This is a genomic window from uncultured Gimesia sp. (assembly GCF_963976445.1).
Classification (GTDB): Bacteria; Planctomycetota; Planctomycetia; order Planctomycetales; family Planctomycetaceae; genus Gimesia.
Genome location: NZ_CAXBKP010000004.1, coordinates 115,344 through 173,014, shown reverse-complemented (window position 1 = coordinate 173,014; position 57,671 = coordinate 115,344). Strand labels below are relative to the sequence as shown.

Annotated in this window: 42 protein-coding genes (2 of these 42 cut by a window edge); 26 read left to right on the top strand and 16 right to left on the bottom strand. The window is 49.1% G+C overall.

The genetic code is table 11. The annotated features are described in order from the left end of the window. Together AAC022_RS06605 and AAC022_RS06600 are read left to right on the top strand one after the other, a co-directional pair. Positions 1–62, top strand: the final stretch of a protein-coding gene (locus AAC022_RS06605; RefSeq protein WP_339729257.1) for an N-acetyltransferase. It extends 400 nt beyond the left edge of the window; only the last 62 of its 462 coding nucleotides appear in the window; its start codon lies beyond the left edge, outside the window; it ends in the stop codon at positions 60–62. A gap of 21 nt (positions 63–83) precedes the next feature. Further along, positions 84–1,781, top strand: coding sequence for a glycerol-3-phosphate dehydrogenase/oxidase (locus AAC022_RS06600; RefSeq protein ID WP_339729256.1), 1,698 nt, complete (start codon positions 84–86; stop codon positions 1,779–1,781). 6 nt (positions 1,782–1,787) lie between these two features. Here AAC022_RS06600 and AAC022_RS06595 read toward each other — a convergent pair whose 3' ends face one another. After that, positions 1,788–4,334 carry a bifunctional serine/threonine-protein kinase/formylglycine-generating enzyme family protein gene (locus tag AAC022_RS06595; protein WP_339729252.1) on the bottom strand — a complete coding sequence of 849 codons (2,547 nt, stop codon included), beginning with the start codon at positions 4,332–4,334 and terminating at the stop codon, positions 1,788–1,790. After that, complete coding sequence (locus AAC022_RS06590) at positions 4,331–4,951, bottom strand: sigma-70 family RNA polymerase sigma factor (protein ID WP_339729250.1); 621 nt, start codon at positions 4,949–4,951, stop codon at positions 4,331–4,333. Before AAC022_RS06590 ends, AAC022_RS06595 begins: the two co-directional genes overlap by 4 nt. Positions 4,952–5,178: 227 nt before the next feature. Here AAC022_RS06590 and AAC022_RS06585 point away from each other — a divergent pair, with 227 nt between their 5' ends. The 3 genes from AAC022_RS06585 (at position 5,179) to AAC022_RS06575 (ending at position 10,012) form a co-directional block, all read left to right on the top strand. Further along, on the top strand, positions 5,179–6,105 hold the full coding sequence (locus AAC022_RS06585; RefSeq protein WP_339729248.1) for a hypothetical protein: 927 nt from the start codon (positions 5,179–5,181) through the stop codon (positions 6,103–6,105). A 177-nt stretch (positions 6,106–6,282) separates the two neighbouring features. Then, positions 6,283–8,580, top strand: coding sequence for an FAD-dependent oxidoreductase (locus tag AAC022_RS06580; RefSeq protein WP_339729247.1), 2,298 nt, complete (start codon positions 6,283–6,285; stop codon positions 8,578–8,580). A 112-nt stretch (positions 8,581–8,692) separates the two neighbouring features. Next, the gene (locus tag AAC022_RS06575) at positions 8,693–10,012 is read left to right on the top strand and encodes a 4Fe-4S binding protein (protein ID WP_339729245.1); all 1,320 of its coding nucleotides are present in this window, start codon (positions 8,693–8,695) and stop codon (positions 10,010–10,012) included. 9 nt (positions 10,013–10,021) lie between these two features. On the opposite strand, the gene AAC022_RS06570 is transcribed toward AAC022_RS06575, so the two are convergent. Next, entirely contained in the window at positions 10,022–13,342 is a 3,321-nt protein-coding gene (locus AAC022_RS06570; RefSeq protein WP_339729242.1) for a PAS domain S-box protein, read from the bottom strand. Positions 13,343–13,548: 206 nt separating this feature from the next. Here AAC022_RS06570 and AAC022_RS06565 point away from each other — a divergent pair, with 206 nt between their 5' ends. Together AAC022_RS06565 and AAC022_RS06560 are read left to right on the top strand one after the other, a co-directional pair. Continuing rightward, a complete protein-coding gene (locus AAC022_RS06565; protein ID WP_339729241.1) occupies positions 13,549–16,167 on the top strand; it encodes a PVC-type heme-binding CxxCH protein in 2,619 nt (872 codons plus the stop codon). A 277-nt stretch (positions 16,168–16,444) separates the two neighbouring features. After that, the gene (locus AAC022_RS06560; RefSeq protein ID WP_339729238.1) at positions 16,445–18,109 is read left to right on the top strand and encodes a HEAT repeat domain-containing protein; all 1,665 of its coding nucleotides are present in this window, start codon (positions 16,445–16,447) and stop codon (positions 18,107–18,109) included. A 31-nt stretch (positions 18,110–18,140) separates the two neighbouring features. On the opposite strand, the gene AAC022_RS06555 is transcribed toward AAC022_RS06560, so the two are convergent. The 3 genes from AAC022_RS06555 to AAC022_RS06545 all read right to left on the bottom strand — a co-directional run bounded on the left by AAC022_RS06555 (position 18,141) and on the right by AAC022_RS06545 (position 22,646). Further along, the gene (locus AAC022_RS06555; RefSeq protein WP_339729236.1) at positions 18,141–19,412 is read right to left on the bottom strand and encodes a hypothetical protein; all 1,272 of its coding nucleotides are present in this window, start codon (positions 19,410–19,412) and stop codon (positions 18,141–18,143) included. Between the two features lie 60 nt (positions 19,413–19,472). Next, positions 19,473–21,080 carry a hypothetical protein gene (locus AAC022_RS06550; protein ID WP_339729233.1) on the bottom strand — a complete coding sequence of 536 codons (1,608 nt, stop codon included), beginning with the start codon at positions 21,078–21,080 and terminating at the stop codon, positions 19,473–19,475. A gap of 297 nt (positions 21,081–21,377) precedes the next feature. After that, the gene (locus tag AAC022_RS06545) at positions 21,378–22,646 is read right to left on the bottom strand and encodes a rhomboid family intramembrane serine protease (protein ID WP_339729230.1); all 1,269 of its coding nucleotides are present in this window, start codon (positions 22,644–22,646) and stop codon (positions 21,378–21,380) included. 192 nt (positions 22,647–22,838) lie between these two features. Here AAC022_RS06545 and AAC022_RS06540 point away from each other — a divergent pair, with 192 nt between their 5' ends. From AAC022_RS06540 to AAC022_RS06520, 5 genes are all read left to right on the top strand, one after another. Further along, a complete protein-coding gene (locus tag AAC022_RS06540) occupies positions 22,839–23,957 on the top strand; it encodes an FtsW/RodA/SpoVE family cell cycle protein (protein WP_339729229.1) in 1,119 nt (372 codons plus the stop codon). Between the two features lie 178 nt (positions 23,958–24,135). Continuing rightward, entirely contained in the window at positions 24,136–25,752 is a 1,617-nt protein-coding gene (locus AAC022_RS06535; RefSeq protein WP_339729228.1) for an aminotransferase class I/II-fold pyridoxal phosphate-dependent enzyme, read from the top strand. Positions 25,753–25,898: 146 nt separating this feature from the next. Next, a complete protein-coding gene (locus tag AAC022_RS06530; RefSeq protein ID WP_339729225.1) occupies positions 25,899–26,180 on the top strand; it encodes an RNA polymerase subunit sigma in 282 nt (93 codons plus the stop codon). 80 nt (positions 26,181–26,260) lie between these two features. Further along, positions 26,261–27,853 carry a DUF6798 domain-containing protein gene (locus AAC022_RS06525; RefSeq protein ID WP_339729223.1) on the top strand — a complete coding sequence of 531 codons (1,593 nt, stop codon included), beginning with the start codon at positions 26,261–26,263 and terminating at the stop codon, positions 27,851–27,853. Between the two features lie 26 nt (positions 27,854–27,879). After that, positions 27,880–29,403 carry a PQQ-binding-like beta-propeller repeat protein gene (locus tag AAC022_RS06520; RefSeq protein WP_339729221.1) on the top strand — a complete coding sequence of 508 codons (1,524 nt, stop codon included), beginning with the start codon at positions 27,880–27,882 and terminating at the stop codon, positions 29,401–29,403. Positions 29,404–29,412: 9 nt separating this feature from the next. Here the strand turns inward: AAC022_RS06520 and murA are convergent, their stop codons facing one another. The 4 genes from murA to AAC022_RS06500 all read right to left on the bottom strand — a co-directional run bounded on the left by murA (position 29,413) and on the right by AAC022_RS06500 (position 33,422). Continuing rightward, positions 29,413–30,846 (bottom strand): UDP-N-acetylglucosamine 1-carboxyvinyltransferase, encoded by a 1,434-nt coding sequence (murA, locus tag AAC022_RS06515; RefSeq protein WP_339729220.1) that lies wholly within the window; start codon positions 30,844–30,846, stop codon positions 29,413–29,415. A 60-nt stretch (positions 30,847–30,906) separates the two neighbouring features. Continuing rightward, positions 30,907–31,824: a peptide chain release factor N(5)-glutamine methyltransferase gene (gene prmC / locus AAC022_RS06510; RefSeq protein ID WP_339729218.1), complete on the bottom strand. Its 918-nt coding sequence runs from the start codon at positions 31,822–31,824 to the stop codon at positions 30,907–30,909. A 50-nt stretch (positions 31,825–31,874) separates the two neighbouring features. Continuing rightward, the gene (gene prfA / locus AAC022_RS06505; RefSeq protein WP_339729216.1) at positions 31,875–32,957 is read right to left on the bottom strand and encodes a peptide chain release factor 1; all 1,083 of its coding nucleotides are present in this window, start codon (positions 32,955–32,957) and stop codon (positions 31,875–31,877) included. A gap of 177 nt (positions 32,958–33,134) precedes the next feature. Continuing rightward, positions 33,135–33,422 carry a type B 50S ribosomal protein L31 gene (locus tag AAC022_RS06500; RefSeq protein WP_339729214.1) on the bottom strand — a complete coding sequence of 96 codons (288 nt, stop codon included), beginning with the start codon at positions 33,420–33,422 and terminating at the stop codon, positions 33,135–33,137. A gap of 624 nt (positions 33,423–34,046) precedes the next feature. Here AAC022_RS06500 and AAC022_RS06495 point away from each other — a divergent pair. The 7 genes from AAC022_RS06495 (at position 34,047) to AAC022_RS06465 (ending at position 41,450) form a co-directional block, all read left to right on the top strand. Next, positions 34,047–35,738 (top strand): dihydroxy-acid dehydratase, encoded by a 1,692-nt coding sequence (locus tag AAC022_RS06495; RefSeq protein ID WP_339729212.1) that lies wholly within the window; start codon positions 34,047–34,049, stop codon positions 35,736–35,738. Between the two features lie 55 nt (positions 35,739–35,793). After that, on the top strand, positions 35,794–37,215 hold the full coding sequence (locus tag AAC022_RS06490) for a UDPGP type 1 family protein (RefSeq protein ID WP_339729210.1): 1,422 nt from the start codon (positions 35,794–35,796) through the stop codon (positions 37,213–37,215). Positions 37,216–37,220: 5 nt separating this feature from the next. Continuing rightward, positions 37,221–38,300 (top strand): mannose-1-phosphate guanylyltransferase, encoded by a 1,080-nt coding sequence (locus AAC022_RS06485; protein ID WP_339729208.1) that lies wholly within the window; start codon positions 37,221–37,223, stop codon positions 38,298–38,300. Further along, positions 38,284–38,772, top strand: coding sequence for a Holliday junction resolvase RuvX (ruvX, locus tag AAC022_RS06480; protein WP_339729206.1), 489 nt, complete (start codon positions 38,284–38,286; stop codon positions 38,770–38,772). Before AAC022_RS06485 ends, ruvX begins: the two co-directional genes overlap by 17 nt. Before the next feature lie 87 nt (positions 38,773–38,859). After that, a complete protein-coding gene (locus tag AAC022_RS06475; RefSeq protein ID WP_339729204.1) occupies positions 38,860–39,723 on the top strand; it encodes a hypothetical protein in 864 nt (287 codons plus the stop codon). 310 nt (positions 39,724–40,033) lie between these two features. Next, a complete protein-coding gene (locus AAC022_RS06470; RefSeq protein ID WP_339729202.1) occupies positions 40,034–40,498 on the top strand; it encodes a hypothetical protein in 465 nt (154 codons plus the stop codon). Between the two features lie 172 nt (positions 40,499–40,670). Further along, positions 40,671–41,450: a class I SAM-dependent methyltransferase gene (locus AAC022_RS06465; protein WP_339729200.1), complete on the top strand. Its 780-nt coding sequence runs from the start codon at positions 40,671–40,673 to the stop codon at positions 41,448–41,450. An 82-nt stretch (positions 41,451–41,532) separates the two neighbouring features. On the opposite strand, the gene pyrH is transcribed toward AAC022_RS06465, so the two are convergent. The 3 genes from pyrH to rpsB form a co-directional block, all read right to left on the bottom strand. Continuing rightward, a complete protein-coding gene (pyrH, locus tag AAC022_RS06460) occupies positions 41,533–42,294 on the bottom strand; it encodes a UMP kinase (RefSeq protein WP_339729198.1) in 762 nt (253 codons plus the stop codon). A gap of 113 nt (positions 42,295–42,407) precedes the next feature. Beyond that, entirely contained in the window at positions 42,408–43,244 is an 837-nt protein-coding gene (tsf, locus tag AAC022_RS06455; RefSeq protein WP_339729195.1) for a translation elongation factor Ts, read from the bottom strand. A 155-nt stretch (positions 43,245–43,399) separates the two neighbouring features. Then, positions 43,400–44,155 (bottom strand): 30S ribosomal protein S2, encoded by a 756-nt coding sequence (gene rpsB, locus AAC022_RS06450; RefSeq protein WP_339729193.1) that lies wholly within the window; start codon positions 44,153–44,155, stop codon positions 43,400–43,402. A 363-nt stretch (positions 44,156–44,518) separates the two neighbouring features. Here rpsB and AAC022_RS06445 point away from each other — a divergent pair, with 363 nt between their 5' ends. Together AAC022_RS06445 and AAC022_RS06440 are read left to right on the top strand one after the other, a co-directional pair. Beyond that, a complete protein-coding gene (locus AAC022_RS06445; protein ID WP_339729192.1) occupies positions 44,519–46,423 on the top strand; it encodes a GTPase in 1,905 nt (634 codons plus the stop codon). A 96-nt stretch (positions 46,424–46,519) separates the two neighbouring features. Beyond that, a complete protein-coding gene (locus tag AAC022_RS06440; protein ID WP_339729190.1) occupies positions 46,520–48,343 on the top strand; it encodes a GTPase domain-containing protein in 1,824 nt (607 codons plus the stop codon). A 27-nt stretch (positions 48,344–48,370) separates the two neighbouring features. Here AAC022_RS06440 and AAC022_RS06435 read toward each other — a convergent pair whose 3' ends face one another. Further along, positions 48,371–48,772, bottom strand: coding sequence for a thioredoxin family protein (locus tag AAC022_RS06435; RefSeq protein ID WP_339729188.1), 402 nt, complete (start codon positions 48,770–48,772; stop codon positions 48,371–48,373). 251 nt (positions 48,773–49,023) lie between these two features. Between AAC022_RS06435 and AAC022_RS06430 the strand changes: the two genes are divergently transcribed. After that, positions 49,024–49,794: an undecaprenyl-diphosphate phosphatase gene (locus AAC022_RS06430; protein ID WP_339729185.1), complete on the top strand. Its 771-nt coding sequence runs from the start codon at positions 49,024–49,026 to the stop codon at positions 49,792–49,794. 9 nt (positions 49,795–49,803) lie between these two features. On the opposite strand, the gene glgX is transcribed toward AAC022_RS06430, so the two are convergent. Further along, a complete protein-coding gene (gene glgX, locus AAC022_RS06425; RefSeq protein ID WP_339729182.1) occupies positions 49,804–51,900 on the bottom strand; it encodes a glycogen debranching protein GlgX in 2,097 nt (698 codons plus the stop codon). Positions 51,901–53,523: 1,623 nt separating this feature from the next. Between glgX and AAC022_RS06420 the strand changes: the two genes are divergently transcribed. Then, a complete protein-coding gene (locus AAC022_RS06420; RefSeq protein ID WP_339729180.1) occupies positions 53,524–54,426 on the top strand; it encodes a hypothetical protein in 903 nt (300 codons plus the stop codon). Between the two features lie 14 nt (positions 54,427–54,440). Here AAC022_RS06420 and AAC022_RS06415 read toward each other — a convergent pair whose 3' ends face one another. Continuing rightward, on the bottom strand, positions 54,441–55,412 hold the full coding sequence (locus tag AAC022_RS06415; RefSeq protein ID WP_339729177.1) for an alpha/beta fold hydrolase: 972 nt from the start codon (positions 55,410–55,412) through the stop codon (positions 54,441–54,443). Between the two features lie 281 nt (positions 55,413–55,693). On the opposite strand from AAC022_RS06415, the gene AAC022_RS06410 reads away from it, so the two are divergent. The 3 genes from AAC022_RS06410 to AAC022_RS06400 all read left to right on the top strand — a co-directional run. After that, positions 55,694–56,089 (top strand): helix-hairpin-helix domain-containing protein, encoded by a 396-nt coding sequence (locus AAC022_RS06410; RefSeq protein ID WP_339729174.1) that lies wholly within the window; start codon positions 55,694–55,696, stop codon positions 56,087–56,089. A gap of 213 nt (positions 56,090–56,302) precedes the next feature. Beyond that, on the top strand, positions 56,303–56,608 hold the full coding sequence (locus AAC022_RS06405) for a DUF485 domain-containing protein (protein ID WP_339729171.1): 306 nt from the start codon (positions 56,303–56,305) through the stop codon (positions 56,606–56,608). Continuing rightward, positions 56,605–57,671, top strand: the 5' portion of a protein-coding gene (locus AAC022_RS06400; RefSeq protein WP_339729169.1) for a cation acetate symporter. The gene runs 883 nt beyond the window's last position; only the first 1,067 of its 1,950 coding nucleotides appear in the window; it begins with the start codon at positions 56,605–56,607; its stop codon lies off the right edge, out of view. Before AAC022_RS06405 ends, AAC022_RS06400 begins: the two co-directional genes overlap by 4 nt.

Sequence of the window (57,671 nt, the reverse complement as noted above, 5' to 3'; positions counted from 1 at the left end):
TCGAAGGCTACTACCGCCCTCACGAACATCGGCTGTTAATGGAATTCCTGCCCGCGATATAATTTTTGATATGGAAATGCACGATGAAACAACCACAGCGGGTTTTAATCCTGGGCGCAGGCATCAATGGCGTCGCCATCGCGCGTGAATTACTCCAGAATGGCATTCCCGTCTGCATCATCGATCAGGGTGATCTCTCGCAGGGCGCAACATCAAAATCCTCACGCCTGATTCATGGCGGCTTGCGCTACCTCGAGTACGGTGACTTTTCTCTGGTGAAAGAATCTGTTCAGGAACGAGGTATTCTGCTCGATCTCGCGCCGCACCTTGTGAAACCACTACGACTTGCCATTCCGGTCGCCCATCGCGCCTCCGGTGTTACCTCATCCGGTCTCCGGTTTTTGAGTGGGTTCCGCGTGCCGGGAACACATTGGCTCTCCACCCGCTTCTCCTTCTCTTCCGAACGCGGCCTGTATCTGGTCGACATGGGTTTGTCCATTTACGACTGGTTCGCTTCGAAAGGAAATCTGCCCCGTCATTCGGTGCATGATGTGGGTGATGCCGATTTGCCCCAGATCAATACCGACAAGTTTCGCTGGATGGCCTGCTACTCAGATGCCCAAATGCGGTTCCCCGAACGGTTCGTCGTCGCATTGCTGCACGACTGCCAAAGAATCGCCAACGAAAAGCAACTTTCCTTTGAGCTCTCTACCTATCAGCAACTGAAAGTTAACGGCAGAACGGCCCGAATCTCCTCAATCCATGATCCCGATCAGATTCATGAAGAATTCGAGCCGACTGTGATCGTTAACGCGTCCGGTGCCTGTGGAGACTTAACACTCCAGCAGGTCGAAATCCCATCGGAACGTTTAATGGGTGGCACTAAAGGCAGCCATATTGTCACCTTCAATCAAAAGCTCAGCGACGCACTCGGCAGTAAAGCGATCTACTCCGAAGCCAGCGACGGCAGACTCGTCTTCATTCTCCCTTTCGAAAACAGCACACTCATCGGCACCACCGATGTTCGCGTTCATGGAAATCCACTTGACGTCACGGCGACTCCCGATGAACTGGAATATCTGGTCGGCATGGTCAATATGGTCTTCCCCCAGGTCGGCTTGACGACCGACGATATCAATTTGCACTACAGCGGCGTCCGTCCTTTACCCTATCAACCGAAAGGCAAAGCCGCTTCAATCTCTCGTGATCACTCCATCAAAGAATACGAAGGGCCCTCAGGCTGGATTGTAACGCTTGTCGGCGGCAAACTCACTTCGTGGCGTGCCTTTGCAGAAAAAGTAACAGGTGGCATTCTGAAGAAACTCGGCAAGACTTATTTCTCGGAATCGAAAACACGCCTGATCCCAGGCGCTGAAGGATACCCCCAAACGGAGGATATTCTAAAAGCAGAACAGGATCGGCTCAGCCAGAAATATCAGCTTTCGCTGGAGAGCATCCAAGCGCTGTGGAGTCTGCAGGGCACACTGTTTGAAGAGATCCTGGATTCTCTGCCCGACTTTTCAACCGAACTGATCACAGGAACCACACTGCCCCGCCAATATGTACTCTGGACCATTCAACACGAATGGGTCGAGACGCTGGGCGACCTCGTCGAACGGCGTCTGATGCTGATCTTTGACGAGACGCTCGAGGAAGCCACCCTCAAAGACCTGGCCGATTGCCTCGTGGAAACAGGCAAGCTCACCGCCGAGCAAATTCCTGATCAGATCCAGGCTTATAAAAAACACCTCGATTACTTTTATGGGAAAGCTGTTGTCTGACCGTTTTCAGTCGGCGTTGACTTCGCGCACAATGCGAAACGCGCCGCGCGATGGAGAATTGGGATTTCCATGACCGCGGACATAAGAATTCAACTGGTCCGAACCAAGTTGAAATCCACCGCCGCGACGAACGCGTTCGCTTCCCTGCTCGGGACCAGTTGGATTTTCCAGGGGTGAGTGTGCGTAATAATTATCAGCGTAGTAATCCTGGCACCACTCCCATTCGTTGCCATACAGATCGTAAAGCCCAAAGGGGTTCGGCTGTTTCTGCTTGGCCGGATAAACCTGGCCTTCCGAATTATCCAGGAACCATGCATGGTCCTCCAGCTCGTCCGAATTCGTTCCAAAGAACCACGGTCCCTTGCTTCCCGCACGACACGCATATTCCCATTCGGCTTCGGTAGGCAGGCGGTAAACCTCTCCCGTTTTTTTCGAGAGCCAGTCACAGAACGCGACCGCATCGTTCCAACTGATATTCACAACCGGTGCCTGATCTCGCACAGGCAGGTCTCCGAGGTGATTCCAATAATAGGCATCGGACTTCCCCCAGCTCCCACCTGTCACCCCAAATCCGCCACTACGCTCCGCCACTGTTTGATGCTGCGTCTCCTCTACAAAACGGCGAAACTGCTCGTTCGTAATTTCGGTGGCTCCCATATAAAACGGCTGCGTGAGTTTCACCGGATGCACGGAGACATCAGAGGCAGCCTCTGCACTGGAACCGTCTCCCATCAGAAACTCTCCCGAAGGAATCAACATCAATTCCAGTTCAGGCCCCTTCCCCTGTGCGCCAAGTGGCACATTCGTACTCACAGGCAGATTCACCTTCTGCGCATACTCCGTCTGAACTGCTTTCGCATCACTTGAGCCAGATTGACCAAGTTGTGAATCTTGATTTTGCGCACCCGTTCCCGGATCCTGTTGGAAGGGATTCCAGAACAACACGCCTCCCAGAATGAGGGCAGCGACAGCAACGCCTCCCCACACCAGACGCGGCTGGCTTGATGAATGGGCTTTTTGTTTCTCCTGTTGAGTGGCTGCTGACATCACAGTGAATTCCGATGCCACCGGTTGAATTTCGGTCGGTGCACTCGCCCAGTTCTCTTGAACCGGCTCACTCTCAAGCGTCTCTTTTACCGGCAACGTAAAAGTCTGATCCTGTAAAAATTCGGTGTTGAATTGATCGAGATCGCTGAATAATTCACTCGCCGTCTGATAACGTTCTTCAGGATCTTTCGCCAGCATCTTTGTAAAGATGTGATCGAACTCAACAGGGATCTGGGGCAAGGTTGCCGATAAACGCGGAATCGGCTGTTCTTTATGCGCTAGAATTCGTTCCACCGTCGTCCCGCCACCATAAACGGGCTTTGCCGTCAACAGGAAATAGAGCGTACAACCCAGGCTGTAAATATCAGAGCGATGATCGGCCAGTTTCGTATTCCGGGCCTGCTCGGGAGCCATATAATCGATGGTTCCCATAAAAAACTGACTCGAAGTCAATTCGGTCTGTGATTCCGATCCTAAAATGTCATCAGAGGCTTGCAGTCGGGCCAGCCCCATATCCAGAATCTTGAGATCGCCTTGATCGTCGACCAGAATATTTGCCGGCTTGATGTCGCGATGAATCACGCCTCGACCGTGCGCATATTCTAATCCCTGCGTTACTTGGAGCACACAACTCACAGCGTCTGGAAAATCAAGCGGGCCAGAATCACGAACCAACTGCGTCAGACTCTCGCCATCGATATACTCGCAGATCAGATAATGAACGCCCTGATGTTCTCCCGCATCATAGGCGGTGACAATATTTGGATGTGATAACCGCGCCGCCGCCTGCACTTCCCGTTCAAATCGCTTCAGACGATCGAGAACATGATCCAGATCAGAACGAATTACTTTCAAAGCCACGATCCGTTTCATGCGCTGATGCATGGCTTTGTAAACCGTCCCCATGCCTCCCGAGCCGATGGGTTCCAGAATCAGATAATCGCCGATTAATAGCGGACGGGCTTCTGACGAAGAGAGTGCGTGGCTCTGATACTCCGTCAGCGTTCCCAACTGAAGTAATATTTCAGCAAGTGCAGCTGCGGACTGTGGTCGCTGATCCTGTTCCAGATTCTCAATCAATTCCGTCAGTTCGCGCTCAGACAGAATGCCGGCATCCACAACCCGAGAGCAGAATTGATCCAGCGAATATTCGTCGAACTCATGGGGACCATCCTCGGGCGAACTGCTAACCGAAGCAGCCGGGTATGCGGCACGAGCCGATCCGATGACTGACGACAGCCACTCCTGATCCAGTATGGGAAACTGGTGGAGATAGTCACTCGACTCCGGAGTTTCTCCCTGTTGACAGCGATGCTCCACATCCAACGGGATCAACTCTTTGAGGATGACCTCTCGATAATCAACGGCGACATCATCCAGATAAGCATTGATCGAAGGCAGATCTCCCTGTCTCAACTCAGATTCATACCGATCACATAATTGATTAATTTTCAGCATCAAGTCTGAAGGGAGCTGATCGAAATCTGTTTCGTTTGGCGATTTCACAAATTGCAATCCTCTTGCCACAGACGGGTAATCAACTGAAGTTTTCGTTCAACGGTTCGGCGAGCGCAGCCCAGACTTTGCGCAATTTCAGTAGTAGTTTCACCTTCCATTTTGGCCAATGCAACCTGTCTTAACGCCGAATCCCCGGTTTTATCCAATAAATTAAGTAACCGCTCCAGTTCTTCAGCTAACTGCACAGCAAATTCCGGAGAGGGTTCCTGCTGAATGATTTGTTCAAAATCGATCGGCATGGACGTTTGCCTATGGCGTTCCGCGTCGCTGTCACTCTTTCCAGTGCCTCCCCGTTTTTGTCGATTTTCGCTTCGAATCAAATCCACTGATTTATTTGAGGTGATCGCCACCAGCAAAGGCCATAAATTTTCTCGATCGGTAATTTGGGAAAACCGACCATTTTGTGCCCCCAGACAGAAACTTTTAAACGCGCTTAAGGCCACATCTTCTTCGTCTGCCATCGCACGAGGTGCGCCGTGCAATTTACGCCGCGCCACCTCCACCATTTCTTGAAAATACGATTCCCATAATCGCTGCGCAGCGCGGGCATCACCAGTTTTCACCTGATCAATCCACTGCGTTACTGTCTCTTCAATTGAAGACATTCAACGTCGCTTTCCAGAAAGTCATGCCCGCCCGTCAGTATTTCTATTATATCGTAGAGTCTTTTCATTCAACAGGTTAGAGCGATTTTCGAGCAAAGTATATTTTTTTCAGTATATTTGTCGCAAATTAACATTCCCTGACGAATTACGTGAGGCAGGGGCTGTTCATTTTCCGTACCAGAGCCCTGCCCCTGAACAAACCATCTGACCACAGAAAGCGTAAGACCATGCAGCATCTTCGATTCTCATTAAAATGCTCTCTCCTGCTGTGCCTGTTCGTTTTAACTGGCGGATCAGGGGGGGTCACAAATTCGGTCAACGCCCAGGACCGTATTCGCAGACAGGATGACTTAAATTCACTCAGCGACGAGTTTGAGGATGCTGCGACCCTGAAACAATGGTCACGTATTTATCAGACAGAAAAAACCAACGCCGATCAACTGGAAAAATTCGATATCGCCCAAACCCGTCCCGGCTGGATGGTGATGATGCCTTACAGCAGCACCTGGTACATGGATTATCGTGGCGTTCTCGTCTACAAAATGGTCAAAGGCGATTTTGTTGTCACTTCAAATATTCGTGTCGCCCGTCGCAACGGCGATGGCGCCCCGCGCAGCAATTATTCACTCGCAGGACTGATGATCCGCACGCCACGCGACGTCACACCGCAAACCTGGCAACCGGGGGGTGAAAATTACATCTTTCTCTCTCTCGGCTCTGCTAAACAGCCTGGAACATTTCAATTTGAAGTGAAAACCACGCTCAACAGCCGCTCTCAACTAGCGGTTACGGATGCCGGGACTCCCACAGCGCAGATTCAAATCGCCCGCATCGGGAACGATTTCATCCTCTTGAAAAAAACGCCCAGCGGCAACTGGAACATCCATCAACGTTATCGCCGCGTTGATATGCCGCAAGAATTACAGGTTGGCTTAACCGTTTATACCGATTACAGCACCGCCTCCCGCATGCAGCCAGCACAACAAAATACGCAGGTCATCAAAAATGGACGCCCCGATCTGGTAGCTGGCTTCGACTTTGTCCGCTTCAACCGCCCCCAGGTTCCTGCGCGCCTCACCGGGAAAACATTTTCTAATCCCAACGATGTTTCTGACAGGGATCTACTGCAGTTTCTTGGCGACAAAGCCCATTAATTAAGAATCTTGCGTAAGAGACTGCAAGCACGAATCCCAGACCTCCCTGTTTGCATTTGATTCCACACCGGGTTTATAATCCATTCAGGCGACAATCGGATTCATTCTGATCTGTTTTGCCGTCTTGATTTGATAGATTATGTACCCTAAGAGAATCGATGACAGGAGTCAGAGAGTATGCGTTTTACTTCCAGATTGTTTTATATCCTCGCCGGACTGGCGATCACCGTGCTCTCCTCTGACTGCATTGCCGCAACAAAACCCACAGTCGGTGTACTGATCGAAGCAGAGAGTTTCGATAAACAAGGCGGTTGGAAGTTGGACACCCAGTTTATCAACAGCATGGGCTCGCCTTACTTACTGGCTCATGGTCTGGGACAACCTGTTGCTGATGCAGAAACAACGGTGAAATTTCCTTCGACGGGCAAATACCGTGTTTTCGTTCGCACCAAGGATTGGGTCGCCCCCTGGAAAGCCTCTGGAACTCCTGGTCGCTTTCAATTAGCCATTGATGGCAAACCGTTAAGCGAAACCTTTGGGACAAAAAGTGCCCATTGGTTCTGGCACGATGGTGGTACTGTTGAAATCACGAAGCCCGAAATCAAACTCTCACTCCACGATCTAACCGGCTTCGAAGGCCGATGCGATGCGATCCTGTTTACTAAAGATCTATCCTACTCTCCACCAAATGAGATGGCACCGATGGACCAATGGCGCAAAGCCATGCTGGGTCTTCCCGCTCAACCGGAAAAAACAAAACCGTATGACCTCGTTGTCGTAGGTGGTGGATACGCCGGCTTGGGCGCTGCGATCTCGGCTGCTCGGATGGGCTGTAAAGTCGCGTTGGTCCAGAACCGTCCCGTTCTCGGCGGGAATGGTAGTTCCGAAGTGCGCGTCTGGGCGAAAGGTTTGGTACGTCGGGGAAAGTATCCACACATTGGTGAAATCATTGCTGAATTTGCTGACTCAGCATCAGCCTCTCCCGGCACCTATGAGGAATTCGGTGACAATGTCAAAGAAGCAACTGTCCGGGCAGAGAAGAATATCGATTTATTCTTGAACACCCATGCCTACGCCGTCAAAAAAGAGGGGGACGCGATTCAAAGCGTGACCGCCTTCAATACCAAAACAGGCAAGCAAACGGAATTTCAGGGAGCCCTGTTTGCCGACTGTACCGGCCATGGTGAAATCGGATTTCTTGCTGGGGCCGACTACTACACCCAAGAAAAAGGCCACATGGGCATGAGCAACATGTGGACCTGGAAAGAAGCCGAAAAAGCACAATCATTCCCCAACGTTCCCTGGGCACTCGACCTGACGATGGACGATTTCCCTTATCCCAAACGCTTTCACGGCGAATGGTTCTGGGAAAGTGGCTTCGATAAAGATCCGATCAAAGATCTGGAATCGATGCGTGACTGGAACTTCAGAGCCGTCTATGGTGCCTGGAATACCATGAAAAACAAAGATGGCAAAGACAAACACGGCAATGCGGCCTTGACCTGGATGGCTTATATCGGCGGACCACGCGAATCCCGTATGTTGCGCGGCGATGTGATTCTCCGCAGAAAAGACATCGTCAATAAAGTTGAGTTTCCCGATGGCTGTGTCCCCAGTACCTGGTCGATCGACTTACATTACCCCAAAAAACAATACATGAAAAAGTATCCGGAAGATCCGTTTATCTCGCAGGCGGTTTTTGATCGTAGCGTCGATCGCAAACGCGGCTATCCCGTGCCCTATCGTTGCTTCTACTCTCGAAACGTTCCAAATCTGTTTATGGCGGGCCGATGTGTCAGCGTGACACACGAAGCACTGGGGACCGTCCGAGTCATGAAAACTGGTGGCATGATGGGCGAAGTTGTTGGTAAAGCGGCCGCGGTCTGCACAGATAAAAAATGCAGTCCTCGTGCTGTCTACACCGATTATTACAAAGATCTCGATCGCTTAATGTCACTCAAAGGTGCCTTACGACGTGACACAATCGCCGACGATTTTTATACCCCGAAAGACGCCAAACAATTACCTCCCATTGTTGACGCATATATCGACCCTGCCACACTACCGGGACTGGTCATCGACAACGAAAACAATAACGTCCAGTTCATTGGCAAATGGACTAAAGGAGAAGGCCTTAAAGGTTATATCGGCAATCATTATGTGTACCACGGGAAAGGGAAAAAGGCAGAAATCCACTTCAATTTCCAAGTTGATAAAACCGGAAAATATGAAGTACGACTGGCCTATGGTCATCATGAAAATCGTGCTACCAATACTCCTGTCACAATTCGCTCTGCAAAGGAAACGAAAACCGTTAAAATCAATCAGCGCATCAAGCCACCACTGCCTCACGGCTTTATCTCGCTGGGAACATTTCAGTTTGAAAAAGACCAGCCCATCGAAGTGGTCATGTCAAATACGGACGTGGATGGCAATGTGCATGCCGATGCGATTCAAGTCCTGCCGGCTAAATAAAGATAATAACGACCTCCCTCTGATTTCCACTAAGCAACCGATCCAGAGCAATTTGTTCAAAATAGAGCTGCCTCAAACAAAGTTCCGCTTTGTTTGAGGCGTTGAGAGAAGGATGACAGAGTTACCGCTAGTTCCCCTGCCTCCGAAATCACCGAGACCGGCAAATTTTCTAAGATCCGTCTCGTTAAAAATCTATCGCATAGCCGTTCTGGTACTGATCGTCTTCCTGATCCGGGATTATTATGTCCGCGTACGCGTGCAGGGAAACGCTCCGGTTCAGTTACCCGAAGTACAGGCGATTCTCCCCGAGGCACATTCGCTGCGCGTCGATCACTCGACGCGCAGCGGGCTGTTTATTCTGAATCAGGAACAGCAACCAATCGGTTATGCCGTCCGCACCTCGCCGATCTCAGATGACATCATCGGCTACTGTGGTCCGTCCGATACTCTGATTGTTTTCGATCAAGCCACGGGAAAAATCACTGGTTTAACAATTCGAAGTAGTGGCGACACCACATCACACGTGAACGATGTTCGCGATGATCGTTACTACATGAATTTGTGGACCCAGTACTCATGGGATGATCTGGCAAAGCTGGATCTCCAGCAAGGTGATATCGAAGGTGTCTCTGGAGCAACTATGACCAGCATGGGAATCGCCCATGCGATTGCCCATCGGATCCAGCATTCCCAACAGCAGTCGCAAGCGATTCAACCCTTTCAGTTCCGAACCAGCGATGCCATCCTGTTTCTGTTTGGCATCGGAGCCGCGCTGATTACCTTTACCCGTCTCAAACGCGTGCATCGACTGCGTACACTGTTTAAAATTTCCGCGTTCCTCTATCTGGGTTTTGTGAGTGGTGACCTGCTGGCTGAATCCCTGTTTGCAGGCTGGGCGAAGTATGCGGTTCCCTGGAGACAATTGTCTGGTCTAGTCGCATTAGCAGTGCTCGCGATATTGGTTCCCTGGACAACACGCAGAAATCTCTATTGTCAAAGTATCTGCCCGCATGGAACCGCACAGGAATTCCTGGGAAAACTCATTCCCGCTAAACGCAAATGGAAAATCAGACCTGATGTCAAACGGGCATTACGTTGGATTCCCGTATTATTACTGATACTGATCCTCTGCATCATTTTTTTAGACTTGCCGATTGACCTGGCGGAACTGGAAGCGTTTGATGCATACCTGCTGACTTCCGCAGGCATCGTCTCAATTTGTATTGCCGTCACCGGGCTGGTCGCGTCGTTCTTCATCCCACAGGCATACTGCCATTATGGTTGTCCGACGGGAACCATCTTTGAATTTGTCCGCTCACATGGCAGAGCGGATCGTTTCGGAAAAAGTGATTTCGTTGCAGGTTTGCTACTGCTACTGACGTTTGTGTTGAATCAGTATGCTGAGGTTTTCAAACAGTACCTCATTCAATGATAAAACCCATTACTTAAAACGGTTCGTTGAATCATTGTGAATTTGATGCCGCAATAATGCCTTACTCACCATATTCACCAGCTTTTGTGGCTTGTATGGTTTTTTCAGGAAGTGCAGAATTTTAGAGCCTTCCATTTGATCAGAAATATCCATTTCACTCAGCCCGCTCGTAAGGATCACGGGAATATCAATCCCTTTGTCTTTGAGCAACTCATATGTTTCCACACCACTTAATCCCGGCATGGTCATATCCAATAGTATCACACTGATACCATCACGGTTCTTCTCATATATTTCGATTCCCTCACTCCCGGAATTCGCAACCATCACAGAAAAACCGAATCGATTTAACACGTGATTGACCACATTACAGACGGCTTTGTCATCGTCAATCACTAACACAAACCCTGCGTCTGCAGGCACAATGGTATCGACACTGCTGTCACTCTCGATCTTTTCTTCAGCCTCAGTCGCCACTGGCAAAATCACACGAAAACAGGAACCATGTTCCACCGCCGATTCAACAAACAACCCGCCATTATGTCCCCGGATGATTCCGGAAACCCCTGCCAGACCAAGCCCTCGACCTGTAAATTTTGTGGTAAAAAACGGATCGAACATTTTTGACTGGCAATCTTCATCCATCCCGCTCCCGGTATCCTCGATCTCGAAGTACACAAATTGACCGGGGCTGATATTCTCACAGAAAAAGTAGTTGGTACTATTCTCCGAAGTCAACGTCATGATCCCCGTACGAATATGGATGACACCCGTTTCTTTTTGACTCTGTATCGCTTCAGACGCATTCGTCAACAGATTTAGAACCACCTGTTCAACCTGGCCCATATCACCGTGCACCAGCAATTTATCATTTGACAATTCCAATACAATATCTGCATTGGGAGAAACAATGGTCTTTAAGATCTCAACGGTTTCCTGAATAATCTGATTCAGATTGAAGGTTGTTGTTACAAACGTCCGCCGACCGGAATACGCCAGGAGACGTTCGCAGATTTTTGTCGCATGTCGTGCGGCTATTTCAATATTCTTTACATTTTCAATGACTGGAGAATTGTCTCCCAGTTCCATCTGCGCCAAATTCGTATTGCCCAGAATTGCCAGCAATAAATTGTTGAAATCGTGTGCAATCCCACCGGCAAGGACCCCCAGGCTTTCCAACTTCTGAGCATGTAGCATCTGAGCGTGTAGTTGGTCTTTTTCCTCTTCAATCTGGATCCGGTCGGTAATATCTCGAATCACCTGAATATAACCGGTGATTTGATTATCAGAACGCCGCAACGGAGTCACAATTGTCTCACCCTGGAACTGGGTGCCGTCCGCACGTAGATATTCCACTATGAATGGTTTTAACACCCGGGAATTGGGGTAAGAGACACGCAGATATTCATCATCAAACTGATCCCCTGAGGTAATAATTTCCCGAATCGGCCTCCCCAGCAGATCGGCCTCTTGACAACGGAAATGGATCTGAATCGACTCATTACACATCACAATATTATGACTGCGGTCGGTCACAATCATCGCATCTGTGACCGAATGGAAAATCGTCTGCAATAAAATCCGCTGGCGATTTAATTGTTCGATTGTCTTCTTGCGGACAGTCACATCGATCGCCAGACCAATACAACCGATGATGACATCATTTGAATTCCGCAGTGGCTCAATATGAATATCCAGAATCGTATTTTGTAACTGCTGCTCAAATCGGACAGATTCGCCTTTTAAAGTCCGCTCATGCATCGCCACCATATTCTTTGAGGCATCCGGTGTGTCTTGAAAATCAAAAATGGCCTGTCCGACCGGTTCATTGGGTTGAATCCCTAACAGATTGAGCCCTGCCCCGACAATCGATGTGTACTGATTATCATAATCGGTCGTCCAGAGAATAGCAGGAATTTGATCCATTATGATTCGCAAACGCGCTTCGTTTTCCAAGCGAATTTGTTGAGAACGTTTCAGGTCATCAATATCAATATGAGTACCAATGATTTGTATGGGATTAAACTGTGGATCGTAAGTCGATATTTTCCCCCGCGTAAATAGCCACTTCCAGCCTCCATTTTTTTCTCTAATACGTATTTCGATATCATAAGAATTACTTCGGCCAGATATATAATCATCCAGCATTTTTACTGCTGGCAGTAAATCATCCGAATGTATCAGTTCTGTCCACGCTGGATCTAAATCAGGCAGTAGTGCTTCAGGATTTGCCAGTCCCTCTCGGGTTGCAAAGATTTCCGGCAATTCTCCCTGTTCATAACCCAACATTAAATGCCAGTGGTCATCAAACTGGATCTGTCCCGTGCTAAGGTCATAATCCCAAAATCCGATATCAGAGCCGCGCGCCGCCATTTTGACACGAAGTTCACTCTCTTGTAAGCGTCTTTCAGCCTGCTCTCGACTGACCTCTGTCGCAGCCCGAAATGTATAGTTTTGAATCGCAGGAATTTCACACAAATTCTCATAAATCGGACGATCACTTAGTAACACCAGGTGCCCTTGAATCTCCCCTTTGCGATTAATCATGGGAACACCAAAATAAGCTTCCAATTTATTGTCAGCCAGAAATTGATCATCAGGGAATCGCTTCGCAACATCACTATGAACCACATAGGAGTTCTGCCCCGTGATATGCACACAAGGCGATCCCTCTGCTTCATATTCAAAATCAGGGATCAGTTGCCCATCGAAACAAGCGCCGATTGTCTGGCACTTTTTGATTTTCTGATCAACGTATCGATGCCGAACCAGAAAGACACATTTCAGTTTTAATGCGTCAGCCAGTTCTTTGACCAGACGCTTAAAAAACTCTTCGCCGGTGACACCACTGGTTGCATTGGACAGTAAATGCAGCAACCGTTCATTTTGTCTTTGCGCTGTAATATCATTGATCAGCCAAAGTTCCTGTTCTGAATTATTCGGCAGAGTCACTTCACATAAATGCTGTCTGCCATCACCGCGCGCGAACCAGATCTCTGCATGCTGGGACTGCTCTTGTAAACTCTCAGTCGGGGAATTCTCAGCCGGTTGTAAACTGGTTTTTAATTGAAATAACTGTGATAGATTTTCCTGAAAGACCAAGGGATGCTCTTCTGAACCCCCTAATAGCTCATCGGCCCGATGATTTACGAACAGCACTCCCTCCGTATAGAGAACCACACCGGCAGGAATACTTTCGATAATTAATTTAATAGCTGCAGAGTCTGTCTCCTTCGGGTAAAATTCTTTTAGCGAATCCTTTACGTTTTGCGTAGAATCTATACGAAATTGTTTTATTTTCGTTCTGGACGAACTTAAATTAGATTCCATTCAAACTGACTCCCTGGTGGATTACTGATCTGCAAAAGACTAGACTATGCCTTCGCCTCACGTCCTTGATTTGACATAAGTAGCTATATGCTACAAAATCATAGTACCGATCGGTATCCCAAATGCTGAATCCTGATGATTTGACTCACAAATAAGCCCTCTGGGTCTCCTGCCTTTTTTGCCTATTATTAAGAAAGCCCACTGCAGTGAAGAAACCTCTCCAACTTGCCTTGTGCATGATCTCAGCGACCCTCTTTGCAGCCTCCAATAGCCAGGCCAAAGCAGAACAGCAGCACCTGGAATTGAAACCACATGACCATATCGTGTTTATTGGAAATACATTCCCTGAACGAATGCAGGACGCAGGATACTTTGAAACACTGCTTCACAGCCGCTTTCCCGATAAAGAACTGGTTGTTCGCAATTTAGGCTGGTCGGCCGACGAGTTGACACTGCGTCCTCGATCCAAAGATTTCCAGGATCATGGGCACAACCTGGAAGACCACAAAGCCGATGTCATCATCGCCTGTTTCGGGTTCAACGAATCATTCGCCGGCAAAAAAGGACTCGCCAAATTCGAGACCGACTTAAAGAACTTCATCGACACCACACTCAAGGCCAAATATAACGGAAAATCTCATCCCCGCCTGGTACTCTTCTCACCAATCGCCAATGAAAACCTGAAGCGGCCCGGATTAACGATCGGCAAAGAAAATAATCAACGCATTCAGCTCTACACTGAGGCTATGCGAAAAATTGCCAAAGAGAAGAACGTTGTTTTTGTCGACCTGTTTACTCCCAGCAAAAAACTGATGGAATCAGGAAAACGCCCTTTAACATTCAACGGAATTCATCTAACCGATTATGGCTATCAGAAACTGGCCCCTTTCATTGACGAAGCATTGTTCGGCGCGGCAACGAAAAAAGGTTCAACAGTTGATCTAAAATTACTGCGTGCAGAAGTTCTGGAAAAGAACAAACAATTCTGGTATGACTATCGCTCCGTCAACGGATATTACATCTACGGCGGCCGTAAAGCACCATTCGGCATCGTCAACTTTCCCGCCGAATTTGCAAAACTTCGTAAAATGATTGCAAACCGCGACAAACGCATTTGGGCTGTCGCACAAGGCAAGAGCGTACCCACGAAAATTGATGACAGCCAGACCGGTGAATTTGCAGGCATCAAAACGAACGTCAAAGATCTGTCTTCGATTAAAATCACATCACCGCAGGAATCGCAAAAGAAATTCGAATTGCCAGAAGGTTTCGAAATCAATCTGTTCGCTTCCGAACAGGAATTTCCCGAACTGCAAAACCCGGTTCAATTCGCCTTCGATAGCAAAGGACGACTCTGGGTCTGCACCATGGAGTCTTACCCCCAATATCTGCCAGGCAAAGATGTTGATGATAAAATTTTGATTTTGGAAGACACTAACGGAGATGGCCGTGCTGATAAACAGACCGTATTTGCCGACGGCCTGCACCTGCCAACAGGCATCGAACTGGGTGACGGTGGTGCCTATGTCGCCCAGCAACCCAACCTGGTCTTCTTGAAAGACACAGATGGAGACGGTCACGCAGATCATAGAGAAATCGTGCTGCACGGCTTCGATTCTGCAGACTCGCACCACTCGATCAGTGCCTTTACCTGGGGACCCGGCGGAGACCTCTACTTCCAGGAAGGAACCTTCCATCACTCTCAAGTTGAAACTCCATACGGACCGCGCCGGCTTAAAAACGCCGGTATCTTCCGCTATGAACCCCGCACGGAAAAATTCGATGTCTTTGTGTCTTACAGTTATGCCAATCCCTGGGGTCATACTTTTGACCGTTGGGGACAGAACTTCGTCGCCGATGCTTCCGGTGGTGCCAACTACTACGGCACCGCCTTCTCAGGAGACCTCGACTATCCGCGCAAACACGCCGGCATGAAACAGTTCCTGAAAAAACAATGGCGTCCGACCGCGGGTTGCGAATTCGTTTCCAGTCGACAATTTCCGGAAGAGATGCAGGGGAACTACCTGCTCAATAACTGCATCGGATTTCACGGCGTTCTGCAGTACAAAATGAAAGAAGACGGTTCCGGATTCGCCGCGGATCCGGCTGAACCTCTCGTGAAATCGACAGACACCAACTTCCGCCCTGTTGACCTGCAATTCGGACCTGATGGTGCTCTGTACCTGATTGACTGGTTCAATCCACTTGTCGGTCACATGCAACACTCGATTCGCGACCCCAATCGAGACGCACAGCACGGTCGGATCTGGCGAGTGACTTACAATAAGAAGCCTTTGCTGAAAGATCCGAATATTGCCGATGCTTCGATTCCGGAACTGCTCGACCTACTGAAAACCTATGAAGATCAGGTTCGCTACCGTGTTCGACGTGAATTACGAGTTCGTGATACAGACGAAGTCATTGCAGCCGTCAATAAATGGGTTGCCGGGCTGGATTCCAAAGATAAAGATTATCAGCACAACCTGCTGGAAGCACTTTGGGTTCATCAGAACCTGGACGTGGTCGACGTGGACTTCCTGAAAAAGATGCTGAGTTCTCCCGAACCGAAAGCACGGGCCGCCGCCACACGCGTTTTATGTTACTGGCGTGACCGCGTTGACAATTCGCTCGACCTGCTCCAGGTCCAAGTGAATGACGAGCATCCCCGGGTCAGACTGGAAGCAGTACGGGCGCTGAGTTTTTATCATGATCCCAAAGCACTCGAAATTGCGGTGGAATCACTGATTCACCCTCAGGATTATTATCTTGAGTACACCTTAAAAGAGACCATGGATACACTCGAAAAACGCATGGAAGCCAATTAAGTTTTCGAGTGCTTCAATTATATTTTCGAAATCCGATCCAGGGGGACATCATTCTTCCCCCTGGATCGTTTCAATCTCACCCTCAAGCCATTTCACAGACAGCCACCAGACGGCTTGAGTAACTAATACCAAAAGATCTTTGTGCAGAGTTAGTTTCATAATGAGAAATCCATCACGTTTTTTGTCTGTCCTGCTCCTCTCAACGACCGCCTTGTTATTCTGCAACGACTCTGCAGAACAGGCTCATGCCCAATCTAAAAGCAGAGTCGCTTCCTTAATGAAGCTTTTAAAAAGTGGCCGCATCCCTGCACAACGACAGGGAACGATCATTGAACTGATCTGCCGCAAAGGGAATCAAGACGATCTTGGCTATATCTGGGAGCAAATCGTCACAGGCGCAATAAAAGGTGAACTGAAAGAAAAATCGCTGCTTTCACTCAAGGAAGCATTTCAGAACCGCAAGATCATTCCCGCCGGTTCACTTGCTGGAATCTCGGTTCTGATCGATGAACAGCCGCCGATTAATCGGGCCGCCGTCGAGCTAGCCGGCTTGTGGAAGGTGTCCGCGGCTGCAGAGAAACTTCAGCAACTGGCTTTATCAAAACAAACAGATAAAAAACTCCGCACCGCCGCCATCGATGCACTGGTTTCGATTGGTGGCGACGCCAGCATCAAAGCGATGCAGCAACTGACCGGAGACCACTCTCCACAGGATATCCGCTACCAGGGCGCCGCCGCTCTGGTAGCACTCGAATTGAAACTGGCGATTGCCGACGGCATCAAGATCATGTCTTCCGGCAAAGACGGCGATCCCACTCCTTTTATCGCCGCAATTCTGGACAATCAGGGGGCCGCAGATCAACTGGCAACAGCCATCTCTTCACAGAAGATTCCCGAAGACGTCGCCAAAAAGCTCCTGCGGTATATGTATTCCGTCGGACGCAGCGATAAAACATTAAGCGATGCTCTCAGTAAAGCCGCCGGTATGTCGGGCGAAGAAAAGAAACTCACCGAAGCCGAATTCAAACAGCTCGTCGCAGACGTCATCGCCAACGGCAATGCAGAACGCGGCGAACAAATCTTCCGTCGCCCCGAACTCAGTTGTATGAAATGTCATTCCGTCAGCAAGGCCGGCGGTGAAGTGGGACCAGACTTAAGCCCCATCGGTGCCAGTTCCCCCGTTGATTACCTGGTCCGCTCAATTCTGTATCCCAATCAGGCGGTGAAAGAAGCCTACCAGACAGTTGTCATCCTTACGATTGAAGGCAAAATCCTTCGTGGCATCGTTGTTGATCGGAATGAAGAACGTATCATCCTGAAAGACGCCAATGGCAAAGAAATCGTGATTCCCGCAGATGACATTGATGATGAAACGGAAGGCGGCTCACTGATGCCTCAGGGCTTGACGAAGTTTCTGACGCGGGATGAACTGGTAGACGTAGTCAAATATCTCTCAGCGTTGGGCAGACCTGGTCCCTATGCGGTCCGCTCCAAACCAACGGTCCAACGCTGGTTGGTAATGCAAGAAATCCCCAACCTGTTGCTCACAAATGAAAACCCCGATGAGGAACTGTTTGAAGAACATGTCCTGCGTGCACCAGCAACTGCCTGGACTCCCCAATATGCGATGGTGGCAGGGTTACTTCCTTTTGCAGAACTGAAAAGTCTCGCCACCGATTCACTGATTCTCTTACAGGCGGAAATCAAAGTGACCGAACCCGGAGCCGTCGGCTTCCGTATCAATTCTGCAGACAACACGAAGCTCTGGATTGACGCCCAACAACTAAAACCGGAGTCAGAAAATCAGTTTGATCTAACAAAAGGCGTCCATAAACTGACGCTGCTGATCAATCTGGAACACCGAACCGACCAAGGCATCCAGGCGGAATTCTTTAAACCCGCCGGCTCCAAAGCATCATTCACCGTCGTCGGCGGAAAATAGGCATAGGCTTGCGTTCCCCGACTTCGTGCCCCTACAGCGTTGGCTTAGGGGCTTCGATCGCGCCGTTATCTGCCTTGACTTCAGGAACATACGGATGCGTCTTCTGCCACTCTTTCCAGAACTTGGCTGAATGTGTGTTGCGCCATAGCGCCAACGCATTTCCCACATGGCTGTAAAACGTATACTTTTGCAGAATTTCGTCTTCCGTGTGGCTGGTGGTATTTTTAATAACCCATTTCGCCGCTTTCACAATCTGCTCATGCGGCGGATGGAGTTCCTTGGGAGCAATCGCCAGCCATTCCAGATGATGCCCTGTCGCGATCACATTTTTATACTCGGGAATCTCCTGAGGATTCGTCAATGCCGTCTTCCCATCCATCCAGTTCGCTGGCCAGTGTCCATCCTCAAACTGACACACACTAATCAGATCGCGCACACGTTCCAGATATGCATACGCATTGGCTCGCGCCCGATCAGACAGAATATCAAACTCATCATCCAGACGAATCAGTAACATCAGGGAATACACGCGGTGTGTTCCCACACAGACACCAAATTTCTTATCCCCTCGAATGAGTCGTTGTACAAGCTGGTCGAATGAGACAGTACGACCGTCGGTCGTCTGCCACTGTTTGACAGGAGGAATCCACAAACCAAAGGCCATCGCCGACCATTCCACTTCTCGCTCATCCAACCGGAAATCGCGTAGTGACTGCTGAATCACATCGTTTACATCCATATCACGTCTGGAGGGAGCAAACACCGGTTCATCTAGATGAATCCCGGCTTCGGTCAACGACGCCAACCAGTGATCATGGTGCACCGAGCCCCCCACTTGACTACCCCAGCGAATCGAAATCCCGACCGGCTCATCAACCAATAATGGAGAGGCTTCATCACCCCAGGAAGCCAGAAATCGGGCATGGTCGATCAAAAAATCACGCATTTCAATACCCGAGACAATACTCGGATCTTCAAATGTCGACCGGATACTCCAGGTGCGCAGTGCATGCTCCACATGATTCGGCTTCATATGTTTCCGGGGAAACTTAGGACGTACCTGCTTGAGCACAGCCGCCAGTTCTTCATCAGTCACGACCGAAGGATCGTCATACAATGGCTCCACATATAGTGGCACCTTGCGATCAATTTTCACTTCAGGATACGTTGTCTGATTGAGAAACACACCATTGAAAGCCTGGCGTGAATCGCGAGAGCCCATGGTATAGGCACCACAAAAAGCAACCACAACCAGAATTTGTACGGTAATCAACGTTTTCGATGACAATTTACGTGACTTCATGACTCATCTCTTACACTAAATATGAACTAGATCAACGACTGTTTCAATGACAGACATAAATTATTGAATCGGCTTATTTCTTAGCAGGACCACCGAACGGCCATCTTTGTAGCCCACACGCCATTCGCCATCACGTTCTAATCGACGCATCAGATTGTTTCGGCGGGGCAAATCCAGTACGACGGTATTGACTCCGTAACGCTTCAACAATTCTTCCGCCTCACTGCTAAGATTGATCACCCGCAGATAATGATCCCAGACCTCGTGCGGCAGTAAATGCACATGGGAATTCGCAAACACGGAGAGATCTCCTGGCCCATCCCACAGCAGATAATCGCCGAGTTCCATGGAATTGAAGACCTGCCCTTTGATCTGCTTTTCCTTCAGATAATTCACGGCACCAATGGGCGTGGCGCTTGAAACACTCTTCGCAAAATCAACCTGTTTGCCGTGCAATATTTGTGACCCGATCGGCGTAATCGCAAAACAGATCCAAATCACGCCTACGGTAACGATCGTCCATTTCCCGGCATAGTGCATGGCATGTGATTCGTCATCATCAGTTAGTCGCTGTAATTTCTGTCCCCAGATCGCGGCACCGTGCAATGCCAGATAATAGGTGGCGACCGGTGCCCACCAGATAATCATGCGAGAGCTCCACATCGCCGCTGTTCCCAGCCCTACCAGAAGCAGGACTTCCGTCGTCGAAATTCTTCGAGGCGTGAACCGGCAAGCGATCACCAATAACAGCGCTAAGACGGCTGCTGCTTTTCCTTGATACATGCGTAAGGTCAACGGATTCCACTCTATCAAATCAGCCAGATTGGGGTTCGATGAGAAAGAAAACACCTCTGTATATAATTGTAAACCATAAGGGTTGATCAGCACGGCGACAGCCGCGAGTTCCAGTAAAACAAAGAACCGGCGCGTCACACTATCTCGGAACATGGCTTTCCATGCCCCTGATTTGCGGCCCACATCAACGGCTCGTCCCACCAGAAAACATCCGATCAAGCCCAGCCCGATAGGAAACGAACCATGCAGATTCGCCCATAACACAAACAGCCCCGGAATCAGATACCAATACGATTTCCGCCACTGTCGCGCATTCAGAAGCGTAAACAGCATCACAAAACAGAGTAAGCCTGCCAACTGCGGCCGCACAATTCCAAGTTGCTTCCAGTCGCACAATAAAAATCCGGAAACACAAACCAGACTCCAGATAAAACTGTCTGTCCGTTTTTGAACTCGAAACAATAACAGTCCCATGCAAGCGGTAATCGCAGCCGCATACAGAAATTTAATTCCCGCCACACCAAACTGCTGAAATGTCTGAAACCCAAGCAATTGGCTCAACCAGGCAGTGTCGATAAAGGGAACCCCCGAAGCAAGCGGAACCAATGGCTCGAACGCCGGAATGCTTCCGGTTTCCCAGATCAATTTCCCATACGCCAGATGCCCCCAGATATCGGTATGCCATAACGGGAGTGAGCTGAATAATAAAAAAGAGAGCGAAAGTATACAAACCGAGAAGAAGGTAAACCGCGAAAGTCGAAGCGCTTCCGGAAAGCGATCGACGAGCACCGCATCCTCAGAGAACTCTTCGCTGGACTCTTCAACAGGGTTCTCATTTGTAGATTCGTTTTGGTTTTCCAAAGCAGTGGCCATAATAAACAGATCGAGATGAGAGGTAAGTGTAAAACATCATATGCTGTTTCGCAGAGTCAGACGAGAGGGATCAAACGATTCCCCTCTGTTTTGGCTTGAATCAGAGTCTGTCTCACGTTTCAAACCATTGACCGCGCAGCATCACGACAAATTTGTTTACCTACAGCCTAGTTCAAGCTCTGTCGCGGTGTAAAATTCACTTACAGGATTCGCCTCTGATGCTAAAAAACAACAATTGCTCGTAAGGTTTCGAGCAGATGTTGCCGTTTTAACGATTCTCCCGGTCTTGCCAGCTGGTCAAAGCGTAACGCCTTCTGCAGCACTCTGAGGCGATCGAGGGTCAACGGGTGGCGCAGATAAATCGCGGGGACGGATCGGCTTCGTCTCTGGAACCGTCTCTCCCCCAAAAAGTAATTCGCTTCCCGAAGCGTTATCTGATTCCGGCATCGGCACCTCTGCCTGCGCAATTGACGCCTGATCTAACTGCAAGCGTTCAAACCAGGCCTCCGATTCATCACCAAAGACATCGGTAACAATTTCTAACGCTTTCGATTTTTGCGGTTCCGAACCAAACTGTTTCCAGATCAGCCGTGCGATTTCCACTCCCTTGTCATATGACCGGTTCCGTTTCAGTGACTGCAGAATGATCTCCCAGGAACGGAATGGGTCTCCTTCCGTGCGATACAGGCTCAACGCCAGCTCTGCCCCAATTTTCGGTTCACCGGGAGCGAGCGCCATCCCCTTCCGGAGATACTCGATCCGTTGGTCCAGGTCATCCTCGTGCCGCGCCAGATACCAATAGTATTTTCCATTCCAAACTGGATGGCAAATCAAATACGTACAGGGAATCAGTAACAGCTGCGCAAGCACAAACGAAACGCGCATTAAGCTGGCAAACCGAGAGCGATTGATCAAAACCACACCGGCTAGTAAGCCGTATAGAAATCCTGACACATGCGCGGCATTCGCAATGTTTAGAAATCCCAAATAGGTAAACACAAAACACAAAATCAGCCACCCCAGGCCCCAGGTGATTTCTCGCTCCGTGAATTCATCCACCAGACCAGGATCGGTTTTCCTGAGCATCATCAATAATCCAAACATCGCAAACGCGCCGCCCGATAATCCCACGGGATAATGCTCGAAATAGTATTCTGGAAGCAGCGAAATAAACGTCGCCAAAATCAGAAAGGCGGCATACATCCAGGAACGCATCCGAGGCTCGATCAGTCGGCCCAGATAACCGATGGCGATACAATTCATCAGCAGATGCAGCAGATCCCCGTGATGAAAACCACTGACCAGAATCCGCCACCATTCTCCCGCCCATAGATCAAATGGACCACCGGTGGGAAAACTGTCTTCTTTAATTAAGGGGTGGTCATACACAAACACCAGCGGCTGCACGGCCCCCAGTTTCCATAATGCTGTATCAAAGACACTATCAGCGGGGGTCCCCTGTTTGATTCGAACTACCTGAACTGCCAGAAACAGACCGACGGCCACCGCGATATAGGCAGCGGTGATCGGATATCTAGAACAGATTTTTCTCAAATTCTGAAACATAAATGGGAATTCAAACTACGGTCGAAAAGGGTTTCTGCCGCCAAAGAATAGCTGATTTGCACGCGTTTGACACCATATAAAGGAACACAACACACAGGAAGTTCATGAAAAAAGATCTCTCTTTCCCAATCTGCCATTTTTCGTTACAAAACGTATCTGGATTTCTTCATAAATCATTTGATAGACAACGGTATGATTCATTCAGGCTTTCGTCGTATTCCCTGGTCCATTCTCTGCTGCATTCTCATTCTCATGGGATGCGGCCTGGCTGGTATCGCGCGCGGAGACGAACTTGCAGGTCAGGGACATTATTTTCAGAAACAATGTGTCTGGATTTTGATTTCCCTCCTGGCGCTGGGTGGCACGATTCTGTTCCCGTATCGAAACTTGCGGGGCGTCAGTTATCCCCTGTTTCTCGGAACGCTCCTATTACTGATTGCGGTCTTTTTCATCCCCGCCGTCAATGGTTCACGGCGCTGGATCCCACTCGGTTTTTTCAAATTTCAGCCATCGGAACTGGCCAAAATCACTTACATCCTCGCTTTGGCACACTATCTGATGCACCGCCAGAATTACAGACGAATTCCGGGCCTGATCGTCCCCTTCATTTTAACATGTGTGCCGGTCTTCTTGATATTACGCGAACCGGACTTGGGAACATCGCTCTTATTCTTTCCGATTCTGTTCGCCATGCTGTTCTCCGCCGGTGCCCGACCGCGGCATCTCATCACCATTGTCATGTTGGGAATCTGCACATTGCCCGTCCTCTGGCTGGAAATGAACCCAGAACAAAAATCCAGAATCGTGGCCTTATTCACACAACAGGATGGAGGAGAACTTCCCAAGGGAGACGGATATCATCTTTACCAGTCGAAACAAATGCTCGCACTAGGCGGTGTCTGGGGCAGCGAAATTGCCGGCATGCCCGTGGATGACCCCGCCGCTTACCATCTTCCCGCCGGGAGAACCGACTTTATCTTCTGCCTGGTTGGTGAACGCTTCGGAATCATGGGCTGCCTGTTTATCTTGTCAGTCTTTATCTTCCTCTTTTTCCGTGGCTTACAAATCGCCACCGCCACACGCGAACCGTTCGGCAGACTCGTGGCCGTTGGTATCGTCACGCTACTGGCCTCGCAGACGATGATCAATACCGGGATGACGGTCGGCTTAATGCCGATTACAGGTATGACTCTGCCTCTCATGAGCTACGGCGGCACCAGTATGTTGAGTACCTGCCTGGCACTTGGCCTGCTGATGAATATCTGCATGCACCCCGGCTACGAAATGAACGCCGAACCATTTCGATTTTAGACACTCTATCACTGCATCAGACAATCTTTAATCAGACGACTCTTTTTCTAATTGCCAATATTAAAATAGTCACGCGTACATGTTTCCTGGTTATTGAAAGCAGATACAATAAACGTTGATTCGCAGCACTTTCAGCTATAATGCTGTATCCCACTTTCGCATGTAGCAAGAACCTCCGATGACCATCACAGATTCAGAATTAGCGGCAGCACGATCTAGAATTGAAGCCGCCTATGCTCCTGATTTACTGGCTGCCGCAAGCCTGAAGTTCTCCGAATTAATCACAACCCACGCACGGTCAATTCAGAGCGAAAACGGCAACGTCTTAAACTGGAATCATCCGGTCGACAATATCGAATTAGCGCGACAGCATCTACACACGCACGACAGCTTAGATACAGATCCCACACCAGCGGACCTCTCCCAGCAAGACACGGGTCCCCAGCAAGACACGGGGCCCCAGCAAGACACAGTTCAGGAATTCCAGCAACTGATGCAGTTGATGCTGGATCGAGGACACAACTTACAGAACCCCCGCTACATCGGCCATCAGGTTCCCGCTTCGTTACCGCTGGCCGGATTATTCGATGCTATCACATCTGTCACAAACCAGGTCATGGCCGTCTATGAAATCGGCCCCTGGGCCACTGCCGTCGAGTTGGCTTTAATCGAAATGATCGGCAAAGAAATCGGCTTCACCCCCGGTACGTTTTCCGGTCTGGTCACGCACGGCGGTTCCCTGGCCAATCTGACCGGACTGCTGGCTGCACGGAATCTGGCTTGTCCCGAGTTCTGGACACAGGGCACACAGTCACAATTCGAATCAACGCCCGTACTACTGGTCTCCAGCGACGCACATTACAGCGTAACACGTTCTGCCGGCATCCTGGGGATCGGCGCAGACAACATCATCAAAGTCCCCCTTGATGAACAACGCAGAATGCAGCCGGTCGCTTTGAAAGAGTTGATCTTAAAATCCCAGAGTGAAAATCAAAACATCATCGCCGTCATCGCCTGCGCCTGTGCCACCCCGATTGGTGCCTTTGATCCTCTGAATGATATTGCCGATTTGTGTGAACAATATCAACTCTGGTTGCACGTCGACGCCGCCCACGGGGGACCGACCTGTTTTTCCAAACAGCATCAGCACCTCACAGCAGGTCTCTGCCGCGCAGATAGTGTCGTCTTCGATGCACACAAAATGATGTTCATGCCTGCCTTGAGCGCCTTTCTGTTTTTCAAAAATAAAGCGCACCAGTTCTCCGCTTTCCAACAGCAGGCCCCTTACCTGTTTGATCCCTCTGCTCCCGAAATCGCAGAATACGACCTTGGCTTAAGAACCATTGAGTGCACCAAACGCGCGAACAGCTACGCACTTTGGGGCATCTGGTCACTGTTTGGCAAAGGTCTGTTTGCCGATCTCGTGGATATCACGTTCGAAACGGCCCAGATTTTTTATTCGCTGCTCCTGCAAACGACTGACTTTAAACCATTGCATAAACCCGAATGTAATATCGTCGTATTCCGCTATCAGCCAGCATGGGTACAGGCGCTGCCGCTCGAACAGCAGAATCTGTTTCATTTTCAATTACGCAGACAACTGATCGAATCGGGCGAGTTTTACATTGTGCATTCCGTTCTGGATGGACAGGCGGCCTTTCGCATCACAGTCATGAATCCGCTCACAACCAAAGCCCATCTAGAGAGGCTTCTGGAAACGATTCGTCACAAAGCCAGCACGCTGCAGCATGCTTTTCCCGTCACTCAACAGACAGATCATTGCGAACAGACTTGACAATTAAGTCTGAGATCGAAAGAATCATCGCTCAGAAAAGACAATTGCCTTATTAATTGGTTATACTACAACAACATCGTTACGAAATACGTTTCATTTGAAGTTACCGTCAGGTGAATTCAAATACTGAACGGAGAAGAGAGATTATGAGCGGCCCAATAGTGCGTACTGGTACAACACCACAGTTCTGGGAAAATTACGATAACATTTTTGGTAAACCTGCAAAAAAAGGCGCTAAAAAGAAAGCGGCTTCTAAAAAAGGAAGCACCAAAAAGAAAGCGGCTGCCAAAACAACAACCGCCAAAAAGTCTCCAGCGAAAAAATCTCCAGCCAAAAAGTCTTCTGCGAAAAAGTCCCCTGCGAAGAAATCGCCCGCCAAAAAAGTGACGGCAAAGAAAACAGCGAAAAAGAAAACGAAGAAAAAGTAGACTCCTGATCGGACGCGTTCTCTCCCAACCACCGTCTCTTCCGGTTTAACTTTTAAGGCTTAACAAGGTGCTCAAGTTCAGTGAATCCTGAATCCACAGCTTCTAAATTAACACCTCAAGCCATTCTCCTGATTCTGTTGATCGGCGGCTCCTTTGCCGCCGATTCGTTTCTGCGGTTCCCCATTCCCGGAACCAATGAACCACACTACCTCTGCAAAGCCAAACACTACTGGAATCCTCAATGGTGTGCAGGGGACTTTTTCCTCGAATCTTCCAACGCGCATTCCGTCTTTTATCAGGTCGTCGGCCTGCTGACCCAATGGCTCTCGCTACCTGCCACAGCGATCCTCGGTCGACTGGCAGGTTTCCTGTTACTTGCGATCGGCTGGTATCGACTCTTCCGGGTTTTAACGCCGGGGGTCTGGTCTCCTTTAATCTCTGTATGGATTTATCTGGGAATTGCCGCGGTCGGCAATTTTTCGGGTGAATGGATCATTGGTGGCATTGAGTCCAAGGTGTTTGCCTATGGGTTTCTTTTTTTATCACTGGCCAACGCCAGCGAACAGCGCTGGAACCGCGCTGCCATTTATGCCGGCCTGACCATCAGCTGGCATCCCGTTGTCGGAGTCTGGTCGCTGCTGTGTGGCGTTTTTGCACTTGCCTGTTTTTGGTTCCTGCAACAGAAGTCACCAACTCATACCACACCCCGGGAAGTGATCTCAAAAGCAATCCCCGCAACGGGGCTACTTATCCTTTGCGCACTTCCTGGTTTGATTCCTGCGATCAGCCTGCTGCTTTATAGTGATTCACGCGCCAACTTTGCAGCCAATTATATTCAAGTCTTCTACCGCATTAAGCATCACCTCGATCCCATGGATTTTCATACCTTCAGCTATTTGCTGTATGCGGGGCTCCTGGGACTCTGGCTGATTCTGAGACGAAAACAAAATATTACGTTTGCAAATCGCTTTTTTCAATGTTTCATCCTCGGAACTCTGGGACTGGCCTGCATCGGCTTTTTACTGGGAGTCGGACCGCGACCTGCTACGGAAATGCCCTATTATGCATTTCGTATGTCACTCTTGAAATTTTATCCGTTCCGTTTGTTTGATGCGCTGCTACCACTGGCTGTCACAATTGCGATTATCAATTCGGTTTACCAACGACTCTTTGAATCCAAACAGCCAGGCGAAGAACCGTCGTCCGCTTCACGCTCCTCGCTCAAAACCGCGATCGCGGTTTTGAGCCTGAGCATCTTTACAGCCGTACTCTATTCCGCCTGGACATTCCCCCCGATCCACAAAATGGCTTCCACACAACGCCAGGACTGGATCGACGCCTGCCTCTGGATCAAACAAAACACGCCCGAAACGACTCTGTTTCTGACACCGGCCCGCGAATCGGACTTTAAATGGTACGCTCAGCGGCCCGAGTATGTTACCGTGAAAGACTGTCCCCAGGACGCCCCCGGCGTGATAGAATGGAATCGACGCCTGAGATACCTTCGAAAATGGGGCCAAGAGTATTATAATAAAGGCTTCGATGACCGCGCACTGCAAGCCCTTAAAGATAACTCCAACATCACACACCTGCTGGTCAAACGACTCGGCCCCTTTAAAACAATCAAACCCGTTTATCAAAACCAAACCTATAAAATCTACGAGCTTCCCTGATCACCCGCCTATGAATGGTTAATCTCATGCATAATTTAGACAAGTTCCTTGATCACCGAATTCAAAAATGGTTCATGTCCCTGAGCCTGGTAGCAACACTGCTGTTAACTCTGACATTACCAATCCCACAGACTGGTCATTTCGATTCAGAACTTCATGCACAATCGCCGTCCGTAAAACCGGGTGACTGGCCTTACTTTCTGGGTCCGCGACAGACGGGAATTTCTCCTGAGACAAATCTGCTCGACAAGTTCCCCGAGCAAGGACCTCCCTTGCTGTGGGAGAAAAAAATCGGAACCGGATATAGTGCCCCTTCGATCCTGGGTAGCAAACTGGTGATTCATCATCGACCTGATGGTAACCGTGAAGGCAAAGAAGTCATTGAATGCGTGGATGCAAGTACCGGCAAGGAACTGTGGAAGTACGAATACGCGTCCGATTTCCGCGACCCCTACGGATACAACAATGGCCCCCGCTGCTCTCCTCTGCTGACATCGAAACACTGTTACACATTCGGCGCACAGGGAAAACTATATTGCCTGAATCTCGAAGACGGCAAACTCGTCTGGCACATCGATTGTATGAAAGAGTTTAACGTTCCCCCCGGATTTTTCGGCGTGGGTTCCACGCCCATTCTGGAAGGAAACAAGCTGATCGTCATGGTCGGCGGCAAACCCAATTCCGGCATGGTTGCCTTCGATGCACTCACCGGGAAAAAACTCTGGGAAAATGTCGGTAAGGATGTCTGGAACGGAACATCCACTGGCTGGGAGCGACTCCCCGTTTATAAATGGCGCGGCAATGAAAAGATTTCCAGCTACTCGTCCCCTCTCGCCGTCACAATCCACGGCAAACGTCATCTGCTCTGCCTGATGCGTCAGGGACTCGTTTCCCTTGATCCTCAGGACGGTTCCGTCAATTTCAAATACTGGTTCCGTTCCATGATTAACGATTCTGTCAACGCTGCCCGCCCCGTTGTGGTGGACGACAAGATTTTCCTTTCCGCTGCATATCAGGTCGGTTCTGCCTTGCTGCAAGTGACACCAGATGGCAAAAGCTACAAAGAACTCTGGCGTAATCCGACCAATATGTTGACGCACTGGTCAACCACCATTGATCACGACGGATACCTTTACGGTTTCAGTGGACGCCATGAACGCGGCGCGACGATGCGCAGCGTCCGGCTCTCCGACGGAAAAGTCATGTGGGAAACAGACGGCACCGAGCCCGTCATCGGCAAGGTAAAACGCAATCAATTAACAGGGCAATACCAGTGGGTTGATTCCGGCAAAACAGCCCCCTGGCCCTTCTATGGACGCGGCTCTGCAATTCTGGCGGATAACAAATTCATCGTGCTGGGCGAACGTGGTACACTGGCGATTGTGAAAGTCGACCCCGAACATTTCACCGAAATCTGCCGGACGTCCTTCCCGCAAATTAAATATCCAGCATGGGCTGCGCCGGTACTCGCCCACAAAAAGCTGTATCTCCGCAGTGAATCGCATTTAATCTGTCTGGACTTTGAGAAAAAGCCAGCTGAAAAAGAATAAATGAACTGCTTAAGAATCTGACGGCTTCGGTTGCTGCGCAAGTTTGTCACTGGAACTCTGGTTCCAGTGCGGCCCGGTCATCGCATCCAGCAGTTCCGAATAGCTGGGTCGGCTTTCGCCATCGGTCAGTTTCAGACTCTCGGGCATATTTTTGGGCTCGTCTTTCACTCGACGGACATTGGCGCCTAATGTGATCAGCTTCTCTTCCAGCTTTTCGTATCCGCGATCCAGATGGTAAATCCGACGAATCACGGTTTCACCTTCCGCCGCCAGTCCCGCTAATACCAAAGCAGCACTGGCTCTTAAATCGGATGCCATTACACAGGCGCCACTTAACGGGGAGTCGCCGTTCAGAATCGCGCTGGCGGATTCACGACGGATATTCGCTCCCATCCGCGCTAATTCCGACGCATGCATAAATCGATCCGGAAACACTTTGTCCGTCACAATGCTGATTCCGGGAACACTCGCCAACAGCGACATCAACTGCGCCTGCACATCAGTGGGAATTCCGGGATACGGTAACGCAATGCAATCGACCGACTTAAGAGGCTGCGTGACGCGAATAAAAATAGACTGTTTTTTGGCAGGCTGCTCGGGAAACTCCAGATTAATCGTCACGCCGATTTCCCGGAGCTTCTCAATCACCGCAGTAATATGATCGGGGCGCACCCGGTTTAACTGGACATCACCGCGCGTAATCGCAGCAGCAATCATCAAGGTTGCCGCTTCAATCCGATCGGGAATTACTTCATGTTCGATTCCGTTGAGTTGTTCCACACCTTCGATAGTCAAAAACGGAGTTCCCAATCCCTCAATCTGAGCACCAGCCGCGTTCAAGAAATTGCCAACGTCCACCACTTCCGGTTCACATGCGGCCGATTCAATGGTCGTCGTTCCTTTGGCCAGGGCCGCCGCAATCATCACATTACAGGTCCCGGTCACGGTACTTCCAAATGCACCGCCCAGAAAGATATTGGCACCACGCAAGCGATCGGCACGCGCGATGACATAACCGCGGTCAACACGAATTTGTGCGCCTAAAGCAGACAGTCCTTTCAGATGCAGGTCGATTGGTCGATCACCAATGTTGCAACCGCCGGGCAATGAAACACACGCCATCCGGCGTTTCGCCAGCAAGGGCCCCAACACGCACACACTGGCCCGCATTCGCCTCACCAGATCATAGTCGGCAATGCACGATGTTTCATCAACGGTCTTCAAACGCAGCGCGCCCGATGTATCACGATCCACCTGCATGCCCAGCGAACCGAGGACTTGAGACTGGGTGGTCACATCCACCAGATTGGGGATGGAATGCAGAACCGTTTCACCTTCACAGGCCAAAGCAGCCGCCATCAGTGGCAATGCCGAATTCTTGGCACCACTGACTGAAACGCAACCTGAAAGCCGCTCGCCTCCGCGAACGAGAAACATATCCATCCCTGGATCTCCTGAAGTTGTGTAACCAGAATTGCTAAGCAGGAAGTATAGAAAATCTGTTTATTTTAAGATAGGCAACTTTTGGCTGATCATCACCCGCGCACGGCCTGCCAGATCTGCTTTCACACGCACATCACCGTATTCACCTGACTCTTCGAACAGTGCTTTTAACGACGTTTCCTGCTCGGGAGAGAATTCCAGCATTAAAACCCCCGCTTCTTTTAAATACCGTGGGGCCTCAGCAATGATTTTGCGATAAAAGTCCAATCCATCCGTGCCCCCGGCCAATGCAAGCCGTGGTTCATGTTGCCTCACATCAGCGTCCAATGATTCGATTTCGGCATCGGGAATATAAGGCGGATTGCTGACGATAATATCAAACACGGTCCCTGCCGGTAATTTTTCAAAACAATCACTCAACAGGAACTGAATCTTGTCTGAGAGTGTATTGCTCTCGGCATTTTTTTGTGCGATCTCTAAAGCACGTTCGCTGATATCGGTCGCCAGAAATGAGGCTTTTGCACAATTCCTAGCCGCCGCAATGGCAATGCAACCACTGCCTGTGCACAAATCGAGAATGGAAGGGGAAGGGAGTTTTTGTGCCTCATCCACCAGTTCCATCACCAGCGTTTCCGTATCCGGTCGTGGTACCAGAACATTGGAATCGACATAAAAATCCAGCCCGAAGAATTCGCGATTCCCCACGAGATACGCCACCGGTTCCGACTTCGCACGCCGTTGAACCAGCGCCCGCATTAAGCTGCGTTCCTGCTCAGATACTTCATCTTGATAGTTTGTATAGAGACGAATCCGCTCGCAATTTCGCGCGTATGACAACAGCACTTCTGCATCCAGACGAGGAGAATCACTTCCATGTTTCGTCAGATGGGCCGTCGTCCAGTCCAGAATACGACGTACGGTCCACGACTCTGCTGCAGCATCTGAAGCGGGCTCCGATGAGGGTGAATTATCTTTCACAGCACGATCCGTCGAAATAACAGTCAAAAGTGAAATAGCAGGCGTGGCGTTTAACTCTTAGCGCCATCACCGAGCAGTCGCTCTTCACGATCAAACTGCAACAAGGCTTCAACCAGCTCATCCAAGCTTCCCTGCATGATCTGATCAATTTTATAAAGTGAAAGGTTGATGCGGTGGTCAGTCACACGACCTTGTGGAAAATTATAGGTTCGAATTCGCTGGCTGCGATCGCCGGAACCAATCAGAGTTCGACGCTGATCGGCCCGCTCGTCAGCTGCCTTCTGCTGCATCTTCTCCAGTACACGACTGCGGAGCACACGCATCGCTTTGGCTTTATTTTTATGCTGGCTCTTTTCATCCTGACATTGCACGACCGTCCCTGTCGCCAAGTGAGTGATCCGCACAGCGCTTTCCGTCTTATTCACTTTCTGCCCGCCTGGACCACTGGCATGAAACGTGTCGAGTCGAATGTCGTCCGGTTTGATATCGACTTCAATTTCGCTCGCTTCCGGCAAAACGGCGACGGTCGCAGCACTTGTATGCACGCGGCCCTGCGTTTCGGTTTCGGGAACACGCTGTACCCGATGACCGCCACTTTCAAACTGCAATCGGTGAAACGCCCCTTCACCGGCAATCGAAAATGTGACTTCTTTGATTCCCCCAAGCTCTGTCGCGCTCAGGTTCAGCACTTCCGTTTTCCAGCCTTTTTGTGCTTCAACGTAATGCTGGTACATGTCGAATAATTCACGAGCAAACAAAGCGGCTTCATCCCCGCCGGCGCCCGCGCGAATTTCCATGATCAAGCCACCACGCGTGATCGAATCGCCGGCGACAACCAGGTCTTCGAGGTCTTTCGTGTGTTTCTCGTGCTCTTCGCACAGCTCGTCAAGTTCCTTCTGTGCGTAGGCCTTTGCATCAGGGTCGGTCTCTTCAGCCAGCATCTCACGCGCCACTTCAATATCCTCGGCGCGGGCATTGAACAACCGGAGTTCTTGAGACACTTTGGAAAGACCGCCATACTCCCGTTGAACCTCAACGAGCTTGGTATTATTTGTCAGAACCTCTGGATCCTGAAGCTGTTTTTCCAACTCTTCAAATCGTACCAGTTTTGCCTGCAGGGTGGGAAACTTCATTTGCCCAAATCCACGAAGAAGCCTGTCTAATCGCCTTCTTATTTCGCCGGGAAGTGAATTCGACCCGAAAAACCAAAAGGGACCAGACGTAAAAAAAAAGACATGACCATGCACTAAACGAGGCTCATACGGAATTATTCTCCGTAGAGCCTCATTGATAGACTATTCGTAAATTTGCTAAGCGTCTTCTTTCTTGGCATCCTCTGCTTCGGTGTTGCGCTTGTCCCAGTTGTATTTCTTCTGGAACTTTTCGACCCGACCAGCACTGTCGACAAACTTCATCTTACCGGTGTAGTAAGGATGAGATCTGGAACTGATTTCCACAGAAACCAGTGGGTAGGTGTTGCCATCTTCCCATTCGACTGTCGCTTTGGAAGTCGCCGTTGACTGGATCATAAACGAATCACCTGTCGAAGTATCCTTAAATACGACAGGATGATAATCTGGATGAATGTCTTTTTTCATTTTACTAAGCTTCTTTGTTACCTAATAACCTTGTCGATCTTACGGATTGTCTGCTGCCAATCCTCTCTGTGGGGGATTCTGAAAGTCCATCTTACCAGATGAAACCCCGTTTCGTTTTATCGCTACTGCCAGTAGCAAGGCGTCGTTTTGCACAAGAAACCACTCAAACAGATGAGACTGTCTGCGGGATCATTTCCTAAAATCAGGAGGCAAAACAGCTTATCGTCATACCTGTTTCACGGAACGTCACAGTTTACGTTCCGACGTACCAATGAGCAAGCGCAAAGGCCATCACCACTAAATAAACGCAAACCACTTCGAGATATAGACATACAACTAATTTGCACACCAGATTTGAGAACAAATCAAGCAATTTTTCGCATTTTCTCTGCCTGTCACTGATTTTCAGTAAGCCACACTCGAAAATGGGCAGGTGAATGATGCCTGCGAAACAGGCCAGCGAACAAAGACAGGCACTTTGTTTCTAATTTTTTCGGGACTCTGTATCTGTTTTGAAAATCAAATGTTAAGTAACTTGGACTCCTGCTGTCGACCGTTTAGAGTTAATGCGAAACAGAGTCAGCAAATCAAAACTTATCTTTTCACCTACCAGGAATCCCATTGATGGAACAGGCACTGAATTGGAATAGTCAAAACTTGACGCACGGTTGGCAGCGGGGAGTGACCGCCTTTTATTACGGGCTCGGCTTTTCTGATGAAGATTTTGACAAGGCTCAGATCGGAATCGGCGTCCCATTACTCGATGGCAACCTGTGTAATGTTCATGCTTACGAACTGGCAAAAGAGATCGCCGAGGGATGTAAATCGACCGAGATGATCGGCCTTCCCTTTGGTGTTCCTGCCGTCAGCGACAATATCACCCAGGGTCAGGAAGGCGGAAATGCCAGTCTTCCTTCACGCAATATGATCGCCAATGCGGCAGAATGTGTCGTTAGTGCTCACTCTTACGATGCACTGATTGGGCTGCATAACTGCGATAAAAACGGTCCCGGCTTTGCCATGGCTCTGGCGCGGCTGAACTATCCGGGCTTAGTCGTGAGTGGCGGGAGCATCATGCCCGGCTGCCATAAAGGTCAGGATATTTCCATTCTGGATGTCTACGATTCGCAAGCCGCAGCCGCCGTTGGCGCCATGGAAGAAGCAGAAGCTGAGCAGATCCTCAAAACCGCTTGCCCCGGTCCGGGCGGATGTGGAATTGCTGCTTCATTCAACACTTGGGGCATCGCCTTGGAAGCCATCGGTTTGATGCTGCCTTTCAGCAGTTCTACCCCCGCCATTGATAGTGCCAAAAAAACAGAATGCCTGAATGTAGCATCCGCGGTAAAAAATCTGCTGAAACAAAACATTCGCCCACGCGATATTCTTACAAAGAAAGCGTTCGAAAACGCAGCAGCTACAATTGCGGCTGCCGGCGGGTCCACAAACGGTGTCCTGCATCTGCTCGCTCTCGCGAGAGAAGCCGATGTCGATTTCCATCTGCAAGACATTCAAGAAATCCTCAGAAAAACCCCTGTCCTCTGCAGCTTTGCACCACGGGGTAAAAAGACGATGGTCGATCTTCACCATCTGGGAGGAACTCCCATGCTGCTGAAACATCTGCTCAAAGCAGGCATCATTGACGGCAGTTGTCTGACCGTTACCGGTAAAACAATTGCGGAAAACCTGGCGGAGATCGGCGACGTTCCCACCGATCAGGATCTGATCGCACCGCTGGACCAACCGTTTAAAGAATATGCAGATATGCAGGTCTGCTTCGGCAACCTTGCTCCCGGAGGGATCGTCTTCAAAGTTTCCAGCATGCCGGAATCGCATTTTACTGGCACGGCCTGTTGTTTTGATGATGCCAAAGAAGTCGCCGATGCGGTCGAAGCCGGAAAGATCAAACCGGGCAACATCATTGTCTTAAGATATCTGGGCCCTGTTGCGTCTGGAATGCCCGAAGTCCTTGTGGCAACGGCCGCGCTCGCCGTGCCGGAACTGGATGGAAAAGTCGCCTTCATTTCGGACACACGTGTTTCAGGAGTGTCACACGGTGCGATCGGCGTGCATTGCTCTCCCGAAGCCGTCGTCGGCGGACCGATTGGTCTGGTTCAGGACGGAGATCAAATTTCGTTTGACCTGCTCAAAGGAACGATCCAACTCGAAATCAGCGATCAGGAATTAGAGCAACGTCGGGCTAACTGGACTCCGAATCCGGTGAAACATACGCGAGGATATCTAGCCGACTTTTCAGCCACAACCTCTCAAGCACATCATGGCTGCGTGAGTAAAGCACTGCTCCCTGAATGCGACTGAATGAATGCAACTGAACGGGAGCCTTAAACCGATACTACCAGGGAACCAGATAAGCATGAATTTATCCAAGTCCTTTCCCGAGGATCTTTATCACAAGTTGGAACAACACCAGCAAACGCAACTGTTGCACTGGTGGGATGACCTGAATGATCAACAGCGGACAGAATTAACGGGTCAAATCCAACAAATCAATTTTGAGCAGATCCAACGCCTCTATTCTTCCAAGGGTTCATCGACAACAGAAGAATCACCGGCACAGAAAGCAGAACGTGCGACCCGTCCCGGGACCGTCGTTCGACTGCAGGATCGAACCTCTTCTGCTGCGGAATCGAAGAGCCCCATTCAAGCGGGTAACCAGTTGCTCTCAGAAGGAAAAGTCGGTGCGATCCTTGTCGCTGGCGGCCAGGGTTCGCGGCTGGGTTTCAGCCATCCTAAAGGCATGTATCCCGTTGGCCCGGTCAAACAGACGTCTTTATTCCAGATGCTTGTCGAGCAGTTGATTGCCCGTGCAGACAAAGCGGGCAAACCGATCTGCTATTTCATCATGACCAGCGACGCCACGCACGATGAAACGGTGGAGTACTTCCAACAGCACCAGAACTTTGGATTGGCGGAAGAGAATCTGCATTTCTTTAAACAGGGAACCATGCCGGCCGTCGATGCGAAGTCGGGCGAGATTCTGCTCGAAGAAAAGCACCGCATCGCCGTGAGTCCAGACGGACATGGTGGGACGCTGGCCGCCCTCAAAAACTCAGGAATGTTTGAGGTGATGCAAGCGCAAGGGATCGACACGCTCTATTACCACCAGGTTGATAACCCCACCGCCATTGTCTGCGATCCGGAGTTCCTCGGTTATCATTTGCAGCGCAATGCCGAGGTGTCCGTCAAAGTCGTTTCCAAACGTTCGCCTGAAGAAAAAATGGGCATCGTATGTGACGTCGATCAGAAAACACAGATCATCGAATACAGTGATCTCCCGGTACCCATCGCAGAGCAAACCGACGAGGAAGGAAACTTATTGCACTGGGCCGGCAGCACTGCCATTCATGTTTTCAATCGTACATTCCTGGAGCAAATCGCCAATAATGACGACCTGCTGCCGTTTCATCAGGCTAATAAAAAAGTCCCATACATTGATTCCTCAGGTGCGCAGGTTTCCCCCACGGAGCCCAACGCGATTAAATTTGAACGGTTTATCTTTGACGTCCTGCCGGTCGCCGATACCGTTTTGGTTTATGAAATCGATCGTCAGCGTGAATTTAACCCACTCAAAAACGCAGACGGAGCCGATTCGCCCGAGACAGTGCACGCCGCACTCTGCCGAATTTATTCCGAGTGGCTTGCTGACTGTGGCGTCGAGATTCCGGAGGGAACAGACGTCGAAATCAGCCCACTGTTTGCGTTAGATGAAACGGAATTAAAAACTAAAATTGCTTCCGATGCGCAATTTACATTCCCCCTCTATCTCGGAGAATGAATCGTATGCTTCACACGGTTGTCATGGCGGGGGGAAGTGGTACTCGATTCTGGCCTCAAAGCCGAAAATCAATGCCCAAACAACTGCTGAAACTCGTGGGTGACCACACCATGATTCAGGATACTGTCACCCGCTGCACGCAGCTCACGAATCACCAACAGATCTGGATTGCCACCAATCACAGGCTGGCACAGGAAACCCACCGCCAGTTACCCGATGTTCCACAAGACCAGATTCTGATCGAGCCTGCACCTAGAAATACGGCCCCCTGCATCGGACTGGCGGCGATCCACCTCTTAAAATCCGATCCTGAAGCGGTCATGCTCGTCGTCTCTTCAGATCACATCATTCAGCCCGATGCGGGTTTCATCAATACAGTCAATCAGGCAAACACGCTCATCGATGCAAAGCCAGATTCCCTGGTCTTGATTGGTGTTCCCCCGACGTATCCGGCCACCGGCTATGGATACATTCAGTGTGGTCCCACATTAGATTCCGATATCGTCCACGGATTTCAAGTAGCAGAGTTCAGAGAAAAGCCCGATTCCGAAACAGCACAACACTATTGTGACAGCGGGAACTACCTTTGGAATTGTGGCATCTTTGTCTGGAAAGCGCGCACGATTCTCGATGCCCTCGCCCGGTTTGAACCGGAAATGCACACACAGTTGCTGCAAATTTCCGACGCGATTGGAACTTCGCAATACGAAACCGTGCTCAATCAGGTTTTCCCGGCGATGAAATCAGAGTCGATTGATTATGCCGTTCTGGAACATGCGAAATCGAACCTTGCTGTGATTCCCGCCGAGTTTGAATGGGATGATGTAGGGAACTGGAATACGCTGCAGAAGTATTTCCCCGCCGATGCAAACGGCAATACCGTCATCGGACTGCACTGCGGACTGGAAACGTCAGATAATATCATCATTTCCTCAGGCGATCATCTGGTCGCAACATTCGGAATCGAGAACTGTTTGATCGTGCATACTCCCGACGCTACGCTGATGGCCCGTAAAGATGATGAAACCGCCATCAAACAATTAGTGAACCAGCTTGAGGAGTGTGGCTATGAACGATTCCTCTGAACCAAACCAGCCGTTCGATGCGGAATATCCTGCCGAAGGCCGCCTGCTGGGGCTCGACTATGGCACCAAACGGATCGGTATTGCGATCTCCACATTTGAACAAAACATCGCCAGCCCACTGGAAAATTACACCAGACAAAGCGAACCGCTGGATCAGAACGTTCTGTTGAAGATCATCAAAGAATATCAGTGCAAAGGCCTCGTCGTAGGTCTTCCCGTGCATATGAGCGGTGATGAAGGCCAGAAAGCGAAAGAAGCACGCCAGTTCGGAAATTGGATCAGTCAATTTGCGCAAATCCCGGTCCGGTACTGGGACGAACGTTACTCGTCCGCAACCGCCGAGGAATTTCTGGCCAACTTGAATATGAGCCGTCAAAAGCGAAAGGCTTATCTAGATAAACTTGCGGCTCAAATTATCCTACAGTCCTTCCTGGACAGTCCGGATCGAAACCAAATTCCCGGATCTTTTTGAACCGTTTGCGTGAGGTATCCGGTATAATATCTCAAAGAGTGCACCTCTCGCTGAATTACAATAACCCATCAATTCGAACGAGCATCGATGAAGCAACTGCCCCTGGATCGTGAAGAATATATCGAACAGGCCTATTTTTTCCGCAACTATCGTGAGCGCCTGGAAGATTCCGTTCCTTCGCAGGTGATCCTGGCTACGATAAACGAAGAAATTCTTGCCACGACGAAATTGCCGATGGCCATCGACTTTCTAAAAGGCGAATTGCTGCTCACAGGGCGTATTTCAGACGGAATGGAAAAACTCTCCCATTATTTCACGCCGTTTCAGACATTTATCCTTCATAACGCGGAAGACGATAAATCCAAATTCGATCAGAAAACCGGCTTAATAATCCTGGAACGTGAAGCGGAGTACCGTTCAGAAACCCCTAGTAGCGCCGGGCTATTTATCTATCAGTTTGAGTGCATCGCCCGCAATAGACTGGGCTACCACACAGGTCTGACTGCGATCTCAAAAGACACCCTCTACAATGACGACTGGTCCAGCTGGATTCGTAAACTCAAGATCCAACTTGGAGCTGTCGACTTCGCTGATCTGCTCTATTTTCAGTCTGAGCATTTTGTGGATGAGCGACGCAGGGTTCCCGGAAATGAGCAATTTACCCCTCAATATCCCATCTTATTCAGTAAACAGGATGGCCGCATCGCAAAGGCGAATCACGACCGCGATCCTCTCTATATGTTTGCAGCGTTGCAACGACAACTAGGCTATCCTAAAGTCCCCCGTATTCTACCCCAAAGCGATAAGTCTCTATTTCACCCTGCTTTAGAATCGCGTTTACATAAGATCGAAGCACGACTTCAACTGATCGATGCAGAATTAAAAGGGAGTATTGACCTGAATAAGCTAGACGTAAAAAATCTGAAATTTGACGATGAGGGACTGACATAAGAACCAAAAACTGTTCGCCCGTTCCCATTGTATGCATTTTCTTAAATATGACTTGCCAAATCACCATTGATTCCCATAACATAGAATCTTGTCCCACCTGCTGAATAAGCAAGAAACCCACCAAGTAAGAGCTGACTGAAAAAGTTGGCCGATTCTCGAAATATTAACTTGTTAACTTTGTTGACTTCACACACAGGAGGTAACATCCCACCAGCTTTTGATTATCCCACCTGAATGAACAATCAAACGCCTTAATTTCCCACCCCTTTCCTACACCCACCTTTAGTAGGACACCAAGAAAGGCTCATCAATGTCTAGCATTACAATCGACGCTCCCGAAGCGCGTTCCGCCTATCCTTCTAAGACCGTTTCTGCAAAAAAGAACTATCAGGCTGTTATCAAAATATCTGTCTGGATATTAGGTACGATCATCTTTTGCCTGGCAATGGTTGATTTTTACGCACAGACCTATGCCAATGAAACCGGATTTGCCCTGCAAAGCATGAAGGATGAATTACTCGAGGTCAACAAGGACCTGCGAATTTCGGATATTGACCAATATGTCGTGGGCTCCCCCACTGTTCAAACCCGTCCGGCGGATAAGTACACACATATTTGCAAACAAATGAAACAGTATACCTGGAAAGGGTTTTTCAAGACCTATTCGATCTCGATCTATCTTGGACTGGGCAACAATCCCTCGATTGACTTTGTACATTGCCAAGGTGATACCAAAGAAAAGCCAACCAGCCTGACCTCGATTTTTCCCAAATAAACAGGCAGGTCAAAATTGCCAAACATGCTTCGAGTTGAACATCAGCCTTGTGCAGGATATAACATCTGCACAAGGCTTTTTTAATGAGCGTTTTCGCAGTCAGAGAATGCGTATGACAACAACCCAGTTCGATCAATAATATCGATACGACACCAGACAGTTAGAAAGAAAAATGGAAACGATCAAAGGACACCTCTACGATTATCCGAAATATTATGATCTGATTTTTGGTGATGACTGGAAGGCTGAATTTGACTTCTTACAAAACTGTTTTGAAAAACACGCTACCAGAAAAGTAAAACGCATCTTTGAACCCGCCTGTGGTACCGGGCGGCTGTTGATCAAACTGGCACAGGCTGGCTATAAAGTGGCCGGCAACGATCTGAATGAAAACGCCATCAATTACTGCAATGATCGCCTGGAACGGGCGGGCTTTTCCAGGTCGGCTGTCATCGGCGATATGTCCGACTTCAAACTCAAAAAACCCGTTGATGCGGCATTCAACACCATTAACAGCTTTCGACACCTCGCTTCAGAGAAAGCTGCAGAGAACCACTTGAAGTGTGTGGCCGACGCGCTCGCACCTGGTGGACTTTACGTTCTGGGACTGCACCTGACGCCAACGAAAGGCGAACCGATGCAGAGTGAAAGCTGGTCCGCACGCAGAGGCAATCTTGCGATCAACTCGCATATGCAATCGATCTCGACTGATCTTAAAAAACGCAACGAACATCTCGAGATGACGTTTGATGTCTATACACCAACCCGTCAGTTCCAGCTGTTTGACACGATGGACTACAGAACTTACACCGCGTCCCAGTTCGATGCACTGCTGGCGAAAGTTCCTGAACTGGAATTAGTGGAACTCTACGATTTCATGTACGAAATGGACTTCACGATTGAAATCGATGCTCAGACAGAAGACGTCGTGTTTATCTTACGCAAGAAATAAAGGGGCGCAGACTGCCGTCTGTGACATCCCCTGTTAAGCAAGCCCTGTTAAGCAAGAGAGCCCGCTCTGCGTATGGCCCGGACTAAGCCTGAGACTCAACCTTCGGCAGCACACGCGTTCCGATATTTTCGCCGGCAACCGCTTTTTCGATATTGCCCACTTTGCGGAAATTAAATACCAGAATGGGAATGCCATGCTCCATACAATGGTGCAACGCCTGCGCATCCATGACCTGCAAATTCTTATGCAGGACATCCTGGTAGCTGATCTCAGAAAACCGCACGGCATGTGGGTTTTTCTCTGGATCATCAGAATAGATGCCGTCCACCTTTGTCGCTTTCAACAGAATATCGGCGTCAATCTCACGGGAGCGTAATGCAGCCGCGGTATCGGTGGTCACGAAAGGACTCCCGGTTCCCGCAGCCAGAATCACAACACGTCCTTTTTCCAGATGCCGGATACAACGCCTGCGAATAAAGGGTTCGGCAACGCCTTCCATGCGAATGGCCGTCTGTAAACGCGTTGGGACCCCCGCCATTTCCAGAGCATCCTGCAGCGCCAGACCGTTAATTACCGTCGCCAGCATTCCCATATAATGGGCTGTCGCCGGATTGATCGCGCCGCTTGAAGAAGAGAACTGCTTACCTCGCAGAATGTTTCCACCACCGCAGACAATCGCCAGTTGAACTCCCGAATCGACAACGCGCTTGATCTGAGCGGAAATCGATTCCAGTTCAGACATACTGATGCCGCCTTCCCCGTCACGACAAAAGACTTCTCCACTCAACTTGAGCAGAACACGCTGAAAAGCAGGCTTAAGCAAAGGGGCGGGAGAATTAGTCATCCGTGGAAGCCTCAATATCAGGAAGGTTTTAATAAAGTATGAGAATGAAATGTTCTGAATATAAAAAAACGCACGCGCGCCAATAGCACGCATGCGTCTCTAGCTTAAAATGATTATTCGCCAATCGTCCAACGAGTGAACGAAACCGCTTCCAGCCCTTTTTCGGCCAAAGCCTGGCTGACAGTCTTAGAATCATCAACAGCGAACGGCTGATAAACCAATACGCCCTGTTCAACAAAGAACGTTTTCATCCGGCCATCAACAATCTTCTCAATGATGTTATCCGGCTTGCCAGTCGCTTTCGCTTCGGCAACCAGACGATCCCGCTCTTCTTGAATTACTGCAGGATCGAGCTGAGATTCATTGACGGCGGCTGGTTTCAAAGCGGCGATATGCATCGCTACACCTCTCAGCAATTCTGTATTGGCTGTACTTCCTGCAGCCTGAAACAAGACGCCTGTTTTACCATCGTGATGAACATAGCCGCCGGTAGGGCCTTCTGAACGAGCAATGCGTGAAACGACGATCTTTTCACGGATCTTGTTAAGCATGTCCATGAAATCATCGTTGATTGTTCTTCCGGGAGACTTTTCGGAAGGAAGTGCCAGTAACTCTTCCACCGTATTGACTCCAGGATTGGCAAGAAGTAGTGCAGCACAGGTATCCGAAAAGCTGACCAGATCTTCCCCACTGGCAACGGGTGCTGATTCACAGACCATTTCCAGCATGACTGTCTGTGCCCCATCATCGTTCGAAAGTACTACAATCCGGCCCTCTGTGGTGGCGTTATCGCTACGCTTCAACTGGATTTTGCCAGCTTCTTCACGCAGAATATCAATTGCTTTCTCCTGATCCCCATCTGCCTGTTGTAATGCTTTTTTACAAGCCATCATGGGTAAGTCAGTAAGCTCACGTAACGCTTTCACGGCTGCCGCTGTAATTTCAGCCATCTCACTAATCTCCTTTTAAAGCAATTTCGAGATGAATTGCTTTGAAATGATAATCCAATTTGATTGTTATGTTTCAACGCGAGTCTGCTGACCTGAGAATCATCCCCTGTCAGCAGACATCACGGTTATCACTAATATATGTTTTGACGAATGGCTTACAGTGAAGGAACTGGCTTGTGTTCTTCTTCTCCGCTATCACTACCTTCATCTTTTTTACCAGTATCAGGCAGCTGACCTTTTCCTGCAAGAATGGCAGATGCCAGCTGATTCATAACCAGACGAATTGAACGGATACTGTCGTCATTTCCTGGAATCGGCAGATCCACTTCGTCGGGATCAGAGTCTGTATCGATCAGACCGACAACCTTGATGCCCAGGATATGTGCTTCATGGACGGCGTTCTTTTCTTTAGTCGGATCAACAACCACCAAAGCTTCTGGCAAACGGTTCATCGTACGAATCCCGTTCAGGTTGCGGAAGACTTTTCGCTTTTCACGCTGCAGAGTGGATTGCATCTTTTTGGAATAAGAATTGATTTCGCCAGTCTCTTCCAAGGCTTCCAGTTCTTCCAGTCGCTTCAGACGATTACGCACAGTACGGAAGTTGGTCAAAACACCACCCAACCAGCGTTCGGTCACATAAGGCATGCCACTAGCAGTGGCCGCTTCTTTGATTGGTCCCTGTGCCTGCTTCTTGGTGCCGACAAACAGAATCAGACTTCCCTGAGATGAAACACGTTCGAGGTAACGTTTACCGCGGATAATTCCACGTACGGTTTCTTTTAAGTCAATAATATGAATCTGGTTACGACGTCCGTAGATGTAAGGACGCATTTTGGGGTTCCAACGACTCGTTTTATGGCCGTAATGTACACCCGCCTCTAGAATATCTTTTACTACCAGATCTGACATTTGCAAACTCCTCTTTGTGAAAGGGCACATGACCTTCTAAGGGCCACGTTCTTAAATAATTACAATCAATAGACTTAACTACTGAAGGCGTCGAACGCGATCAACAAAATCGCTGGGCGCATTTCAAGCGAAAAACACTCAAAAGTGCGGCTGGATGGATCCTATCGGAGTTAATTACGCCCGTCAAACCTTGCGACCGTTAATTCATTGAATTGAATCGAATTTGAAGTCCCAGAACAGATCAATTGGGCTCATCCTGAATGGAATGAATCGATATACTCGAATTTCGTCGATTCGCTCAAGAAACGACACGCCGATACGAATCTGACATTGTAACTTCATTACTCCCAATTTCAGTGAAATATGTCATCTACACTTCACGAATTCTCAAAAATCATTCACCAGCTCAGAGACAATCTGCGTGCGCTCGAACAGCATACAAACCAGCTTGATCTGGCCGGACTCAGAGGTCGTGAATGGTTTGATATCTTAGAACGAAAATTGATCCCTCAACTCGACGACAATCTGTATCTGGTCGTCGCCGTCGTGGGTGGCACTAATATCGGAAAAAGTGTCGTTTTCAACCATCTGGTGAATCAGCAAACCAGTGCCATCAGCCCCCTGGCATCTCAGACAAGACACCCCGTCTGTCTGGTTCCCCATAATTTTGAACAAACACACGATTTGGTTCAAATTTTTCAAGGCTTCCAGCTGATCCAATGGTCTTCCCCAGAAGATCCGCTGAAACAGGACGAGCAACACTTGCTCTTCTGGAAGCACAGCGAAACCCTGGCTTCGAACCTGCTCGTACTGGATACTCCCGACATCGACAGTGATGCGGAAGTCAATTGGGAACGCGCGGAACGCATCCGGCAATCGGCGGATGTTCTGGTCACGGTACTAACGCAACAAAAATACAATGACGCCGCAGTAAAACAATTTTTCCGTGAAGCAGCGCGGGAAGACAAAGTCATCATCACCATCTTCAACCAGTGCCAGCTCCCGGACGATGAACAATATTGGCCTCTCTGGCTAAACACCTTCTGTCAGGAAACCGGAGTTCACCCCGAACTGGTCTTCATCGCCCCGAATGACCGCCAGGCCGCGAACAGCTTACAGCTCCCGATTTACCCCCGCTCATTTGAACCAGTGTCCCCCGAAACCACGTCTGAAATCAATTCGGAGGCCCCTCCTGCAAACACACCTGCCAATTTAATGCAGGTTCTATCACAAATGCAGTTCGGTGAGATCAAAGTACGAACATTAAAAGGCGCCCTGCATTATCTGATTGAACCCGACACGGGAGTTCCCAGCTACCTCCAGGAAATCAAGCGACGCAGCAACGAATTCCGCTCAGCATCGGAATTACTCTCCGAACAGGAACTGGCGGAAATTGAAAACTGGCCGCTGGTACCAAACACTGTCATTGTGTCTGCTGTTCGCCAGTGGTGGCAAGAACAACGCGAAGGCTGGTCGGCTCAGGTCCATGGTTTTTATAACACGATCGGCAAGGGAGTTCTCTGGCCTGTGCGCTACATCAAATCTCTCACAACAGATGAGAAGCGCCCCCCGATGGAGATCTACCGGGAGCAGGAATGGTCTGTCGTTTTACAAACCGTCGAAGGAATTTATGACCGCCTGACTCTGGTGAGTGAACTCGGAAACGAGCTCTTAACCAATCGACTGAAATCAATCTTAAATGGTACCTCGCGCGAGGTACTGTTAAGGATTCTGCATGAGGAACACGCCAGCTTCGATTTCACAGCACAACTCGAAGAACTGATCGACAGTGAAATGACGTTTTTCAAAAGCGATAGCCCCCAATATTACACGTTCCTGAAGCAGCTCGACCAAATTGCAGCGGTGGCACGTCCCGCATTAAGCGTGGGCCTGTTTTTTGTTGGTTTTGGTGCTGTCGGCGATGTCGGGACGCAAATTGTCACAGACACGATGATACAGTCGGTCGTCAATGTCAGCGGCGATGTCGCAGGAGGCGCCGTGACAACCACCGTGGGAGAGACAGCCGTCAGTAGTACGGCCGCAAGCGGTGCTGGATACCTCGAAGCGAAATTTCGAAGATTCCACGCCGTCTTTGCCCAGAAACGAACTGAATGGCTGGCCACAGCGATTCGAGAACATTTATTGAAAACACTTCCGGAAGAACTAAAATCAGCGGTAAACCTGCCGGACTCCGAGGATTTTCAGTCCGTTCAAAACTCAGTCTCAATGTTAGAAGAGCAGCTCAGCCAACTACGGATCTCACTATAAAACAGATCGTACTTTTCAGTCATTGTTGAGAATATCAGAATCAGTAAACCATTCTCAGCCCAGACAGAAGTACTTATGACAGGAAATCAGTCCCGAATGCCTACATCGGAATTAGCCCAAATTGAAATGCTGGCAACGGTAGATCGTTTAATCCAGCAACTCAAACGGTGGAGTGAGCAGTCAACCAATTGGAAAACCGCCCAACAGTGCCAGGCGGTGATTCAGCAGCTACTTCCCCGGCTGGACATGCTGCGCGTGCGTTTGGAATCACCACTGGTGATTGCTACCTTCGGCGGGACCGGAACCGGAAAAAGCAGTCTGGTGAATGCGCTGATTGGTTCGTATTGCACTACATCGGGCAGACAACGTCCCACCACAATGGAACCAGTGCTCATTGCCCATCCCGAAACCGACCTTGATCGGCTGGGCTTGGATCTGAGTCAGTTTCATGTCGAACAGAAAAATCTCGACCAACTTCGTAATATTATTCTGATCGACTGCCCCGACCCCGACACGTCTGAAGCCACCGAAATCGAAAGCAACCTGACCCGCTTGCAACATATTGTCCCCTTGTGTGATATTCTGCTCTATACATCTACACAACAAAAATATCGATCGGCGCGCGTTTCCGAAGAGCTGAAAGAAGCGGCTGTCGGGCGACGTTTAATTTTCGTGCAAACACACGCCGGCCTGGATGAAGACATTCGCGAAGACTGGAGAGATTTACTTTCACAGCAATTTGAGGTGCCGGAAATATTTTTCGTCGATTCGGTCAAGGCTCTGGAAGACCAACTGGCAGATCGACCGCTGGAAAAAGAGTTCGCCAGTTTAAAGGAGATCCTAAGCACGCAACTGGGGAAATCAGAACGCCTGCAGGTCCGCCGCGCCAATCTGCTGGAATTAATTCAGAATGCCATCGACCACTGTTCTCATAAAATTGATTCCGCCCTGCCTGCAGTGCGCGAATTGGAAACATTCCTGAAACAACAGCATCTCGCGCTGACTGCGCAGATGTCGCAGGAACTCCGGACAGAACTGTTAGTCAGCCGCAACCTCTGGGAACGACGATTAATCTCCTGCGTTTCCGATTCCTGGGGCTTCAGCCCCTTTTCGGCAATGCTCCGCCTCTACAATGGTTTAGGAAATCTGATCGCCTCCGCCAGCCTGTTCCGGGCAAGAAATTCTGCCCAGGTTGCATTGATTGGTGCCCTTCAGGGCGTGCGCTGGATTGGCGAGCGAAATCAAGCACAGTCCGCCGAAGATCGCCTGAAACGAATTGGCTCGTTCGGCCTGGATGACAACAAACTCAGAGAATCTCAATTACTCATCGATGGCTACGTTCAGTCAGCAGGTCTAGTGACACACCAGGATCACCTCTCCGGCTCCCTCGAGAAAATCCAGACAGAAGCTGCACACGTCGAAGAACAGTTTCTGAATGATGCGGGCTCCAAAATTGATGGCATCATCAACCGACTGGCACATAAAAATTCGGGCTGGTTCACTCGGGCCCTCTATGAAACACTCTTTCTTTCTCTGGTGGTTTATGCCCTGCTACGGATTGGGAAAAACTTCTTCTATGATTCATTTCAGAACGAATCCCACATCCTGCCGATTGATTTTTATGTGACCGCCGGCGTCATTTTCCTGATCTGGTCAGGCTTTCTGGTGATGATGTTTACCCGGAAACTGAAACGGGGACTCTCACAGGAAATCTATCAACTGTCAGATGATCTTGCACAAGCGAAATTAGCTCATGGACTGTTTCCACATCTGGAACAGGAATGCCAGCAGGTTTATTCAATGCAGCATTCTCTGGAGCGAATGGGAGGCGAAGTGCATCAGTTGCGCAACGAAATTGCCTCATCCAAAATCCTGGGAGCCTGGAAAGTCACAGAGCCGACAACAGGTGCCGGCTCGTAAAGCTTCACATCTATAATCGCAATCAGCTTATTTACGATTATAGAACATCTCAGCAATGCTATAAGCATTGAGGGCACCCGAGCGGTTCACTTCTTTACCATCGATTATCAAAACCAACGTCGGTAAGGATTGCACATTATATTTATCTGATAGCCCCTGATGCTGATCGACATCGACCACACGAATATGACTCGATTTCTTCGCACCAATTTCCCAGTTCTTTGCTTTCAATGCAGGGAACTCATTATCCTTCAACTGCACACAAGCCGGACACCAACTGGCGGTAAACAGTAGAATTTGATGTCGGGAAACATCCTGTTCGATTCTGAACAAGTTAACTACGTTCTCAGGTAGTTTGGGGACTTCCACAGTCTTCATCGGTGCCAGCGAAAGCGACAGCACCAAAGTTACTGGTATTAGTGTATTCATTCTGTTCCATTACAATTGTGAAAAAGACATTTCCAAATGTTATTTACAATTCTTCACTACGATAGCGTCTCACACCAACCCGTTCAACCGTCAAAGTTGACTCAAATTGACAAGATTCTAATTCCTCGTTATAGAGTCCTTTGAATATCCTGCTAAGGGTTCTTACCGAGACTCTTGCCAACAAATTAACCATAAGCCTTTAAAAGAGAGACACTTACATCACTCTCCTTTTACCAGAAAAAGACTGACTCATGACCTGGCTAAAAATGATCCTTTTGTCCATCATTCAGGGAATCAGTGAGTTTCTTCCCATCAGCTCGTCGGGACATTTGGTGATCGCCGAAAGCCTGCTGGATATTCAAGCCGACCAGACAGACGTCAACATCGTGCTGCATGCGGGCACCTTGCTCTCCATCCTGATTTTTTATCGTAGAACAATCTTACGGTTGTTAAGCCAGGACCGCAGAGTGATTCCACTGTTGATTGTCGGAACGCTACCTGTCGTGGTGATTGGACTCACGGCAAAAAAATATGCCGAGCATATGCTGGAAAGTCCTCTACTAGCGGGTTGCATGCTGCCCGTGACGGGCTTATTCCTGCTGATGATTCCCCGGATTCCCCAGAAGGATCAAAGCTACACGCAGATTACCTTTAAGCAGGCTTTGCTGATTGGTTTTGCGCAAGCCATCGCAATTCTTCCGGGTATTTCCCGTAGCGGCAGCACGATCGTCGCGGGCCTGCTTACCGGAATGTCAAGACAGTCCGCGGCCACCTTTTCCTTCTTGCTGGCCATCCCCGCTATCTCTGGTGCAACGATTCTCGAACTGGGAGATATTCTTTCTAACCAGCATCTGAGCACGCCCCTGAGCCTATTGGCTGCAGGGGCGATGATTTCAGCGCTAGTAGGACTACTTGCCTTGTGGCTGCTGGTCCGCTGGCTTGAGAAAGGCAAATTGCATTATTTCGCGTACTGGTGCATTCCACTGGGAATCATCATTGTCATCATGCAACTATTGGGATGAACTCGGATCTTACCGACGGGTAGATCGTCGCACATAACAACGCAATGACCGTGCCGGCAGAACTGCGACACGAGGATACAAGTTCGTTCCATCTCGCTTCGGAAAGATATCCAACGGTGAACGGGCAGACGTATCGATGGTCAAATGCCACTCCTTCGGCTTAATACCGAACGGCAACTCAAACGCCTGGGCATCAGGGGATGAATTGACCAGAATCATCAAGTCGGACCCATCACGTACTCGACGCGAAGTATGCTTTGCGCCGAGAATACATAACATACAGTTATGATCGTGAGCCCAATCGACGGGGTGCCCCATCACATTGAACCAACTGATGTCGGCAAGTTTCTCCACGCCATCTGATTGCCCTGTCAGGAAAGTCCGTTGTCGCAATGTCGGCTCACACAGGCGGAAATGAATCAACTCCTTACAGAACCGATAGAGACCGCTGTACTTCTCGACCAATGACCAGTCAAACCAGGAAATCGAGTTATCCTGGCAATAGGTATTATTGTTTCCGCGCTGTGTGCGGCGGCATTCATCACCGGAAAGCAGCATGGGAACGCCCTGACTCAAAAATAGAGTCGCCAGATAATTCTTAATCTGGCGTTCGCGCATCGCAATAATCGCGGGATCATCCGTCGGACCTTCGACACCGAAATTCATGCTGATATTGTTGTTTTCGCCATCCCGATTGTCTTCACGGTTGGCATAATTATGCTTATGTTCATAACTCACAATGTCATTCATCGTAAAACCATCGTGGGCAGTAATAAAATTCACCCCATGAAATGGCTCTCGGCCTGTGTCCTGATAGAGGTCACTCGACCCTGAAAGGCGCGTCGCATAATCTCCCAATGTGGAAGTATCGCCGCGCCAGAACTTACGGATATCATCGCGGTAGCGACCATTCCACTCAGCCCAGCGCATGTGAGAAAATGAACCGACTTGATAAGCGCCGGCTGCATCCCAAGCCTCTGCAATCAGCTTGGTATCTGCCAATAGCGGATCTTCCGCGATCGCTTCTACCAGTGGCGGGTTGGGAACAAGCTTCCCACTTCGGTCACGACTTAAAATCGATGCCAGGTCAAAACGGAAGCCGTCAATATGGTAGTTGCAGGTCCAATAACGCAGACAATGGAAGATCATCTCCCGTACAACGGGATGATTTCCGTTAATGGCGTTACCACACCCCGAATAGTTTTTATAGTACTTCCCCCCCTGCTCTAAATGATAATAGACCTGATTTTCTAATCCACGAAATGAAAGCGTGGGGCCATTCTCATTTCCTTCTGCCGTATGATTGAACACCACATCCAGGATGACTTCGATGCCTGCTTCATGTAAAGCCCGCACCATTTGCTTGAACTCGCGCACCTGAGCTCCAGGTTCCGAGCCTTTTGCATAGCCGCGATGAGGCGCAAAGAACGCCAGTGTTTCATAACCCCAATAATTTTGATGATCCGTAAACGAACCATCGGCTTCATTCATGGGGAACTCATGAATCGGCATTAACTCAACGGCAGTCACTCCCAGGTCAATCAGATAGGGAATTTTTTCAATCACACCCAAATACGTTCCGGGGTTTTCCACACCACTGGATGGTGAATTGGTGAAACCGCGCACGTGCATTTCATACACAACGGTATCTGCCAGATGATGCCGGACATGACGGTCGCCTTGCCAGTCAAACTGGTCATCTACGACGACACACCTCGGCGGGCGAACGATACCATCGAGCGAAGATTGGAAGTTTCCAGCCAGCGCTTTGGCATAGGGGTCGATCAAACGGGCTCGTTTATCAAAACGATGTCCAACTTCTGGTTGAAACGGACCATCCGCCTGAAAGTGATAGAGTTGACCGGGACCGATTCCAGAGATGAACGCCGTCCAGATATCGCCCAGACGACCATACTCTTGATTGAACTTAATGATTTCAGACGGCTCTAAATCATCGACATGATTATAAAGCAACAACCACATCGATGTTGCTGAGCGGCTGTAAACAGAAAAGAGCACCCCGTTGTCCTGCGGAATTGCTCCGTAGGAAAATGTGTGCATCGAGTGAATCGGGGAGCTGAGAGAGTGTACCAATTCGCGACCCATTAAAAAACCTGTTCCTCACAATTACTGCATCGAACTAATTGTGTGAAAATTAAGCAATCTTCTCCTGAGCGACAAAAAAAGAAATCAGAACTTTCGTTTCAATACAGTAATTTTATCTCTAATATTTCAACAGACAATCCTGAAAAGCTCCAGGATCCATCTGACATTTATTAACTAACAATATATCCCTGTTTCTATTCTTCGACGTCCCGTTCCGTGAATAATCATCCTTTTTTCTGTTCAAAGTTAGATCCTGAAAATCGGCCGAAGCATAAAGATAACATCGTGATAACAATCGTTTTGTATTTTATTCAACCAACTCTGAGTTTACTCACAATTTAGCTGAGACTTTTAACTAGTGTATCAAGTAAAACAACTTTACCCAGATCAATTTCCCCAAAATAACAAAACTGAGCTACCGGAACTGCCCAGTAGCTCAGTGTTTGCATAAACGCATTGTCAATCCTGTTTTAAGGAACCTGGATTCGTAAAAGTCCTACTTTCAGCTTAAGGGAAGAAAGGATCATTGCGGATTGAATTGGTTCGCGAAGGTACAGAAGACCTATAAACAGGCTGGCTTACCGGACGGTAAGAAGGATACCCTTGAACACTACACTGCCCCGCTCCCCGATACCCCGTATAAGTCTGAAAAGGAAGTGTCTGGTAACGAGATACACCACAATTACCGCCTGGACAATTTCCATTTTGATAGCCGGTTCTGCAGTTACCAGTCGTACAGGATCCGGTAGCACAATTGCCGGTAGCACAGGAACCTGTTGGACAGTTCCCATTCACACATGAGCTGCCATAACCGCTGCCTGTGTAACAGCGACCGTTTACACAAGTCGTTCCGCTGGGACTACGATAATTCGATTGGCCATAATTCGATTGGCCATAATACGGAGCATAGGCCTGCTGGCGTCCTCGATAACTGACAGTTGACCTCAACGCCCGAAACGGTGAAGCCAACACATCGACAACACCACCGGGACGTGGTTGAAAAAAAGCAGTCTTTACTTCTGGTGAACCAGTCATGACTCTGTAATCAGAGGCATCAGCTCGATCTGAGACCATTACCATAGCTGCGAGACAAATTGCCAAAGTCGTACATAAACGTATCATTGAGATTTCTCCTGATTGGGATTACCAAAAAACTGTTGTCATTTAAACCACTGAGTGGCAAATACAACTAATGCATTCAGCGTGCCAACCAGGAATACCACACACTCACCTCACCTCTTATCCCCTTAATACACAAGCACATATAATTTCAAGCAACAAGAAACAAAATCATTTACGCAACACTCACCACACATTTATTGTAACATTTACGACACCACAACTACAAAAACACCTCTCTCTGATCGACTACATTCAAACCAGGTAATCTATAACGCCATATAACAGTTTCACACCTTGATAACAGTCACTTACAACTCTTCATCCCACCAGAAACTGTTATCATATTGATCTTCTATTAAAATCGCTCTGAAAAACTGATCTGATTATTCCGAATAGGCGCTTTTGCCGATATGAAATATAAATGTCATCCCCATTCCGGCATCGAGAGGACCTGTATCTCGATCTGTTTTCCACTCGGCCATTTATTTGATCACGAAAACCATGAATCGATACACCAAAAGAGTCGATCAGTTCGCAGCCGCCCCCATGTTTTTTGGTGCTGTCCTCTTTCTTGTATTTTTTGCTGGCACCTTGCATTTGTCCAACGTGGAATCTCCGGGCCTTGCCTCGGATATCTGCAAGTGGTGCCTGTTCCTGCTCTATCCGCTTTTTATTCTGGAAGCCGTCGTTCACCTGGCTTTAGGCGGTCCCCGCTGGAAGTTCAATCTCCTCTACTGCCTGATCCCACCACTCAGGATCTGCGCGCGCGATCAAATGACCGGGCGTGCCATCTGGTTTCCGATTCTGGCCTGGCGGGAAGTGAATTCGGAATTCTGCGAGAAAATCCGAAAATCCTTTTCGGCTCCGATGCTGGTGATGGCGTTACTGGTGCTCCCCCTGTTTGCCGTGGAGCACTATTGGCAAAAACAAATTGAAGCGAATCCAACACTGGCCGACCTGACGGCCCTCGCCACAGGTTTAATCTGGTTCGCCTTCACGATGGAGTTCATGGTCATGATCTCCATCGTAGAAAAACGGCTGGAATACTGCCGCAAACACTGGATCGACTTAGCCGTCATCATCCTGCCGATGATCACGCCGATGATTACCTTTATGGGAGCATTACGCCTCGCCCAGCTAACAAAAACAGCCAGAGTATTCCGCCTCAAAAGCCTGGTAATAAAACTGTACCGAGCACTACTGGTGCTGGAAGTCATCAGCCGTGTCTTGCAGCGCAATCCAGAAAAGCGCATCGAGCGTCTGGAAGTGGTATTGGCCGAAAAAGAGCGGGAAATCGAAGGAATCAAAGCAGAAATGGCATTTCTTACTGAGAAGATTGCCCTGAAATCTCTACCCGCTACCGATTCCCCAGCACCACTCTCAACCACCAGAAAAGCCGCCTGAAACGGGAAACGAACTTATTCGTCCCGGTCTAAACGGTTTCTACGATCTGACCATTCACCCGGTAGTTTTTTGAGGAACACATCCAGAAACTTGACGATCTCAAGTTCTATCCCCAGTCTTTTTCCCAGCATATCAGTCCCACGTAGTTTCCCAGGAAACTCTTTCGAGTACATGCGGTTCTCCGATTTGGGAACGGAACTCAACTGCTTAAACAGTTTGCTGGTCACCCCGCGATCGAGCGAATCCCCCTTCGCACTGCAAACCAAAAAACTGATCCCAAACAAAGGCTGCTTCAATTGCACAATGGGACGCGAGGCAGACAGCCCGGGAACACTGGACTCCGGCGAGATTAAAATCATCGCACGGATCGTCTGACCTTTTGGTGTTTTCGCTAACAAAACCGGGGCATCATCGTAAGGCCGCTTACTCCAGTCGATTAATGCATAATTCAATGCAACTGGAACACTGATGTCAGAAGCAACAATCGCCGTCTTTTGCATATTTAAATGCTTTTGTTGATGCTCTTTAAACAGAAACCTCCAGACCGTTTCCATGTCAACAACCATCGCCTTATAGTCCAAAGAGGAAAGGCGTTGCTTTGAACTTGGTTTTTGATTTTTGCTGCCACCCGCACTCGCTGCCGGCGCCTGACTCTTACCATGTTTCCGCAGATCAACAGAAACGACCGCGAAACCGTTTTGCTGTAGAACCGATGCAAACTTCTGATCCCAGACTCGTTTGTTTCCCGCTTTTCCATGCAGCAGAACCACGACAGGAGAATCAGCTGCGTTACTCGATTCGTAATATGTGATCGAAATCGGCCAGCCACCCAGTGACGATAATGTAATTTCCTGAGGCTTTGGAGGCCCCTTTGTATCTTTACTTTGTGCAAATAAAACACTTGTCGCCAAGAGCGACACAGACACGAATGTGAACACAAAGTGCTTAAGCTGACGTTTATTCAGACAGAGTAATAGATGCTTCACAGAAACCCCCTCAACGTTGGAATCAATTCTTTGTGGCTGAGAACCGGCAGTTTGAGTCAGCCTCGACTTTGCAATATGTTTACTGGTTTATACTTCCATTCTATGAAGAATACACGACGAGGTCAAATAGTTGCCGGCGCTTTTAGTTTTTTAGTAGTACTGGTTTAGAAAAACAGCGGATACATTTTTTACTTGCCCCAGTTTCAATCTCATCCCTATCTGTATACTGTATTAATCAATGTAACGAATTTTCACGTTATCATCTGATTGGCAGCCAACGTATGCAGAATGATCCCTCGGAAGAAACACCAGTAAAATCGTTTCTAGGACTGCAACGCGACGATCAGTTCTTCTTAGGTCTGCTATTCATTGCCATCCTCATTCTGTCTCTGTTTCACCTGATCCAACTATCTCGCTGGGGTACCGAGCCTGTTGAAATCAAACGACAAAGACCACTTCCTTATGAGTATCAGATCGACATCAATCAGGCATCCTGGGTGGAATTCGCCCAACTGAATCGCATTGGACCTGTCCTGGGAAAGAAAATCGTCGCACACCGTGAAACACATGGCCCCTTTCGGTCGATTGACGATTTATTAGAGGTCAAAGGCATCGGCTCCAAAAAACTGGACGAAAACCGGATTCACCTCAAACTCGTCAAACCGGACTCTGAATAACGCAGGCACTCATTCAGCAGAATCTGTCGATCGAGAGCTTTGCATTTCCTCAAAAATGCCTTCCGATTCCCAATTCTTTTATGGTCCCGTTCTGATCTTAGTTGATTCCTTGCTCGATTCCGGGTTGAATAGGCATTCCTAAAGATACATCTTATCTGGCAATTCTGGCTGACCGAGCCCGAACAAGCGTTTCAACTAAAGGGTTTACTTCTTATGGCAGGTTTAGACCACGGCCCCAATGAGCCTGGTGAGCAGGAAAATATCGAGACGATTTCTCGAAACACCCGCTTGGGGCTCAAATTATTCAGCATTTATCTGGCCCTGTATGGCGGATTCGTTTTCCTGAACACCTTCTCTCCATCCCAGATGGAAGTGGTGGTCTTCGCGGGGCTGAACCTGGCAATTACTTACGGCTTTGTCCTGATCATCGCCGCGTTTGCACTCGCTCTGATCTATGGCTGGCTCTGCCGCAATGATGTTTCCTCAGCTGCATCTAAAAGCAAGGAGGCATCAGAATGATTTATGAACCATCCCTCATGGCTGTGCTGATCTTTGGCGCCATCGTTGCTGTCACCCTCGGCCTCAGCTTCTGGCTGGGCGCAAAAGCAAAATCGGCCCAAGGCTACTTCGCTGCCGGCGGAGGCATCCACTGGTTTGTCAACGGCGTCGCGTTTGCCGGCGATTATTTATCCGCCGCTTCGTTCCTCGGCATCTGCGGCATGATTGCCTTTTATGGTTACGATGGATTCCTGTACTCCATCGGTTACCTGGCCGGCTGGATTGTGGCCCTGTTTGTGATTGCCGAACCGCTCAAACGTATGGGACGTTACACTTTTGCCGATGCGCTGGACAGTAAATTTCAATCGCGGGGAATCAAACTCGCTGCCGCCATCAGCACACTCGTTGTCAGTATTTTTTACCTGATCCCACAAATGGTCGGCGCCGGTGTTTTGATCACTCCGCTGCTGGGCTTCCCGCACTATGTCGGCGTAATCATGGTGGGAACGATCGTCATTCTGATTGTTGTCACCGCAGGGATGGTCAGTACGACATATGTGCAATTCCTGAAAGGCTCACTGCTGGTTATCTTCAGTACGGTCTTGACCGTCCTGATTCTGCAAAGAGGTCTTTCGACAGATCCTGTCTACAATGATCAGCCAACGCATCAATTTCAAATCATTGGCCCGGCAACTTCTGATAACATCGAACACTGGAGATCAGAACTCGATCTGAACGAACAGGACTCACTACTACCACTCAACCAAGGCCCCTGGGAAAACAAAGGCATCCTGCAACTGACCAAAGCCGATAAGGTCTCTTACTGGAAACTGACAGAAGATTCAGACAAACAGTTTTTCCTGTCTGAAACACAGTATAAACAAAAAAACGAGAACGGCTCGATTATCATCAACGGGCTCCCACAGGGAACCGGCGAAGGAGAAACCGATTTCTATCCCGTCGGGCGCATCAGCAAACTACCCGGCGACAAAAAGGAAACCGGCCCTCAGGGACCTACCGAATTCTTGAGCACGCTCCGTGAAAGCGAAATCATCCTTTGGGGTTCGGAATCGATCAAGGAAAA

Excerpts from the sequence above, each read along its gene's own strand:
- AAC022_RS06430 (WP_339729185.1), top strand. The coding sequence starts at position 49,024 with ATGACCTGGCTAAAAATGATCCTTTTGTCCATCATTCAGGGAATCAGT.
- AAC022_RS06575 (WP_339729245.1), top strand. The coding sequence starts at position 8,693 with ATGACAGAGTTACCGCTAGTTCCCCTGCCTCCGAAATCACCGAGACCG.
- AAC022_RS06490 (WP_339729210.1), top strand. The coding sequence starts at position 35,794 with ATGAATTTATCCAAGTCCTTTCCCGAGGATCTTTATCACAAGTTGGAA.
- murA (WP_339729220.1), bottom strand. The coding sequence starts at position 30,846 with ATGGATATGTTTCTCGTTCGCGGAGGCGAGCGGCTTTCAGGTTGCGTT.
- AAC022_RS06410 (WP_339729174.1), top strand. The coding sequence starts at position 55,694 with ATGCAGAATGATCCCTCGGAAGAAACACCAGTAAAATCGTTTCTAGGA.
- AAC022_RS06555 (WP_339729236.1), bottom strand. The coding sequence starts at position 19,412 with ATGAAGTCACGTAAATTGTCATCGAAAACGTTGATTACCGTACAAATT.
- AAC022_RS06550 (WP_339729233.1), bottom strand. The coding sequence starts at position 21,080 with ATGGCCACTGCTTTGGAAAACCAAAACGAATCTACAAATGAGAACCCT.
- glgX (WP_339729182.1), bottom strand. The coding sequence starts at position 51,900 with ATGGGTCGCGAATTGGTACACTCTCTCAGCTCCCCGATTCACTCGATG.
- AAC022_RS06570 (WP_339729242.1), bottom strand. The coding sequence starts at position 13,342 with ATGGAATCTAATTTAAGTTCGTCCAGAACGAAAATAAAACAATTTCGT.
- AAC022_RS06530 (WP_339729225.1), top strand. The coding sequence starts at position 25,899 with ATGAGCGGCCCAATAGTGCGTACTGGTACAACACCACAGTTCTGGGAA.
- AAC022_RS06495 (WP_339729212.1), top strand. The coding sequence starts at position 34,047 with ATGGAACAGGCACTGAATTGGAATAGTCAAAACTTGACGCACGGTTGG.
- AAC022_RS06475 (WP_339729204.1), top strand. The coding sequence starts at position 38,860 with ATGAAGCAACTGCCCCTGGATCGTGAAGAATATATCGAACAGGCCTAT.
- ruvX (WP_339729206.1), top strand. The coding sequence starts at position 38,284 with ATGAACGATTCCTCTGAACCAAACCAGCCGTTCGATGCGGAATATCCT.
- AAC022_RS06500 (WP_339729214.1), bottom strand. The coding sequence starts at position 33,422 with ATGAAAAAAGACATTCATCCAGATTATCATCCTGTCGTATTTAAGGAT.
- AAC022_RS06590 (WP_339729250.1), bottom strand. The coding sequence starts at position 4,951 with ATGTCTTCAATTGAAGAGACAGTAACGCAGTGGATTGATCAGGTGAAA.
- AAC022_RS06420 (WP_339729180.1), top strand. The coding sequence starts at position 53,524 with ATGAATCGATACACCAAAAGAGTCGATCAGTTCGCAGCCGCCCCCATG.
- prfA (WP_339729216.1), bottom strand. The coding sequence starts at position 32,957 with ATGAAGTTTCCCACCCTGCAGGCAAAACTGGTACGATTTGAAGAGTTG.
- AAC022_RS06445 (WP_339729192.1), top strand. The coding sequence starts at position 44,519 with ATGTCATCTACACTTCACGAATTCTCAAAAATCATTCACCAGCTCAGA.
- rpsB (WP_339729193.1), bottom strand. The coding sequence starts at position 44,155 with ATGTCAGATCTGGTAGTAAAAGATATTCTAGAGGCGGGTGTACATTAC.
- AAC022_RS06600 (WP_339729256.1), top strand. The coding sequence starts at position 84 with ATGAAACAACCACAGCGGGTTTTAATCCTGGGCGCAGGCATCAATGGC.
- AAC022_RS06580 (WP_339729247.1), top strand. The coding sequence starts at position 6,283 with ATGCGTTTTACTTCCAGATTGTTTTATATCCTCGCCGGACTGGCGATC.
- AAC022_RS06405 (WP_339729171.1), top strand. The coding sequence starts at position 56,303 with ATGGCAGGTTTAGACCACGGCCCCAATGAGCCTGGTGAGCAGGAAAAT.
- tsf (WP_339729195.1), bottom strand. The coding sequence starts at position 43,244 with ATGGCTGAAATTACAGCGGCAGCCGTGAAAGCGTTACGTGAGCTTACT.
- AAC022_RS06560 (WP_339729238.1), top strand. The coding sequence starts at position 16,445 with ATGAAGCTTTTAAAAAGTGGCCGCATCCCTGCACAACGACAGGGAACG.
- AAC022_RS06535 (WP_339729228.1), top strand. The coding sequence starts at position 24,136 with ATGACCATCACAGATTCAGAATTAGCGGCAGCACGATCTAGAATTGAA.
- AAC022_RS06465 (WP_339729200.1), top strand. The coding sequence starts at position 40,671 with ATGGAAACGATCAAAGGACACCTCTACGATTATCCGAAATATTATGAT.
- AAC022_RS06440 (WP_339729190.1), top strand. The coding sequence starts at position 46,520 with ATGCCTACATCGGAATTAGCCCAAATTGAAATGCTGGCAACGGTAGAT.
- AAC022_RS06540 (WP_339729229.1), top strand. The coding sequence starts at position 22,839 with ATGATTCATTCAGGCTTTCGTCGTATTCCCTGGTCCATTCTCTGCTGC.
- AAC022_RS06585 (WP_339729248.1), top strand. The coding sequence starts at position 5,179 with ATGCAGCATCTTCGATTCTCATTAAAATGCTCTCTCCTGCTGTGCCTG.
- pyrH (WP_339729198.1), bottom strand. The coding sequence starts at position 42,294 with ATGACTAATTCTCCCGCCCCTTTGCTTAAGCCTGCTTTTCAGCGTGTT.
- AAC022_RS06545 (WP_339729230.1), bottom strand. The coding sequence starts at position 22,646 with ATGTTTCAGAATTTGAGAAAAATCTGTTCTAGATATCCGATCACCGCT.
- AAC022_RS06435 (WP_339729188.1), bottom strand. The coding sequence starts at position 48,772 with ATGAATACACTAATACCAGTAACTTTGGTGCTGTCGCTTTCGCTGGCA.
- AAC022_RS06470 (WP_339729202.1), top strand. The coding sequence starts at position 40,034 with ATGTCTAGCATTACAATCGACGCTCCCGAAGCGCGTTCCGCCTATCCT.
- AAC022_RS06520 (WP_339729221.1), top strand. The coding sequence starts at position 27,880 with ATGCATAATTTAGACAAGTTCCTTGATCACCGAATTCAAAAATGGTTC.
- AAC022_RS06485 (WP_339729208.1), top strand. The coding sequence starts at position 37,221 with ATGCTTCACACGGTTGTCATGGCGGGGGGAAGTGGTACTCGATTCTGG.